Annotated in this window: 50 protein-coding genes and 1 pseudogene (2 of these 51 cut by a window edge); 35 read left to right on the top strand and 16 right to left on the bottom strand. The window is 47.4% G+C overall.

What is annotated here, in order from left to right; translation table 11 throughout:
• Positions 1-45, bottom strand: partial view of a tryptophan-rich sensory protein gene (locus KSP24_RS20680; protein ID WP_216976473.1) — the beginning only. It extends 711 nt beyond the left edge of the window; only the first 45 of its 756 coding nucleotides appear in the window; its start codon is at positions 43-45; its stop codon lies off the left edge, out of view.
• A gap of 297 nt (positions 46-342) precedes the next feature.
• Here KSP24_RS20680 and KSP24_RS20675 point away from each other — a divergent pair, with 297 nt between their 5' ends.
• From KSP24_RS20675 to KSP24_RS20665, 3 genes are all read left to right on the top strand, one after another.
• A complete protein-coding gene (locus KSP24_RS20675; RefSeq protein ID WP_013369180.1) occupies positions 343-1,293 on the top strand; it encodes a bile acid:sodium symporter family protein in 951 nt (316 codons plus the stop codon).
• Positions 1,294-1,548: 255 nt separating this feature from the next.
• Positions 1,549-2,673 carry an NADH-dependent flavin oxidoreductase gene (locus KSP24_RS20670; RefSeq protein ID WP_216976471.1) on the top strand — a complete coding sequence of 375 codons (1,125 nt, stop codon included), beginning with the start codon at positions 1,549-1,551 and terminating at the stop codon, positions 2,671-2,673.
• 109 nt (positions 2,674-2,782) lie between these two features.
• Positions 2,783-3,370, top strand: coding sequence for a GNAT family N-acetyltransferase (locus KSP24_RS20665; RefSeq protein WP_216976469.1), 588 nt, complete (start codon positions 2,783-2,785; stop codon positions 3,368-3,370).
• On the opposite strand, the gene KSP24_RS20660 is transcribed toward KSP24_RS20665, so the two are convergent.
• Together KSP24_RS20660 and KSP24_RS20655 are read right to left on the bottom strand one after the other, a co-directional pair.
• Positions 3,300-4,952: a response regulator gene (locus KSP24_RS20660; protein ID WP_216976467.1), complete on the bottom strand. Its 1,653-nt coding sequence runs from the start codon at positions 4,950-4,952 to the stop codon at positions 3,300-3,302. The genes KSP24_RS20665 and KSP24_RS20660 overlap by 71 nt on opposite strands.
• A gap of 7 nt (positions 4,953-4,959) precedes the next feature.
• Positions 4,960-6,774, bottom strand: a complete 1,815-nt coding sequence (locus tag KSP24_RS20655) for a cache domain-containing sensor histidine kinase (protein ID WP_137077743.1) — start codon at positions 6,772-6,774, stop codon at positions 4,960-4,962.
• A 206-nt stretch (positions 6,775-6,980) separates the two neighbouring features.
• Here KSP24_RS20655 and KSP24_RS20650 point away from each other — a divergent pair, with 206 nt between their 5' ends.
• The 3 genes from KSP24_RS20650 (at position 6,981) to KSP24_RS20640 (ending at position 10,082) form a co-directional block, all read left to right on the top strand.
• Positions 6,981-7,862, top strand: coding sequence for a carbohydrate ABC transporter permease (locus tag KSP24_RS20650; protein ID WP_013369185.1), 882 nt, complete (start codon positions 6,981-6,983; stop codon positions 7,860-7,862).
• Entirely contained in the window at positions 7,863-8,699 is an 837-nt protein-coding gene (locus tag KSP24_RS20645) for a carbohydrate ABC transporter permease (RefSeq protein WP_013369186.1), read from the top strand.
• An 87-nt stretch (positions 8,700-8,786) separates the two neighbouring features.
• Complete coding sequence (locus KSP24_RS20640) at positions 8,787-10,082, top strand: ABC transporter substrate-binding protein (protein WP_040102243.1); 1,296 nt, start codon at positions 8,787-8,789, stop codon at positions 10,080-10,082.
• Positions 10,083-10,165: 83 nt separating this feature from the next.
• On the opposite strand, the gene KSP24_RS20635 is transcribed toward KSP24_RS20640, so the two are convergent.
• Entirely contained in the window at positions 10,166-10,705 is a 540-nt protein-coding gene (locus KSP24_RS20635; protein ID WP_040102242.1) for a dihydrofolate reductase family protein, read from the bottom strand.
• A gap of 103 nt (positions 10,706-10,808) precedes the next feature.
• Here KSP24_RS20635 and KSP24_RS20630 point away from each other — a divergent pair, with 103 nt between their 5' ends.
• The 9 genes from KSP24_RS20630 (at position 10,809) to KSP24_RS20590 (ending at position 21,034) form a co-directional block, all read left to right on the top strand.
• Positions 10,809-11,741 carry a helix-turn-helix transcriptional regulator gene (locus KSP24_RS20630; RefSeq protein WP_216976465.1) on the top strand — a complete coding sequence of 311 codons (933 nt, stop codon included), beginning with the start codon at positions 10,809-10,811 and terminating at the stop codon, positions 11,739-11,741.
• A 145-nt stretch (positions 11,742-11,886) separates the two neighbouring features.
• Entirely contained in the window at positions 11,887-15,012 is a 3,126-nt protein-coding gene (locus KSP24_RS20625; RefSeq protein WP_192443005.1) for a DEAD/DEAH box helicase, read from the top strand.
• Positions 15,013-15,032: 20 nt separating this feature from the next.
• Positions 15,033-15,758, top strand: coding sequence for a hypothetical protein (locus tag KSP24_RS20620; RefSeq protein WP_058830588.1), 726 nt, complete (start codon positions 15,033-15,035; stop codon positions 15,756-15,758).
• A gap of 151 nt (positions 15,759-15,909) precedes the next feature.
• Positions 15,910-16,815, top strand: a complete 906-nt coding sequence (locus KSP24_RS20615; protein ID WP_216976463.1) for a M15 family metallopeptidase — start codon at positions 15,910-15,912, stop codon at positions 16,813-16,815.
• 352 nt (positions 16,816-17,167) lie between these two features.
• A complete protein-coding gene (locus KSP24_RS20610) occupies positions 17,168-17,461 on the top strand; it encodes a hypothetical protein (protein ID WP_254207911.1) in 294 nt (97 codons plus the stop codon).
• Positions 17,461-17,799 carry a hypothetical protein gene (locus tag KSP24_RS20605; protein ID WP_013369194.1) on the top strand — a complete coding sequence of 113 codons (339 nt, stop codon included), beginning with the start codon at positions 17,461-17,463 and terminating at the stop codon, positions 17,797-17,799. The genes KSP24_RS20610 and KSP24_RS20605 overlap by 1 nt, the downstream gene beginning before the upstream one ends.
• A 1-nt stretch (position 17,800) precedes the next feature.
• Positions 17,801-19,234 carry a glutathionylspermidine synthase family protein gene (locus KSP24_RS20600; RefSeq protein ID WP_216976461.1) on the top strand — a complete coding sequence of 478 codons (1,434 nt, stop codon included), beginning with the start codon at positions 17,801-17,803 and terminating at the stop codon, positions 19,232-19,234.
• Positions 19,235-19,305: 71 nt separating this feature from the next.
• Positions 19,306-19,719, top strand: coding sequence for a DUF350 domain-containing protein (locus KSP24_RS20595; protein WP_016819503.1), 414 nt, complete (start codon positions 19,306-19,308; stop codon positions 19,717-19,719).
• A 238-nt stretch (positions 19,720-19,957) separates the two neighbouring features.
• On the top strand, positions 19,958-21,034 hold the full coding sequence (locus KSP24_RS20590) for a Gfo/Idh/MocA family protein (protein ID WP_058830584.1): 1,077 nt from the start codon (positions 19,958-19,960) through the stop codon (positions 21,032-21,034).
• Between the two features lie 54 nt (positions 21,035-21,088).
• Here the strand turns inward: KSP24_RS20590 and KSP24_RS20585 are convergent.
• Positions 21,089-22,559 (bottom strand): annotated as a pseudogene (locus KSP24_RS20585) (MFS transporter).
• A 164-nt stretch (positions 22,560-22,723) separates the two neighbouring features.
• Here KSP24_RS20585 and KSP24_RS20580 point away from each other — a divergent pair.
• Positions 22,724-23,146 (top strand): MarR family winged helix-turn-helix transcriptional regulator, encoded by a 423-nt coding sequence (locus KSP24_RS20580; protein ID WP_025675684.1) that lies wholly within the window; start codon positions 22,724-22,726, stop codon positions 23,144-23,146.
• A gap of 119 nt (positions 23,147-23,265) precedes the next feature.
• Here KSP24_RS20580 and KSP24_RS20575 read toward each other — a convergent pair whose 3' ends face one another.
• Complete coding sequence (locus tag KSP24_RS20575; protein ID WP_013369201.1) at positions 23,266-23,844, bottom strand: TetR/AcrR family transcriptional regulator; 579 nt, start codon at positions 23,842-23,844, stop codon at positions 23,266-23,268.
• Positions 23,845-24,030: 186 nt separating this feature from the next.
• Between KSP24_RS20575 and KSP24_RS20570 the strand changes: the two genes are divergently transcribed.
• Positions 24,031-25,254, top strand: coding sequence for an MFS transporter (locus KSP24_RS20570; RefSeq protein ID WP_058830581.1), 1,224 nt, complete (start codon positions 24,031-24,033; stop codon positions 25,252-25,254).
• A 14-nt stretch (positions 25,255-25,268) separates the two neighbouring features.
• Here KSP24_RS20570 and KSP24_RS20565 read toward each other — a convergent pair whose 3' ends face one another.
• Both KSP24_RS20565 and KSP24_RS20560 read right to left on the bottom strand, forming a co-directional pair.
• A complete protein-coding gene (locus KSP24_RS20565; protein WP_013369203.1) occupies positions 25,269-25,697 on the bottom strand; it encodes a DUF3995 domain-containing protein in 429 nt (142 codons plus the stop codon).
• 12 nt (positions 25,698-25,709) lie between these two features.
• Positions 25,710-26,219, bottom strand: coding sequence for a TetR/AcrR family transcriptional regulator (locus tag KSP24_RS20560; RefSeq protein ID WP_254207910.1), 510 nt, complete (start codon positions 26,217-26,219; stop codon positions 25,710-25,712).
• Between the two features lie 592 nt (positions 26,220-26,811).
• Between KSP24_RS20560 and thrS the strand changes: the two genes are divergently transcribed.
• Positions 26,812-28,725, top strand: a complete 1,914-nt coding sequence (gene thrS / locus KSP24_RS20555) for a threonine--tRNA ligase (RefSeq protein ID WP_137077749.1) — start codon at positions 26,812-26,814, stop codon at positions 28,723-28,725.
• A 159-nt stretch (positions 28,726-28,884) separates the two neighbouring features.
• Here the strand turns inward: thrS and KSP24_RS20550 are convergent, their stop codons facing one another.
• Positions 28,885-29,685, bottom strand: coding sequence for a GTP pyrophosphokinase (locus tag KSP24_RS20550; protein WP_013369207.1), 801 nt, complete (start codon positions 29,683-29,685; stop codon positions 28,885-28,887).
• 276 nt (positions 29,686-29,961) lie between these two features.
• Between KSP24_RS20550 and KSP24_RS20545 the strand changes: the two genes are divergently transcribed.
• From KSP24_RS20545 to KSP24_RS20535, 3 genes are read left to right on the top strand one after another with little or no spacing between them, the layout of a single operon-like run.
• Complete coding sequence (locus KSP24_RS20545; RefSeq protein WP_013369209.1) at positions 29,962-30,423, top strand: S-ribosylhomocysteine lyase; 462 nt, start codon at positions 29,962-29,964, stop codon at positions 30,421-30,423.
• A gap of 5 nt (positions 30,424-30,428) precedes the next feature.
• A complete protein-coding gene (locus KSP24_RS20540) occupies positions 30,429-31,199 on the top strand; it encodes an SDR family NAD(P)-dependent oxidoreductase (RefSeq protein ID WP_013369210.1) in 771 nt (256 codons plus the stop codon).
• A gap of 29 nt (positions 31,200-31,228) precedes the next feature.
• On the top strand, positions 31,229-32,110 hold the full coding sequence (locus tag KSP24_RS20535) for a MetQ/NlpA family ABC transporter substrate-binding protein (RefSeq protein WP_013369211.1): 882 nt from the start codon (positions 31,229-31,231) through the stop codon (positions 32,108-32,110).
• Between the two features lie 77 nt (positions 32,111-32,187).
• Here KSP24_RS20535 and KSP24_RS20530 read toward each other — a convergent pair whose 3' ends face one another.
• Complete coding sequence (locus KSP24_RS20530; RefSeq protein WP_216976459.1) at positions 32,188-33,015, bottom strand: AraC family transcriptional regulator; 828 nt, start codon at positions 33,013-33,015, stop codon at positions 32,188-32,190.
• Between the two features lie 240 nt (positions 33,016-33,255).
• On the opposite strand from KSP24_RS20530, the gene KSP24_RS20525 reads away from it, so the two are divergent.
• The 6 genes from KSP24_RS20525 to KSP24_RS20500 all read left to right on the top strand — a co-directional run bounded on the left by KSP24_RS20525 (position 33,256) and on the right by KSP24_RS20500 (position 42,600).
• Positions 33,256-35,439, top strand: a complete 2,184-nt coding sequence (locus KSP24_RS20525; RefSeq protein ID WP_013369213.1) for an alpha-galactosidase — start codon at positions 33,256-33,258, stop codon at positions 35,437-35,439.
• A gap of 119 nt (positions 35,440-35,558) precedes the next feature.
• Positions 35,559-37,340 (top strand): sensor histidine kinase, encoded by a 1,782-nt coding sequence (locus KSP24_RS20520; RefSeq protein ID WP_216976457.1) that lies wholly within the window; start codon positions 35,559-35,561, stop codon positions 37,338-37,340.
• Complete coding sequence (locus KSP24_RS20515; RefSeq protein ID WP_040102230.1) at positions 37,337-38,887, top strand: response regulator transcription factor; 1,551 nt, start codon at positions 37,337-37,339, stop codon at positions 38,885-38,887. Before KSP24_RS20520 ends, KSP24_RS20515 begins: the two co-directional genes overlap by 4 nt.
• A gap of 85 nt (positions 38,888-38,972) precedes the next feature.
• Entirely contained in the window at positions 38,973-39,929 is a 957-nt protein-coding gene (locus KSP24_RS20510; RefSeq protein WP_014599436.1) for an ABC transporter permease, read from the top strand.
• A gap of 14 nt (positions 39,930-39,943) precedes the next feature.
• A complete protein-coding gene (locus KSP24_RS20505; protein WP_013369217.1) occupies positions 39,944-40,882 on the top strand; it encodes a carbohydrate ABC transporter permease in 939 nt (312 codons plus the stop codon).
• A gap of 38 nt (positions 40,883-40,920) precedes the next feature.
• On the top strand, positions 40,921-42,600 hold the full coding sequence (locus KSP24_RS20500; RefSeq protein WP_013369218.1) for an ABC transporter substrate-binding protein: 1,680 nt from the start codon (positions 40,921-40,923) through the stop codon (positions 42,598-42,600).
• Positions 42,601-42,822: 222 nt separating this feature from the next.
• On the opposite strand, the gene KSP24_RS20495 is transcribed toward KSP24_RS20500, so the two are convergent.
• Positions 42,823-44,793: a glycosyl hydrolase gene (locus tag KSP24_RS20495; protein ID WP_064964301.1), complete on the bottom strand. Its 1,971-nt coding sequence runs from the start codon at positions 44,791-44,793 to the stop codon at positions 42,823-42,825.
• A 439-nt stretch (positions 44,794-45,232) separates the two neighbouring features.
• Between KSP24_RS20495 and KSP24_RS20490 the strand changes: the two genes are divergently transcribed.
• Both KSP24_RS20490 and KSP24_RS20485 read left to right on the top strand, forming a co-directional pair.
• Positions 45,233-46,027, top strand: coding sequence for a GNAT family N-acetyltransferase (locus KSP24_RS20490; RefSeq protein WP_064964302.1), 795 nt, complete (start codon positions 45,233-45,235; stop codon positions 46,025-46,027).
• Positions 46,028-46,349: 322 nt separating this feature from the next.
• Positions 46,350-47,684, top strand: coding sequence for an SMI1/KNR4 family protein (locus KSP24_RS20485; protein WP_216976456.1), 1,335 nt, complete (start codon positions 46,350-46,352; stop codon positions 47,682-47,684).
• 112 nt (positions 47,685-47,796) lie between these two features.
• Here KSP24_RS20485 and KSP24_RS20480 read toward each other — a convergent pair whose 3' ends face one another.
• Both KSP24_RS20480 and KSP24_RS20475 read right to left on the bottom strand, forming a co-directional pair.
• Positions 47,797-48,558, bottom strand: a complete 762-nt coding sequence (locus tag KSP24_RS20480; RefSeq protein ID WP_064964304.1) for an SDR family oxidoreductase — start codon at positions 48,556-48,558, stop codon at positions 47,797-47,799.
• Between the two features lie 288 nt (positions 48,559-48,846).
• A complete protein-coding gene (locus KSP24_RS20475) occupies positions 48,847-51,282 on the bottom strand; it encodes a UvrD-helicase domain-containing protein (protein WP_064964305.1) in 2,436 nt (811 codons plus the stop codon).
• A gap of 312 nt (positions 51,283-51,594) precedes the next feature.
• Between KSP24_RS20475 and KSP24_RS20470 the strand changes: the two genes are divergently transcribed.
• Entirely contained in the window at positions 51,595-52,440 is an 846-nt protein-coding gene (locus KSP24_RS20470; protein WP_216976454.1) for a zinc ribbon domain-containing protein, read from the top strand.
• Between the two features lie 65 nt (positions 52,441-52,505).
• On the top strand, positions 52,506-53,294 hold the full coding sequence (locus KSP24_RS20465) for a TrmB family transcriptional regulator (protein WP_216976513.1): 789 nt from the start codon (positions 52,506-52,508) through the stop codon (positions 53,292-53,294).
• A gap of 8 nt (positions 53,295-53,302) precedes the next feature.
• Here the strand turns inward: KSP24_RS20465 and KSP24_RS20460 are convergent, their stop codons facing one another.
• Complete coding sequence (locus KSP24_RS20460; RefSeq protein WP_025677106.1) at positions 53,303-53,935, bottom strand: NUDIX hydrolase; 633 nt, start codon at positions 53,933-53,935, stop codon at positions 53,303-53,305.
• A 172-nt stretch (positions 53,936-54,107) separates the two neighbouring features.
• Here KSP24_RS20460 and KSP24_RS20455 point away from each other — a divergent pair, with 172 nt between their 5' ends.
• A complete protein-coding gene (locus KSP24_RS20455) occupies positions 54,108-54,401 on the top strand; it encodes a hypothetical protein (protein WP_013308601.1) in 294 nt (97 codons plus the stop codon).
• Between the two features lie 72 nt (positions 54,402-54,473).
• Positions 54,474-55,175 carry a histidine phosphatase family protein gene (locus KSP24_RS20450; protein WP_216976452.1) on the top strand — a complete coding sequence of 234 codons (702 nt, stop codon included), beginning with the start codon at positions 54,474-54,476 and terminating at the stop codon, positions 55,173-55,175.
• Between the two features lie 84 nt (positions 55,176-55,259).
• Here KSP24_RS20450 and mscL read toward each other — a convergent pair whose 3' ends face one another.
• Positions 55,260-55,754 (bottom strand): large conductance mechanosensitive channel protein MscL, encoded by a 495-nt coding sequence (mscL, locus tag KSP24_RS20445; RefSeq protein ID WP_013369231.1) that lies wholly within the window; start codon positions 55,752-55,754, stop codon positions 55,260-55,262.
• Positions 55,755-55,905: 151 nt separating this feature from the next.
• Between mscL and KSP24_RS20440 the strand changes: the two genes are divergently transcribed.
• On the top strand, positions 55,906-56,349 hold the full coding sequence (locus tag KSP24_RS20440; protein ID WP_016819535.1) for a carboxymuconolactone decarboxylase family protein: 444 nt from the start codon (positions 55,906-55,908) through the stop codon (positions 56,347-56,349).
• 18 nt (positions 56,350-56,367) lie between these two features.
• Entirely contained in the window at positions 56,368-57,297 is a 930-nt protein-coding gene (locus tag KSP24_RS20435) for a sigma-70 family RNA polymerase sigma factor (RefSeq protein ID WP_025675808.1), read from the top strand.
• A gap of 83 nt (positions 57,298-57,380) precedes the next feature.
• Here KSP24_RS20435 and KSP24_RS20430 read toward each other — a convergent pair whose 3' ends face one another.
• Positions 57,381-57,671 carry the 3' portion of a DUF4870 domain-containing protein gene (locus KSP24_RS20430; RefSeq protein ID WP_040102217.1) on the bottom strand. 48 nt of this gene lie beyond the right edge of the window, so the window shows 291 of its 339 coding nt (coding positions 49-339); its start codon lies off the right edge, out of view — the gene reads right to left on this strand; it ends in the stop codon at positions 57,381-57,383.

Below are 57,671 nucleotides of genomic sequence, written 5' to 3'. Positions count from 1 at the left end.
GAATGCGATAATATTCCACCATTTATACGGATGGGTTCGTGACACAGGAATAACTCCTCCTCAACGGATGATGTTCAAAATGACCGACTGGTCACTATCTTCTACTATGAATATACCCACTTTGCTTTCAAATATGTCCGAACGGGAAAAAGTTTCTTGAACCCAATATAATCATAAAAAGTTGTATGTATATACATTCATATGTAGTACAATGGTAAAAATTTTAAGCACTATATGAGCTGAATGAAGAGTTCACATTGGGGAGCTAATACGCAGACGGAAGATGCTTCCGATGTGAATTTACTTAAATTCAGCTTATATAGAAATAAGGGGATTAGTAGAATGAGAGGATTAGAGAAAGCAGGTAAATTTGTAGGTGGGACCTTTTCCATCTGGGTGCTTTTGTTTGCATGTTTGGGATTTTTCTTTCCTACGGCGTTTACAGGGTTGAAAGGATACATACAGCTATTTCTGGGCATTGTCATGTTCGGGATGGGACTGACTTTATCTGCAGCTGACTTTCGTGAAGTATTCCGGCGTCCAGTGGATGTGGCTATAGGAGTGGTCGGGCATTATCTGATCATGCCATTTCTCGCTTTTGTATTGGCATTAGTATTACAGCTTCCACCGGATATTGCGGTGGGTGTTATTTTGGTCGGCTGTTGCCCGAGTGGAACTGCATCCAACGTAATGACGCTCTTATCCAAAGGCGACGTGGCGCTTGGCGTATCGATTGCTTCAGTGTCGACGCTGATTGCTCCACTGGCGACCCCGGCGATGATTAGTCTGCTTGCCGGACGCTGGATGAATATTGATGCAAAGTCGCTGATCATGGATATTCTCATCGTGGTTATTGTTCCGATCGTGTTAGGTGTAATCGTCAAGTCGCTATTTCGCAAACAGGCGGAAGCGAGTGTTAAGGCGCTGCCGCTCATTTCAACATTGGCAATTGTACTCATTGTGGCTATTGTGGTTGCAGGCAGCAAAGGCAAGATTTTGGAGACAGGCCCGATTATTTTTGCTGTGGTTATTTTGCATAACGGTATCGGCTTTCTGCTCGGATATTGGTTTGCCAAGCTGTTTGGCATGAATCTTTCCAAACGTAAGGCCGTTACGCTGGAAACGGGAATGCAGAATTCCGGGCTGGGCGCTGCGTTGGCAGCAGCTCATTTTAATCCGATTGCTGCTGTACCGAGTGCGATTTTTAGCGTGTGGCATAATATTTCCGGCTCGTTGCTGGCGACCTGGTTCTCCCGCCGAGAGGAGAAAGATAGCATAGCCGGAGGCAAATAAGCGACTGTCAATAGCTGATGACAAGTGGCTGAAATTCGGGTTTTTCGGACAGTTTAAGGGAGATCAGAAAGGATAGATTTGACTTTATAGGGGCGGATCTTTATACTGTGGTTATTATAACCACTGTATTTAAGTAAGCACGGTAGATAGGCTTTGTCATGGAAGAAAAATGATATCGAATTCGTATTCGCAATCGTTTCATGCTCAAAAGCCTTATATGATCTGTTCTGACTTAAACTGAAGGAGAGAGAACGAATGAATCCGAAATATAATCCTTTATTTGAAGCTTTTACCCTGCCATCCGGTGTTACATTGAAGAACCGCATTACGATGGCCCCTATGACTAACTTTGCTTCCCACGAAAATGGCGAAGTCAGTGATGAGGAACTGGCATACTACCGTGAACGCTCCGGTGGTGTGGGAGCGGTTATTACCGCTTGTGTGTATGTAACTCCAGATGGTAAAGGATTTGTTAATGAGTTTGGTGCGGACAAGGATGAGATGATTCCTAGCCTACGTCGTCTGGCAGATACGATTCATCAGGAGGGCGCGAAAGCGATCCTGCAAATTTATCATGGTGGCCGTCTGTGTCCGCCGGATCAGATTCCAGACGGACAACCAATTAGTGCAAGCGCAGTAGCCGAGGAAAAAGAAGGCGCACCTGTGCCGCGTGAAATGACACCTGACGATATCCACCGCGTCATCCGTGCCTATGGCGAAGCAACTCGCCGCGCGATTGAAGCAGGCTATGATGGTGTAGAGCTTCACGGAGCGAATGGTTATCTGGTGCAGCAGTTCTTCTCTCCGCATTCCAACATTCGTACGGATGAATGGGGAGGAAGCCTTGAAAAACGGTTGACCTTTCCGCTGGCGGTTGTTCACGAAGTGAAGAAAGTGATCGCAGAACATGCGAAGCGTCCGTTCATCTTCGGATACCGCTTGTCTCCTGAGGAAGGACACACGCCAGGCATCACGCTGGATGATACGATGGTGCTTGTAGACCGCCTGGCAGATGAAGGGCTGGATTACCTGCACATTTCCGTAAATCATTTCTTCGGCGGTTCGTTCCGTGACCGTAGTGACGAACGGTCACGTACGGTTCTCATCCATGAGAAGGTTGGGAACCGTGTGCCAGTCATGGGAGTTGGTTCACTGAATACTCCGGATGAGGCGCTTGCAGCACTGGAGACAGGTGTACCGCTTGTTTCACTGGGACGTCCGTTGTTGATGGAGCCGCAATGGGTTCAGAAGGTGCAAAACGGCACTGAAGATACTATTCGCACGACATTATCCAAGCAAGCCCAACAGGAGCTGGTCATTCCTGACTATTTGTGGGGTGCACTGACGACCATCCCTGGCTGGATGCCGGTTACGGACTAAGTTTTGAATAATAATACCCTAGGCTGCGTTCATGCGCCTAGGGTATTTTCTTGTCTCATGACCGTGATTTACAATTATATAGGAATAACATAGAGAGAAGGTAATGATAATGTTCTATGAAACTAATGGTGTGATTTCGATGAGGTCCACCCATCCGGGGTTACAGATTCGATTGTTACAAGTAAGTGATGCTGAACATTTATTGGAGATCAGACGTGAAAATTTTGATTTCTTCAAGCCGTACGAGCCAGAACGACCTGAAATTTATTTTACGCTGGAAGAACAGGCGCGCCTGATTTCCAACGGTTTAGAAGCGGCACAAGCCGGACAGGGATATACGTTTGGACTTTTTTTGGTGGAAAATAATAAGCTGATTGGCAGAATGGAGCTGTCTGGTGTCGCTAGAGGGCCCTTTCAAAACGCTAATCTGGGCTATTTCGTAGATCCTGCATATCACGGACAAGGCTATGCTACATCTGCAGTGAAGGATATCGTCCGCTACGCCTTGAATGAGTTGGAATTACACCGTATTCAAGCCGGAGTCATGCCAAGAAATACGCCCTCCCATCGAGTGATGGAAAAGGCGGGATTTCGCCGCGAAGGGCTGGCTCTCAACTATCTGAAGATTAATGGTGTGTGGGAAGATCATGTGTTATATGCGCTGACGGCTGAGGATTTGCAGAATGGCGCCTTCTGAATTCGCCAGGCGTGACACCCTCAAGCTTTTTGAACACCTTGCCAAAGTATTTCTCATCCTGATATCCGACCATACCGGCAATATGATGAAGCCGCAGCTTGTCATTCAGCAGTAACAGCTTTGCCTTGCCCATCCTGATCTGGCACAAATAATCGGATAGATTGACCCCGTACTCCTGCTTGAACTTACGAGAAATATATTCTCGGCTGAGGTAAAAGCGGCTCGCTATATCCTGTAGAGAAATGTCCTCGTCATAGTTAGCATCCAGATAGCGAGCAATATCACGGATCGTCGGATTGTTTGGGTTATGGCTTGGTGTAAGTGCCTGACCGGCTGCCAGCAATCGATTTTCGATCTGTTTTTTCCATAAAGGTGGGGAAAGCAAACCGCGGCTATCGACCGGCAAGGCAGGAATGGTGCTCGACTCATCCGTCAGTTCCTCGCCTTCGGTATCTCCAGGTCTGTCATTCAGCCAGCGAGCCAGCATCCAATCCAGCTCTTGATTCCAGCCGGCTAGCTGCTCTGCTGTAACCAAAGGCAGTACGGCTACGGCTTCCATCCAGCTGCTTACCGCCATAGATACGCGACTGGCATTACAGCTGAGCGCACTAAGCCGTAGTTCTTCTTCCATTTCAGACAACTGGGGAAGACGAACGGTCTGCCGGGCCGGAGAACTTTCGTGCATCCAGTCAGTGTTCTGCAACATATCCCGTTTCCAGAGCGCTTGCCGTGCTTCTTGGTAGGCTGTGGCTGCCCCTGCGGGAAAGGTTTCGAAAGAACCAACTCCAATGTGCATGTAGCACCGCAGCGCCGTTCTGATCCCTGCGTGAATGTCCTGCAAGAGCGCTGGCCAACGAGCCGGCTCGCCCCAATACAGCAGGATAATTTCGTCCGTACGCTCCAGATGACGGAATGCAACTCCGGTCTGAGAGGTGCCCAGAAATTCGTTGCAGATGTTCATGAGGGAAAAGCCTAAGAGCGCGCGGCGCGTTTTGTATTTATCCAGGATATCGGCGTCCAGCTGAGTGGTGCTCATCACTGCCGCATTGCAGACTTGGATAGCTGGCGGGAGACGCAGCTCCTCACGTAAAGGCGTGATGGAGAGCGATGTACCGGAAATGAGCTCGGTCAGGAGTTTATCAGCATAGTGCGGTCTCATTCGATTGACCTCTATAGCCTGCATGGCCTGCCTGTTCCGGTCCTGCTCCGCTGTTCTCCAAGCTTGAGTAGCTTTACTAACTGCCTCATTAATCTCTACCGGATCTACGGGCTTAAGAATATAGTCCATGCCTCCCCGGCGAATGGCCTGTCGAACCAACTCAAAATCATCATATCCACTGACCACCACGACTCTGGTGGAAGGGGAATTCGCTTGAATCCACTCCATCAAGGCTACTCCATCCTTCCCGGGCATTCGCATATCAGTGAGTACCACGGGTGGGGAAAGTGCGGTAATGACCTCAATCGCCTGATCGCCCGATTCAGCCTCAATCACCTCGGTCACTCCGTAAGCTTCCCAATGTACAAGCATCCGAATGGCGTGACGTACATGCTTTTCATCATCCACAATCAGGACTTTCATTGACAGATCACTCTCCCTTAATATGAATTTCTGTAAGCGGTTCGGTGCAAATTTCAAGTGTAAAACGAACGCCATGAGGCAGAATATTATCTACACACAAGGTATTAGAACCATCCTCCGAGTGAAGTTGGATACGTAATAGAACATTACGAAGACCGATGGAGTTCTGTTCGCTAGTGTCTGATTCTTCATGGGCTTTCAGCGGACGTTTCAGCATTTGCTGAAGCTGCTCCAACTCGGTTGGTGGAATCGATGCGCCGTTATTCTCCACTTCTATCTTCACAATGCCTTCCCGGATTCGGCTGCCTGTAATGCGAATCTTACCGGGCCCCAGCCGGGGATCGGCACCGTGTTTAAAGTAGTTTTCCACCAACGGCTGGAGAATCATCTTAGGCACCCGCTCATTCAGAATTTCATCATCCCACTGATAGGTTACTTCTAATTGCTCACCGAAGCGTTCCTTTTGCAAATCAAGATATTGTTTTACATGCTCAGCTTCTTCCTTAAGTGTAACAACCGTATGGTCTCGCATGTTATAGCGCAGCATTTTGGCAAGGGAGGAGAGCAGAGAATAAATGCGCGGCACCTCATGCTGTAGAGCCAGTGTTCCAATAGACTGTAGCGTATTATATAAAAAATGAGGATTAATCTGTGCCTGAAGCGCTTTCAACTGGTTCGTCTTGTTAGCCAGTTCGAGCTTGTATTCTTGCAAAATGAGGTTATTGATGGTATCCATCATCTGTCTGAAGCGACGCGACAGCACTCCAATCTCATCGTTGCCCATGGCTCGGATGTCTACATCCAGCTGACCGGACTGGATCTGGGTAATGTAGCGGGTCAGCCGCTTAATAGGTTCCGTAATTTTTATCGAAATCCATAACGTGGCGACAATAACGAGCAGCAACGCTGCGCCTGTAATGACCGCATTGATCTGGGTCAGTTGGGTAGCCCGCAAATAAAGCGTCCGATGAGGGATTTTCTTGACGAGAGTCCAGCTTGACAGGTTGGCATCCAGTTTGCCATATACGTGCAGGGCTGTGTCATCCTCAATTACACCGTGCCCGCCTTCTTTAGAAATTCGATTGAGCAGGTCAGATTCCTCCCAGTGTGTTCCAATGGATGATTCTTTTCCGCTATATATGATCGTTCCGTTCCGATCAATTAAAAATAGCTCCTCTGTATCTGCATCATACAACTGACGGCAAATACTGCGCAGCGGCTCCAGATCAACATCTATAGCCAGTACCCCAAGCGTTTCTGAAGACGGAATGTTCCGAATCGCACGGTGGAGTGTAAAAACCTGCCGCTTTGTATTCTGCTCAGCATAGGAAACTGCTGAAAAGCCGTACAAATGCTTTATGTGCGAGGGTTGCATGAACAGCCCAGAAGGGCCGTAATGAATAGAACCGGTGAAGGGCTCCAGCCGGAACTCCCGTAGAGGGACCGTGCTGGTAATCAGTGTAGATTGCCCAGCCTCAAACGAATGCAAGTACACCTGGTCAATGCCTGAGGAAGCATTCATCATCGTTTGCAGCGTGGTGTAAATCTCGGCAACGGCCCGGTAATCATCCGGAATTTTAGCCAGGTTGCGCAGAAAATGAGGGTCATTATAGACTCCGATCGATGCGCGATTTAATCCCTGTAAATAGTTATCCAAATTCGTAATTCCCTGAAAAATAAGCCGTTCGTTTTCTTGGGTGGCCTGTTCCCGTAAGGATTGCTTGGTGAGGATGAAGGTCATGGTCATTGAAAGCAGCAACGGAAGAGTGACCGCAATGAGTAGAAACCAGATTAGACGAGAACGAATGCTATGAAATTTCATGCAGGTAGCTCCTTTCACAATTCAAGGCAAGCCAGAGGTCAATATTTTCCCCCCTAATGGTTCACGATCTTGCGTGTTCTCCAGAGCGCTTATTCGACATAATGAACATGTGAATCGCATACCATACGGATTCAACGTCCACATTGCTTGCAAGGATGCCGTAGAGGAGCGTTCCAGACACCAAAGAGAACAAAGGGGGGATCGGTTTGAATCGCGCCAAGTCGTCGCAATGGCTCCAGCAATGGATTTTTGTAGGGCCATCGACGTTATTTTTCGTTATCATTATTGTAATCCCTTTCATGCTAGGAATGTACTATTCTTTTACAGAGTGGAACGGGGTAGCCAATCAGGCAAAGTGGGTCGGGCTGGATAATTTCAGTCACATTTTATTTAATGATGACAAATTCGGGACAGCGTTCTGGTTTACCGTCCGTTTTACGGTGATTGGAGTGGTAGCTGCCAATATTTTTGGTTTTCTGCTGGCGTATTTTCTAACCAAGCCGCTAAAAACAAAAAATGTGCTTCGAACTATTTTTTTCATGCCTAATGTGATCGGAGGTCTGTTGCTCGGATTTATCTGGCAGTTTATTTTCGTCAAGGGATTTGCAGCGATCGGCGAGAGTACGGGGTTGTCCTTCTTCAATTTGTCCTGGCTGGGAGATGAGATCACGGCCTTCTGGGGCATTGTGATCGTGTTTATCTGGCAAACAGCCGGATATTTAATGGTGATTTATATCTCTTCCCTTACCAATGTGCCCCGGGATATGCTGGAGGCAGCCGAGATTGATGGGGCGAGCCGGATGCAAATCTTGCGGTCGATTATACTGCCTTTGATCATGCCTGCCATTACGGTATGTCTCTTCCTGGCGATATCATGGTCGTTTAAAATGTTCGATCTCAACCTGTCATTGACGAAGGGTGGTCCCTTTGGTTCTACAGAGTCAGTGGCGCTCAATATATACAATGAAGCGTTTGTCAATAATCGTTATGGGTTGGGAACGGCTAAAGCACTCATTTTCTTTATCATTGTTGCTCTCGTTACGAGCCTTCAGGTACGCCTGACGAAAAGCCGGGAGGTGGAATCGTAAATGGAAACAAACAATCGCTACCGCGTTGGGACATGGGCGACTGAGTTGGTGATGATCCTCGTCGCATTGGTATTCCTCGTCCCGTTTTACTTTTTGTTCGTGAATTCGGTCAAAAGCTTTGGTGACCTGCTCACTGACTCTGCGGCCTGGCCACAAACCTTTGTATGGAGCAACTATGCTAGAGCTTGGAGTATTACGCGTTTTCCCGAAGCGTTATGGAACTCACTCGTGGTTACGGTGGTCAGCAATCTGCTGCTCGTACTGATCAGCTCAATGGCTGCCTATCGAATGGTTCGGCGCCCAACACGTTACAATCGGGTACTGTTCAGCCTGTTCGTGGCTGCGATGGTCATTCCTTTCCAATCGGTGATGATTCCTTTGGTCAAGGTTGTAAGTACGCTGGATTTAATGAACAGTATTAGTGGTCTGGTAATCTGTTATCTGGGATTCGGGGCTCCTATGTCCATCTTTCTCTTTCACGGATTCGTCAAAGGTGTACCTGTTGAGGTGGAAGAAGCAGCTACAGTGGACGGTTGCACGCCTTACGGGGTGTTTTTCCGGATTGTATATCCGTTGATGCTGCCCATGATGGTAACGGTTATTATTTTGAATACACTCTGGATCTGGAATGACTATCTACTGCCTTCTCTGGTACTGCAAAAGGCTGAATTGCGCACCATTCCGATTGCTACCTATGCCTTTTTCGGACAATACACGAAGCAGTGGGATTTGGCTTTGCCAGCTCTGGTGCTGGGTATTTTGCCGGTCATCGCGTTCTTTCTGGCCATGCAAAAATATATTATACAAGGTATCATGGCAGGCTCGGTCAAAGGCTGAGTGTGGGATGTACTGAAAACATGTGCACGGTGTGCCACTCCGCAAACGGAGAACACTTTGAAATTTAGAATAGAAAGGAACATAAATATGAAAACGCATACTTTTAAAAAGAAAGCCCAAGCACTGATTTTGCTTTTTGCTGCCTTTGCCCTGGTTTTAGCTGGCTGTAACAGCAGTGGTGGACAAAATGCAGGCAATGAGGAAGTGAAGGAAAAAACCATTCACATTTTTCAGTTTAAAGTAGAGATTGCAGAAGCGCTAAATCGTATGAAGGCGGAGTATGAAGCGACTCACCCGGGGATCAAGCTCGACATTCAGACCGTAGGCGGGGGGAGTGACTATGGGGCGGCGTTGAAGGCCAAGTTTGCCTCTGGCGAACAGCCGGATATTTTTAATGTCGGCGGCTATCGTGAGCTGGATACGTGGCTGGAATATTTGGAGGACCTGTCCGACCAGCCTTGGGTTGGTGATGTGGTCGATGTCGCCAAAGAACCGATGACCAAGGATGGCAAGCTGTACGGTCAGCCAATGAATCTGGAAGGGTACGGCTTTATCTACAACAAGGATTTGTTCAAAAAGGCTGGAATCACCGAGCCTCCTAAAACGCTGTCCGAGCTGGAGGCTGCTGCGCAAAAGCTGCAAGCCGCAGGGATCACACCTTTTTCCAATGGATACCAGGAGTTTTGGGTGCTGGGTAATCATTTGCTGAACGTGGCATTTGCCAATCAGCCAGACCCCTCGGCCTTCGTCAAGGGACTGAATGATGGTACAGCCAAAATTCCAGGCAATGCTGTATTCGCCGAATGGATTAAGTTGCTCGATCTGACGCTCAAGTATGGCAATTCGAAGCCGCTCACGACTGATTACAATACGCAGGTAACGAACTTTGCCACTGGCAAAGCTGCCATGATGCAGCAAGGGAACTGGACTCAGGTTCAAATTGATGGAATTAATCCGAAGCTGAATCTGGGTATCCTGCCTATGCCGATTGGTGAAGACGCAACAGCCGGAGATAAGCTGTTTGTAGGGGTTGCCAATAACTGGGTGGTTAATAAAAATTCGTCTGTCAAAGCTGAGGCCAAAGAGTTCTTAAACTGGATAGTGACATCCGAGCAGGGGAAAAAGTATATCACCAAGGAGTTTAAGTTCATTCCGGCGTTCAAGAGCATCAAAGGGGAAGAGGCCGATATGGGCCAACTGGGTGCCGAAGTAGTGAAATATAGTCAGGAAAATAAACTGCTGGGCTGGTTCTTTAGCCGTTATCCTGAAGGAGCACAGCAAGAATTCGGAAGTCAGATGCAAGCCTATGTGGCAGGTAAATCGGATGCCGGGAAGCTGTTCGAGGATTTCCAGAGAACATGGGATAATTTAAAGACCAAATAATGAAATGAAATACGCAGTAGAGCCTTCGTATGTCAGGGAGATTGCATGATCCTGAGCATACGAAGGTTTTTTTGTGAACATAATTATAAATGATAATGAAGTAGAACAATATCCCCGCGGCGTTCGATTTCTTGGAGTTCAAAAGTACTTGGCAGCGTTCCTTCTGGGAATAAGGGTATTCCTTGTCCCAGTACTTTGGGAATGATCGCAATGATCGCCTTTTCCAGTAGCCCAGCCTGCATGAAGGCCTGAACTAACTGACCCCCACCTACTAACCATACCAAACCTTCCGATTGTTTTTGTAGACGCGGAACCAGTTCAGACAAAGCCTCGTCCGTAAATGTAACATGTGGTGCCTGCTGTTGCTCCGTCAATGACCGGGTGAGTACATAACACGGCTTTCCGGCATAAGGAAAATCATCCGAAAGCTTTAACACTTCCTCATACGTCAGCCTGCCCATCAGCACTGTACTTACAGTATCGTAAAAATCAGCGTATCCATTGTCCCCGCCATCTCCTTTGACATCATACAGCCAGTCCACCGACCCGTCAGGCAACGCAATATACCCGTCGAGACTCATGGCGATATACAGCACTACTTCATTTGATTTCAAATCCTTCATCGTTCATCACTCCTTTTTATCTCTATGTTACAATCTATTTATGACATACTTTGTCGTAGTTAAAGGATCGTCTAAACTTTATTTTTGATTAGAGGAGTATCTTATGAACGAACGCAGAATTGCTCTTATGAGGATACTGGATTCCCGAAAAAAATATACGGCGCGTGAGTTGGCCGAACGCTTTGGCGTCTCCGTCAGAACGATACAAAGAGATCTCGATTATCTGCAGCAAACCGGGTTGCCCCTGTATACCGAGACGGGCCCTCATGGCGGATACCGGGCACTTCCCAATCGGCTTCTTCCTCCCCTTCATCTTGCGCGCGACGAGGCACTGGGTCTTTTTCTCATGCTGCAACTGCTGGAAGACATTCCGGATATCCCTTTTGGATCGGTTCGTGGACATTTGTCCGAGCATTATTATGCCGAGCTTCCCCAGGATGTACAGGACAGCATTGACCAATTAAAGGATTACATTTCTTTTCGTATGATACCTACTCACGCAGACTCACCCTACACCTCGCTCATTTTGGAGGCTGCACTAAACAAGCGCAGGGTGAACATGCACTACCGCTCCGCTTCCGGGGCAAAGTGGACCCAGGTATATCCGATTGGGCTTTATTTTGATCACGGATATTGGTATATGCCAGCGCATAACAAAGACCGCATCATTCTGTACCGTTCAGATCGGGTGATCACCATCACGATACTAGATGAAACCTTGGACAGCCTCCCCACCCTTCAAGCATGGTTGGCTTCAGAGGATTCCCGTGTAGGAATTCCGTCCAAAATAAAATTTACCGCATTGGGTGCTAGGCTGGCCGAATCAGATGCCCTCTTCCACAATGTCTCCCATCAGGAAGGCCTGGGTCAGGAATGGCACGGACATATCCCCATTGAAGAGTTTAGGTATGTATCCAGACTTTTGTTAAAGTATGGGCCAGAGGCCGAGGTCGTATATCCGCAAGAACTGCGTATGCTGGTCAGGAAATTGCTGCAAAACAGCCTGAATCCTTATCTGAAGGATGATGAAGAATAAGAGGCAGTGCTTATAGTTAATCACATGAATATTTAAGGTTATTAACGTATGACTTTCCATTTATTTTTGTGATAAAGTTTTGAAATGAGCCCGTTTTCGTATATGATGAAGAGTAATAATTCAAAAGGCTGGACGGGAGACAGATATGAATCAACCGCTTTATGGAATATGGCTCGGAGATGTGTTTTTTTGCTTTTCTGGTGAGACGTCGGAACCACGTATTGATGCGTGGAGCAGTGTAATTCGCAGGCTGACGCTAAAGGGAGACCTTCGGCCGTTTCGGCAGGCTGCGTTGCGTCTTGCCGAGGTGCGGATACCTAACATTGCTCGCGTGGAAACCGCAGGCAGAGGTGGCAAGAGACGTTCCATGCTGGGGCGTACGCTGGAGGGTCTCGCGCTGGAACCCCGCGAGACGATGGCTCTGCTGACTCGCATGGACGAGAAGGGCTGTGCGGCATCAGGCATTACGCTTGGCGAGGAAATGCAATATTGGCAAAAGGCTGCTTATTTTGCGCTGGAGCTGATGCAGCGGGGCGAAATCGTGCCATCACTTACAGAGGCGCGTCCATCTGGACCGCGACGGCGCGGCCCGGATGCGGCGGTAGGGGTGTGGATTCCTCGGCTTCGCGAAGAGGAGGACATCCGCCGCTTTCATGAGCTGGCAGCTGCGATGCCGGCTGTTTGTATGGCAGCTCCGGCCGTTTTTGCGGGCAAGGAGCCAGAAACACGTGAGGATGCAGCTGGAATGGTGCTGTATTCCTTCTTGTGTGCGGTCGTTCATGCAGAAACGACCGCGGTGCTGGCTGCGTCAGATCGTGAATTGGGACGATATCGGGCAGATTATCGGCGCGGAGGATCACCACTGGCGGAGCTGTGGTGGAACAGTCTGTTGACAGGTTCGCGCCAGGTTGCGATTCAGGGAACGCCTGCTGAGATGGAGGAGCTGGTTCTTCAGGCGTCCTCTCTTAAGGGAAGCACGATGCCTGTAACGGAACGGGAAGCCAAGGAACCCATTGAAGGGCAATTGCGTCTGTGCCTTCGTTTGGAGCCTTCTTTGGAAGAGAGTATCCAGGAATGGCGCATTACCTTTTGGGCAGAAAGCGATGCTGAGCCCGGATTACGACTGCCTGCTTTGGCATTGTGGGCATATCCGGAACGTGATCTGGTTCGCGGTGAAATTGTGTACCGTCAAGTACAGGCGCAACTGCTGACGAGGCTCGGACAGGCGGCTGAAGCGGCACCTATATTGCAGGAAGCATTAAACCGCCCTTATCCCGAGGGACTGACCCTGGAGCCGGAGATGTTCTTCCGCTTCTTGACGGAAGCCGTACCTTCTTTACAAAAGAATGGTATCACTGTGCAAATGCCTTCACGCTGGAGCCGGGAGGGGCGAAGACGTGCAGGCTTGCGGCTTAAAATGCGCTCGACAGAGCAGGGTGCCAAGCCAGATGGTGTGATCGCCGATACATCGTCGGTTGGCATTAACCGCATGATTTCGTTTGATGCCGAGGCTGTGCTGGGGGATACGACCTTGACGATGGAGGAATTGGAAAGCATCGTCGCGGCCAATTTGCCTTATGTACGTCTCGGAGGGGAATGGATTGAGGTAGATCCCAAGGAAATTCGTCAGGTGCTGCGGTTTATCAAGCGCGGAGAAAACGGTGAAATGAGCTTGTCCGAATGGATGCATTTGGCTGCGGAAAATGAAAGTGCAGGCGAGGCCTCGTGGAAGGGCTTGTCCATCTTTGGCGCGGAATCCGCCGGATTGCTTGCCTCGTTGGCTGAGGGCGGGGTACTCCGTTCCGTAGAGCCGCGGCCTGTGCCGGAGACGCTGCATGGTGCACTACGGCCGTATCAAGAGCGCGGCTTTCAATGGCTGGCTGCGATGCGCGGATTGGGCTTTGGTGTGTGCCTTGCGGACGACATGGGGCTGGGTAAAACGATTCAGGTTATTACCTGTTTGCTCGATGGTGGCATCGGCGCAGATGATCAGCGTCCGGCGTTAATTATCTGTCCGACGTCTTTGCTTGGCAACTGGCAGCGGGAATTGAAGCGTTTTTCACCGGATTTGTCGCTTTATATTCACCATGGCAACCAGCGACTCCACGGTGAGCTGTTTCAGGAAAATGTACGAGAGTATGATATCGTCCTCACTACCTATCATTTGGCGGGCCGGGACGGCAGCGATTTATCTGCGGTCTACTGGTCTTCCATTGTGTTGGATGAGGCGCAATATATAAAAAATGCACGCACTAAGCAGGCACAAAGCGTCATGAAGTTGTCCGCCCCGCATCGAATTGCCATGACGGGCACGCCGGTAGAGAATCGGCTAAGCGAGCTGTGGTCTATTTTTCAATTTCTGAATCCAGGGTACCTCGGTACGGCATCTTCATTCCGCCAGCGGTACAGTCTGGCAGGAGAGGAGCGGGGGTCCGCGTTGCGTGAGCTTCATCGTCTCGTCTCCCCGTTCATGCTGCGTCGGCTCAAAAGCGATCCGGATATTCGTAAGGATTTGCCAGAGAAGCTGGAGTTGAAGTCCTATTGTGTACTGACACCAGAGCAGGCCGGATTATACCGCGGTGTGGTGGATCAATTATTGGGAACATTGGATGGGCAGGTCGGTATGGCCCGCAAGGGGCTTGTTCTGTCATCGCTGACCAAGTTGAAGCAAATCTGTGACCATCCGGGTTTGATCATCCCAGGACGTGCTGACAGCAGTAAAACCGAAAACTCGGGTAAAATGGAGCGACTGTTGGAATTGGTAGAAACCATTCGCGAGAACGATGAATCGGCGCTGATTTTCACCCAATATGTGTCGATGGGAGAACTGCTGGTATCCCGTTTGGCCAAGATTTTGGGAGAAGAGCCATATTTCCTGCATGGAGGACTGGCGAAAACCAGACGGGACGAAATGGTTCACAACTTCCAGCAGGGAAAAGGACCGAATATATTCGTACTTTCCTTGCGTGCAGGTGGCGTGGGTCTGAACTTGACGCGTGCCAGCCATGTCATTCACTATGATCGCTGGTGGAATCCTGCGGTGGAAAATCAGGCGACAGACCGAGTATTCCGTATTGGCCAAAGTCGCAATGTACAAGTGCACAAGCTGATTTGTCAGGGAACACTGGAGGAAAGAATCGACGAGCTGATCGAGAGCAAAAAGGCCCTTTCCGAGCAGGTTGTCGGCTCTGGAGAACATTGGCTCACCGAAATGTCTGATGATGAACTGCGTGGTCTGATTGCGTTGCAAAATGACGTATGGATCGAGTGAGCAGAGAAAGGATGAAGGCGATGACGAGACCGCGAGTGAAGCTGAAAGTAACTGACGGTCGATGGATCGTGGAATTAGACGGCAATGGTCTGGAAGGTAAATCGACGGGTGTACCTTTCGCACATCCCGTTCAATGGACTGGCCCAGTGCCTGTACTGAACCTGGAACAGCGAGGGGCATGGCTGGAGCAGTTAAAAGCGGAGCCTTTGGACATCTACCGTCTTCTGAAAGGGGAAGCTTGCCTGTCGCTGGATGAGATTGTTCAACTCGCAGCTGAGACCGCCATCTCCAGCAGAGAGAATGGAGTGGGTGCAGTCGAAGACGTGAAGAAAGCTCTTCAGGCCGGACTGGAAAACGAGCCACAACACTGTCCGGCGTTGATCGGAATGACGCAGGAAGAGCTGCTGGAATACGTGTTTAGTGCTTGGGCTGGAGAGTTATCCCATATGCAGAGAACATCCCCCGCGCTTGAGCCTACCTCACGCGCGGAGGGCGGACGCAGCGGAACGGCAGCGATTAGCGAGTGGATTGCAGAATCTGCAGCTGAAGGAGCGTTGCATCGTCCCGGAGCAGGCTTTCATGCCATTGAAATCCGCCTACCGCAGAAACTTGCTTCCAAAAAGGAGACCGATATTACGTCCTTGCTGCCAGGGTTACCCCGTGCCGAAGAAGCATTGAAACTCATACGTGAACGGGTAGCCGAGCGAGCCCAGGCTGCAATCCCGCAAAAACGTCATAATCCGTAATAATTCGGGTATATGCTTTCTTTTTCGAGTCTGTTCACCCTCATTGGATAGGATAACGGCTTCGAAGAGTGTCCAAAGTTCAGTTACAATGAGGGAACGGAAAAGTCACTGCAAGTCATGTATCAATTGCAATATTGGAGGAGATACCAGCATGAAACGACATATACAACAGACGCGCACATCTCAGCGATGGACCAAAGCGCTCATTCCGGGGCTGATCTTGCCAGGGCTATTGCTGGCAGCCTGCCAGCAAGGAGGATCAGGTGGACAGGAAAGTGAGCCATTAAAATCATCCACAACGGTACAGGAGAATGTACAGCCTTCCACCCAGACGGATGCGGGGAATGGCAGTACTAGCGCTGGACAAGCCTCTGCGGATACAGGAAGTGGACAGGCTGATCCTGTGATGGCGTTGCGAAGCCAAAGTGCACTGCAGGCCACAGTTAAGGAAGAGGATGGAACTGCGGTTGTCACCAATGCGACTTCGGATACAGTCGTTGTGAACAAAAAGCGCAGCTTGCCTGTGGGCTACGTCCCGGATGATCTGGTAGAGCCGCAGGTGCCTTTTTCCTTTAAGGGACCGCATGAGAAGCGGCATTTGCGTAAGGAAGCGGCAGAGGCACTGGAGAAGCTGTTCGACGGTGCGAAAAAGGACGGTATTGAGCTGCGTGCGGTATCGGGATACCGTTCCTATAAGCGTCAGGTGTCTATTTTCGACAACAATGTAAAGACAAAGGGGCAGGAATATGCCTCTAAAGTCAGCGCTGTACCGGGTACGAGTGAGCATCAGACGGGATTGTCCATTGACGTATCCAGCCCCAGCGTAGGCAATGTGCTGGAGCAATCGTTCGGAGCTTCCAAGGAAGGCCAATGGCTGGAACAACATGCACCGGAATACGGATTTATTATTCGTTATATGCAGGGTAAGGAAGATGTGACCGGCTATGTGTACGAGCCTTGGCATATCCGTTATGTGGGAGTAGACATTGCAGAGGATGTAGCCAAGCAAGGGTTGACGCTGGAGGAATATTTCGACGAAAACAATATCAAGCTATAGGCGCTGCAACCAAGCCGTAATCCTGGGGATTGCGGCTTTTTGTCGTATTTTTCTTCCAAATTGAACCTTTTCAAGGTAGAATCTCGTATAGTGAACGACGACAGAAGCTTGAATTTATAGTAAACCTCATGACAGAAGCGTACAGGAAGGGAAGGGAATCATCATTTATTATTCATTAACGTATCGCGAATGGTCAGAAGACACTCAAAAGGAACTGCGCAGCCTGACACGGGAATCCGTATCGGGAGATGAGCTGTTTCTGCGCAAGCTTGTAGACGCTACGCGTCTCCATGACAAACTATGGGCGCATACCTCGAATGAAAGTGAGGAGCATACGGATCATTCCGTCTATGTGACCGAATTTACAGGGGAACGTGCAAAGCCTTACGGCGCGTCGATCACGGACCTCGTGCTAGCCAGTGAGAGAGGCTATACGTCCACATTCAGCGCATTGTACTGGGTATGGCATGAGCCTGCGTTCCGTAGCATGGATCAGCGGGAAGGCTCGGTATTTACCTTAGACCTAGCCCAACGGCTATTGGATCACTATACGGTATTGGGTGGCAAAACATACGAATTTATATATTCGGTATTGGACCCTCAGTTGAAAAAGGTGCATTTGTTTGTGAAGGAGGTCGATCTGTGATGGAGCATTCTTGGGAAACCATGAAATCCAAGCCCGGCTCTCGTGCACGGATGGCGGCCTTTGCCCTGATGTTGGCTGTCCCGGCCGCTCTGACGGGTTGCGGTGATGACGAGTATTATGACTGCGACGAGCTCCCTGTATCAGAGCAAACGGCCTGTCGGGATTCAGGCAGCAGCGGGTATTATTATGGCGGATCGACCTATTATAGTGGAGGCTCCTCATATCATAGCAGCCGTTCTTCCTCCAGCTCTTATCGCAAAAGCTCGTCCTCATCTTCCAGTTCACACAGTGGTTTTGGCAGCAGTGGCTCACGCAGCGGCTTTTTTTCTGGGGGTTAAGATGAGCATGCGTACGATTCGGCAATTACCTTATGAACATGACGAGCTTTTTAAGGGTGAAATCAGCCATATGATTCCGTATCATCGCATGTACGGCAAGTCCTATTGCGTGCCGGCCTTAACGGTGTATCGGGAAAGCGAGCTGGCAGAGCTTCAGGCTGCTTCTGAGGCGGTACATCGTATTTATCGCAAGGTTCAGCAATTTATCCAGCGCTATATGCCGGATGAATATCTGGTAGAGCGGTTGGGGATTCATCCAGGCTTGCTGCGTGCTGCACGTATGGAAGCCGCGCCGGATGGGATCACCCGTCAGGACTGGATTGTGGGGGAAGCGGGGATCAAGTGCATTGAGAATAACACCGATACCCCGACCGGGATTCCCGAGGTGGCTTATCTCGAAGGAAAGCTGCTGGAGGTGCTGCATGGTGAGAGAATGTCAGGGGATGACATTGCTCTACATGGACCCTCATCTGGAATGGATGAGGCGATTCAGTCTGCCTTGACGGAGCTCATTCATTTTTATAGTCGTAAGGGTTTGGGGACAAAGGTGTATTTCACTTGCTATGATTGGCATATTGAGGATCAGACGAATACCAAATATATCATGCGATTATGTGAACAAGCCGGGTTTGAAGTGGTTTATGCGCCATTGGAAGAACTGGAAATTATCCCGAATGAAGGATTGTATCACCGTGGAGAGCAGATTCACATCCTCTATCGCCTGTATCCGCTGGAATATCTGATTGAAGATCGGGAAGAGGACACAGGGCTTGAGGTGGGGCAGGCGTTAATGGATATGGTGGCAGACGGAAAAATAGGACTAATCAATCCGCCGCAGCATATCATTACGCAGAGCAAAGGGTTCACCGCAACCGTATGGTCGCTGTACGAGCGCAATGAACAGACACCAGCGTTCTGCGGTTTTCGTTTGTTTGACGAACGGGAGCTGGAGGTGATACGAACCTACCTGCTACCTACATATTTTGAGCCATCCGTGTTTCTGCAAAATAAAGAGCCTTATGTCGCCAAAGGCATATGGGGCCGAGAGGGTAAAGGCACGCATTTGATTGAGCAGCCTGAACCCGAGAAGAGACTGGAAGGTGTCTTGGGAGTGGCCCAAAATGCGAAGGCTGACCAGCCTGATCTGCATCATCAAGCTGATGCTCCACTAACACCTGAACAGGAGGAAGCCGCACATATTGCCGCTTATTACGAGGGACAGCCTAAGATTTATCAGCGGCTGTGGCCCATGCAGAGCGCAGAGGTGCAGACCGAGGAAGGGCTATTTCACGGCTATGTACTGACAGGTATATTCGTGATCGGGGGGCGTTTTGCGGGGGTTCTGCCGCGAATCGGTGAAAAGGTAACAGGCGATATGGCCTACTATTGCGCTGCCGCCGTTGCCAACGAACCTTCTAATCCACCCGCTGTATAAGCTGAATTGTGAAATGTAAAATATTCGAACAGATCTGTTCCTATTCACAAGTATCATAAGGAGGAAAAAAATTGGACTCTCATATCAGTTTGGGCAACGCATTGGGCAATGTAGGTATCGGCCTGCTTATCTTGTTTGCCATCTTAATCGTAGGTTATTTTGTGTTCAGCTTGCTGACACGTTATAACGATAATCAGGAAATCGCACGCGGCAATGAAGCGGCAGGCATCTATATGGGGGCAAAGCTGCTAGGTCTGTGTATCATCGTGGGAATGGTGTCGTATAGCAGCCATTCATGGCTCGATATGCTGACCTGGTCGGCCGTGGGTATTGTAGTGCTGTGTCTGGTGTATGTGATTTTTGATCTGGTGACGCCGCGCACCAAGGTGTGCGAGGAAATTGCCAAAGGCAATGTAGCTCTGGCACAGCTGTTGCGCTCAATCATCATCGGGGTATCTTTTGTCGTAGGTACATTTTTGATGTAGTCGATGTAGTCGATATAGAGAAGAAGTATAAAGGATCTGCAAAACCGGACAACGGAGCTGCAGATCCTTTTTTTTATGGGGAATTGTATTCGCTGTCCGCTATCTGTCTGTGGAAGTAAAACTTACGACGATCACTTCTGATGGGGACTATTCTACAAAGGTACGGGTGATACTGCATAGCAAAAAGGAATGTGCTCCAGATATCAAACCAAATTGTAGAGAAGGGAATTCTGAACATATGAGTACCTCTACCTCCCCAACCCTACCCATTCGGATGGGTATCATCGGCTTGGGCCTGATCGCTGAATATCACATCAGATCATTACACAGCATGTCGGGGGTATCGATTGTGGCCGTTAGTGATGTAAATGCGAACCGCCTTCAAGCCATCGGAGAGCAATTGCAACTGCCTGCCTCCAAGCGGTACTCCCATTATGAAGCATTGATCCGTGACCCAGAGGTAGATGCGATTCTGTCGCTGACACCCAATGATGTGCATTTTGACATTATTCGGATTGCGCTGGAAGAACACAAAGCTGTACTGGCAGAGAAACCATTGACACTCACGTGGTCGGAGGCAGGTCAGTTGAAAAAGCTGTATACCGCGAATCCGGTGCCTTTGCTGGTTCACTACAAGCATCGCTACGGTGCGGCCTTTCAATATACCAAGCAACTGCTGGATGAGCACAAGCTGGGCAAAATATACAATATTCAATTCCGCTATCTGATGGATGCATTTTCACCGTATCGTCAGCATCCGTATACATGGCGACACAATTTAGCCAAGGCCGGCTCTGGAGTAGTGGGGGATACGGCCTCACATATTATTGATCTGGCCCGTTTTCTGATAGGTGAATTTAAAAGCGTCGCGGCGCTGCTACATATCATTACACCTGAGCGGCCCGATCCGGTCACGGGTCTGCCTGTAAAAGTGGATGTGGAAGATCTCGCCGCCTTTCATGGCATCATTGGCGATAATACTGTGGGTACCTTCATCACTCACAAAAATGCCATCGGCAAACGTCACGATATCGAAGTGGATATCTACGGTGAGCTCGGTACGCTGCACGCAAGTCTCAATAATCCGGAAAGTATTCGCATTGTGTTGCGTGACCTGGAACACCCGGATGCCGAATACGAGACTTGGGCTGTTCCACCAATCTATAATCATACAGCCGATGGCGATTTTGTTAAGCTGGCAAGGGGGGAGTTCGTGGATCGAGCCCCCTTGTTCGACGACGGATACAACAATCAGTGGGTACTTGAGAAAATACTGCAATCCTGGAGAGAGAACGGACGTTTAGTAGAAGTGTAAGAAGATAGTATAGCAATCTTTTTATGAATTAGCCTGTTTGGCATCCTGAAGGCTCTATCTCTTTTCTTGCTGCGTTCTTGCCCGTTTTGCCCCGATCAGCCTCCAGCCTGTTAACAATGCCGACACAAGACAGATGGAGGCAGACGTCATAAAGACTACATGCATTCCTTCCAGAAAAATTTCAGGGTGACCCGGAACCAATCCGGTGACTCGATAACCAGCCTCTTTACTCATAACATTAAAGAGAATGGTTGTGGCCAGCGTGATCCCTACAACCATCCCGACGTTGCGCACCAGTGAATTAACACTTCCGGCTGACCCAAGCTGTGTACGGGGTACCTTGGACATAATCAGCGAATTGTTCGGCGATTGGAATAAACCACTGCCAATACCCAGCATGGCAATCCACAGACCGACGAGCGGGATGGAGCTACCTGCATGCAGCTCCGCTAATCCAATTTGGGCAACGACCATAACCACCAGCCCGGCGAAGGTGAGTAGTTCAGACCCGATTTTATCGGACAGCGCGCCGCCTGAGCGGGGCCACAATAACCATAGAGATGGGGAACAACATCAGCAGAAATCCGGCATAAAAAGGCGACAAGTTCAGCATATTCTGTGCATAGAAAGGCGAAATGATGTTAAAGCAGAAGTTAGCGACAAACACCAGAAAAGCACACAAAATACTGAGCGAAAACAACGGATTTTTGAATAGAGCGAGCTGTAACAGCGGCTGTGGACGACGCAATTCCAACCAAATGAATATGGCAAAAGCAACTACGGCCACTACCAGCGAAGCAATGATACGTGGGTCTCCATACCCGACCTGCTGTCCCAGCAACAATCCGACGAATAAAGTGAGAATAAAAATAGCAAACACCAGGCTGCCAGGAACGTCGATCTTATCCTTCACCTTGATCAGATCCTTAGGCAGAAGCCTCCAGCCCAGAAAGACAGCGATCAGGCCTATCGGTACATTGACCCAGAAAATGTATTGCCAACCCAGCGAGGAGACAATAATACCGCCCAAGCTCGGCCCGGCGATACTACCCAAAGAAACGAAGGTTCCGATGAGGCCAAGCGCTTTGCCCCGTTCAGTAGACGGGAAGATATCTGTTACGATCCCTTGGCTGTTCGCCATGGTCATGGATGCTCCAATTGCCTGAATGATGCGCGAAATCAGCAATAGGGAGAGTGAAGAGCTAAGACCGCACAATAGGGAGCCAAGAATGAATATGATGGTGCCGATTTTGAATATTTTGATTTTACCGACCATATCCCCTAGCTTGCCAAAAAATAAAATAGCGGTACATATCGCCATTAAATAGGCGGTTGTCACCCATTCAATCTGTGCCACAGGTAAATGTAACGTGCGAGACAACACAGGAAGAGCAATATTAACAATACTTCCATCCAAGGTGGACATAAACGTAAACAGATTTAAAACAATCAAAATCATCCAACGTTTCTTCTGAACTTCGATATTCTCTTGATAGGTTGCAGCAGTTGTAGCAGTTGAACTCATCATTAACACCTCTTTATCGTTGACAGTTCCTCTTTAGTTGCATACGCAACTAAATGAACGGTTCTAGTGTACAGTAAATTAGTTGCGTGCGCAACAATAGTATTGTAAACTTTGTTTTGGTCCCAGCTGGGGATTGCCATTTTCAAGCCAATGAGGTGTATTTAATGAGGAAAAAACCGATTGGAAAGCTAATTTCCCACCTGTACCGTCGAAATCAAAAAATACTGTCCAAAAAATTGGCTCCTTACGGAATCGGCAGTGGGGGGCAACACAGTTTTTTAAAGATTATTTTGCAGCGGCCAGGTATTACACAGGAGCAGCTGACGAATGAACTTAAATTTGATAAGGCAACCACGGCACGCTCTGTAAAACAATTAGAGGAATCAGGCTACATTGAACGTAAAACGGATCCGAATGATCGACGTTCTCAACTTGTGTCTCCCACGGCCAAGGCATTAGAATTCGCTCCTGTCCTACAAGCAATACTGGACGAGCTCAATGCCGGTCTTGTCCACAATTTATCCGAAGAGGAAGAGGACCTTCTGATCGACTTACTGCAAAAGATTAGTATAGATCCTGACGAATAAATAAAGCAGGAGTTAGCATAGAGGATCGGCGGGTAAAAGAAAAAGGAAAAAAGAAATAAGCAGCCACCACGGAGAATACTCTGTGGTGGCTGCCAGCCCCGCTATATGGCATTCGCAATTCAGTCCAAGCTAATCCCTTCGAACGCATTCATGACTAATTGTCGTACATAGGCATCGTCTAATGGATAACCGGTTACCAGCAATCGATAAAAAACCGGCCCATAAATGAGATCGATACATAATTCAACATCGAGATGCTCCTTCAATTCCCCACGCTCTATTCCCCGCTCAATAAGATGCCGGGCTTCAAGTCGCCGTGGATGAAAATACCGGGTTCGGTATGCCTCTGACAACCCTGCATCAAGTTGCCCTTCGCCAATTAACTCCGTAATAATTTTACCTTCTCGACTGATTAGAAACCGTACTAAATTCGTAGCATGAATGAGAATATCGTCTAGTACACGACCCGTGTCGGGTACAGGTAATCTTGCCATGGTAGCTGACAGGAAACCATCCATCACTACGGCAGCTTTGTTAGGCCACCATTTATATATGGTGGCTTTGCTCACTTTTGCTCGCTCAGCAATTTTTTCTACCGTAACAGCCCCAAAGCCTTGCTCCAACAGTAGATCATAGGAGGCGGCAAGGATAGATTTTTGCGACTCGACATTACGCGGACGTCCTCTTTTACTCTGCACTGGAATGCTCACCTTCTTACATAGATATAAGAAAATATTAAAATAAACTATACGTTCAGTATATCAAATATCAGGTAAGAATAAAGTTGAATTTGCCTATTTACAAAACGAAACGTTCAGTATATTATTTGATTATCGAATTAAAGAACTATACGTTCAGTATTTAAATTATTGAGGAGGATTATCATGCAAAGAGAACAACAAGCCGTAGAAGGTAACCGTATTTCAAATTGGATGATGTTTCTGTTGGCAGCGGCATGCGGCCTTATTGTTGCCAACCTTTACTATGCTCAAACCCTGGTAGGACCTATTCATGTAGCGATGGGCCTTTCTTCCACAACAGCGGGCTTCATTGTCACTTTAACTCAAATCGGTTATGTTGTGGGACTGCTGTTTATCGTACCCATTAGCGACATTATTGAAAATCGACGGCTCATGGTCGTATCGCTCATCATTACAGTCTGTGCATTGCTCGTTGCTGCCTTTGCCCCCAATGCCACGTCGTTCCTGACCGCATCCTTGTTCATTGGAGTTGGATCTGTAGTAGCCCAAATACTGGTACCGTACGCTACCTATTTAGCATCCGAAGAACAGCGCGGCCGGGTTGTCGGGAATGTCATGAGTGGACTCCTGCTAGGCATTATGTTCGCACGTCCATTGGCAAGCTTCATAACCAGCATTTGGGGATGGCAAGCCGTATTTATTATGTCAGCCATCGTTCTGACATTGTTGACGATTCTTCTCTCGCGGGTTCTTCCAGAGCGCAAGCCTGTACCTACGGTATCTTACAGTAAACTGATTCTCTCGCTAGGTACTCTTTTCAAACAAACGCCTGCATTGCGCCGCCGTGCCCTATATCAAGCTTGCCTATTTGGTGCTTTCAGCCTGTTTTGGACGGTTGTTCCTCTACGCTTGGCGGATGATTTCGGCATGTCTCAGCAAGGGATTGCACTGTTTGCTCTAGTAGGTGTAGGGGGCGCAATAGCAGCTCCGATTGCCGGGAGATTGGCTGATAAAGGTTGGAGCAAAGGTTTAACCGGGCTAGCTATGGTCATTGCCGCCTTGTCCTTTTTGGTCATCTATATTTTCCAAAGTCATTCGACGGCTGCGCTCATCCTTCTCTTTGTTTCAGCGATTACACTGGATATGGCTGTATCAGGAAACCTTGTGCTTGGGCAACGCGTTATTTACTCCTTGGGAAGTGAAGCGAGAGGGCGTCTGAATGGATTATTCATGTCTATCTTTTTCATAGGTGGAGCGATTGGATCATCATTAGGTGGTTGGTCTTATGCGTTGGGTGGTTGGAATTTCAGCGCTCTGATTGGAGTCATTTTGCCTGTGCTGGCTTTACTGTACTATTTCACTGAGAAAGAAACTGGTGGAGACGTACGAAAGAAACAAATCGGGTAAAGATCAGCTTTAAGCTATGCCGTACGTAAAAGCATCATCATTAAAATGGCTGTTCCCAAGAGAAAACAAAGGGGCGAATAGAGCACAGTATCCCATTTTGCAAAAACCGTTCCTTTTTTTCTCTTGAAGAACCCTACCCATTTGAAATCTCCTATAGAACGTAAAATAAATAAACATGACAACAAGCCTGCACCGTAGAAATAGAAGAAATGGAAAAACTGAATTGGTACGACTCTCCCTAACTCCAAAACGAACCAAGCGGCTAAGGCTAGTAAAATGGCAACAATCGACGTCCCTATTTTGGAGGGTTTAAAAAGCAAATCCGTTCCCGTGCTTGGGATCGCTGCCTTAGCACCTTTTTGTCCGCCGAATACCCAATATAAGTGCATACCGCTCAGTACAAATAGAATTCCGCCAACTGCCCATGTAAGTAACTCCAACATCTGATATCCCCCTTAATTTGAAATCCACTCTGTCCAAATCATATGAATATGCTGCTGGATCGCTTCGTCACTTAACGTCTCTTGCTTGTGACGCTCATACCAACCCAAATAGTAATGGTACAACATCCATGACCTCTGAGAGGCTTTCTCTGGCTGCATTCCCTTTTGGATTAAAAGTTCTTTCATAAACTCCATTCTCATCTGTTCCACTTCATTGAGTAGGGCATGGTAACTATCATCCTTCAATGACAGCTTGCGCAGATAAAACAGAAAATCTCCCCGTTTCGTCTTGCCGAACATCTGGGTTAGCACCTCTCTAATCCGCTCATCTGCGGTCGCATGGGTGATGGACGCGGTCATCACCTGTTGTGTCGTCTGTGCCTTCCATGTCTCTACAATTTGTCTAATATAGCTGCTGCGATTGGTAAAATACCAATAAAAACTGCTCTTACTGCACCCTAAAGCAGTAGCCATTTTTTCAACAATGAGTTGATCAATTCCGCCCTGTTCAAAACGTTCCATTCCTTTTTGAATCCATTGTTCTTCTGTGACAATGATCTTAGGTATCTCTTTCGCCTTCTTTCTGTACGGTATCGTCTATATGAGAAATATTCTACAGTGTTTTTAGTGGGGTGTAAATATAGGCTTATTCGTCTTCATAGCTGGATGATAAATAAGACAGAAACTTACATAAACGTCCACTTGAAATACCTGCAAATTTGATCTATAATGCTGTAGCATATAGTAATATTCAAGGCATTGACCAAAGACATGATTTCCTTGAAGGGCCGTTCAGAGAGAAAAGACGAGGCTGAGAGCTTTTCCGGCAACCGCATGTGAAGTTACCCCTTTGTAGCCGTGACGTTGAACGTGTAGCTGTGCAAGCTGGCAGTGACATCAGTAAGCGCCCACCGATTTATCCCCGTTAACGGATACCAATGGAGGGCCACGCAGGTCGTGCATGAGCATGTTTGGATGAACATGAATGTATGTACAGTAGCGGGCCGAACTAGGGTGGAACCACGAGCTGAACGCACTCGTCCCTTGAGGGAGAGAGGCGTTTTTTTGCGTTCAATTTTGATATAGCACACAATTTGAAATGGAGGCTTTAATCGTGAGTATTCAAGTGAAATTGCCGGATGGAGCCGTACGTGAGTACGAGCAGGGCGTAACTATCGCCGACGTGGCGGGTTCGATCAGCTCCGGGCTGAAAAAAAACGCAGTAGCAGGTAAAGTGAACGGGAAGGCTGTCGATCTGAACACCGTTTTGGATCAGAACGTTGACCTTGAAATTGTTACGCTGGACAGTGCAGATGGTCTGGAAATTTACCGTCACAGCACAGCGCATTTGCTGGCACAGGCGCTCAAACGCATTTATGGTGAGAAAAATGTGAAGCTTGGTATTGGTCCAGTCATTGACAGCGGCTTCTATTATGACATTGACATCGAAAACCCGTTGTCCGTTGACGATCTGGCGAAGATCGAAAAGGAAATGGCGAAGATCACGCAGGAAAATCTGCCGATTACACGTCGTGTGGTTAGCCGTGAGGAAGCCACTCGTATTTTTGGTGAACTGGAAGATCCATTGAAGCTGGAACTGATCCGTGATTTGCCAGAAGAAGCGGAAATTACGATTTATGATCAAGGCGAATTTTTTGACCTGTGTCGTGGCCCGCATCTGCCGTCCACTGGCCGTATCAAAGCTTTCAAACTGTTAAGTGTAGCGGGTGCATACTGGAGAGGCGATTCCAACAACAAGATGCTGCAACGTATCTACGGAACAGCATTCCCTAAAAAAGCACAACTGGATGAGCATTTGCACTTGCTGGAGGAAGCAAAAAAACGCGACCATCGCAAGCTGGGTAAAGAGCTCGAGCTGTTCATGTTCTCCGAAGAAGCACCTGGTATGCCGTTCTACCTGCCTAAAGGTATGGTTGTGCGTACTGCGCTCGAAGATTATTCCCGTGACATTCAACGTTTGCATGGCTATGAGGAAGTACGTACACCGCTGATGATGAACAACCGTCTGTGGGAACAATCGGGACACTATGAGCATTACAAGGAAAACATGTACTTCTCCGAAGTAGATGAAACTACATTTGCTCTGAAACCGATGAACTGCCCAGGGCATATGCTTGTATTTAAAAATGAACTTCATTCTTACCGCGATCTGCCGATTCGTATATCCGAATTTGGACAAGTGCATCGTCATGAGCTGTCCGGCGCGCTGAACGGTATGATGCGTGTTCGTACATTCTGTCAGGATGATGCGCATATTTTCGTTACACCAGGTCAGATTGAAAAAGAGATTACGGACGTAATCAAGCTGATTAACGAAATGTATAGTGTGTTTGGCTTTGACTTCACAGTGGAATTGTCCACACGTCCAGATGACTTTATGGGCGAGCCAGCGCTGTGGGATCAAGCGGAACAAGCTCTGCAAAACGTGCTAGATCACCTGGGCATCAACTACCGTATTAATGCGGGAGATGGAGCATTTTACGGTCCGAAAATTGACTTCCACATTCTCGATGCGCTCAAACGCAGCTGGCAGTGCGGAACGATCCAATTGGACTTCCAAATGCCTGAAAAATTCGACCTCACTTATGTGGGCGAGGATAACCAGAAGCACCGTCCGGTCGTTATTCACCGTGCTATCTACGGTTCAATTGACCGCTTCATGGGCATCCTGACTGAGCATTTTACAGGTGCATTCCCATTGTGGCTGGCTCCTGTTCATGCGAAGCTGTTGCCTGTATCCGAGAACTATATTGAGACTGCCAATGAGGTGCAGGAAGCGTTGCTGAAAGCGGGTCTGCGCGTCGAAGTGGATACTCGGAATGAGAAGCTCGGTTATAAAATCCGTGAAGCGCAATTGGAGAAGGTTCCATACATGTTCGTTATCGGGGAAAATGAAAAAACAACCGGTACTGTAGCCGTGCGCAAACGGGGTGAAGGCGATCTGGGGTCATTCAGCATTGCGGACATCGTTGAGAAAATCAGCACAGAGATTCATGAGAAGCAGTAATATTTGATTTGATTGAAAAAAAGTGTAAAAGAGCCGTCAAAACCATGATCATAGTGGTGTTGACGGCTCTTTATTTATACATTTTACATAAGTTCCTAAGTTCCAGCACGAGGGGGAACAGCCTAGAATGAATGATTTAGTTATCCTGTGGCTGTATGCCTAGCACGTCTGCGACCGAGAAGTGGCGTGATCTGCGGGGAGGGAAAGTGCCTTCAAAGCTGACTCCTCGGCTCGTTTGACCGGGGCCTCTTCCACATCCTGTTCCTCGCTAAGCGATAAAATTTCCCCGCGCAGCTTGAGCATTTTCTGATCCAGTTCGTAGGTTGCACGTGCAGCTTCGGTCAATCCGTTAACGACATGTTCGGGCACTTTCTTATCAAACTTATAGTACAAAATATGCTCCATACTGGCCCAAAAATCCATAGCCAATGTGCGCAATTGAATTTCGACCTTAATCCAGCGTGTGCCCTCAAACAGAATCAGTGGAATTTCCACAATAACATGTAGGCTCTGATAGCCGTTGGGCTTAGGATGGGCAATATAGTCCTTGACCTCCAGTATGCGAATGTCTTCCCGTGTGCGGAGGTGATCCATCAGACGATAGATATCTTTGACAAAAGCACATACCACGCGCATGCCTGCGATATCATGAATTTCACGCAATATATTGTCCAGGGTGACCTCATGCCCTTTGCGCCGAACTTTTTCCACAATGCTGTGGGGTTCTTTGATCCGGGTTTTAATGTGCTCAATCGGGCTAAAACCATCTATCAGCTTCCATTCCGTTTGGATCAGCTTAATTTTGTTCTTTAATTCCTCCAGAGCTAGTTGATAAAGGACGGGGATTTTTTTCCATTCCTCTAGTTGCTTGGCGTCAACACTGTTCTGGTCCAGCTGTAGCTGAAATTCCTGCAAGGGCAAAGGGACAGCATTCAAGTGCTTCCAATCCGGTTCATTCACAGAGCATTCTCCTAAATGAGGCTTACGATGTCCTCGATCTATTTCGTAAAGATGGATTACCGTATATATTGTACACTATGTCAAAACGTACAGGCAAAGGAGAAACGGACAAAGAAATGAGAAATAAAATAATAATTATAGTGGTAAAACCGAGTAATCCGATGTATAATTGCAAAAATGCTGATTTAAAGCATTAAATTTTAAAAAAATAGCACAAATGTTGAGTAGTCGTCATTAGACTAAAAATAAAAATTACAGAAAATGAGGATGAGAAAAATGGCAAAAGTAGAAAGCTTCCAATTAGACCACACGATTGTAAAGGCTCCTTATGTAAGAGCAGCAGGAGTAGAGCATGATGAAAAAGGAAGCACGGTACAAAAGTATGACTTGAGATTTCTGCAACCGAATGAAGACGCACTGCCAACAGCAGCTGTACATACGCTGGAGCATTTATTGGCAACGTATCTGAGAGACGAAATCAAAGGCATTATTGATATTTCTCCTATGGGCTGCAGAACGGGATTCTACTTGATTTTATGGAATGAACACGAGCCTGAGGAAATTGCACTTGCTTTGGAAAAAACCTTGAAAAGAATTCTGGAAACGACAGAGGTTCCGGCTGTTACTGCTTTGGAATGCGGGAACTATAAGGATCATTCTCTTTTTTCAGCACAGGAATATGTGAAGATTGTGTTGGAGGCTGGCATTAGCCGCGATCCTTTCAAAAGAGTATTTTAAAATCTATGATTTCAATAGACCTATCTCATCAGACAGCAGTAGTGACAGGCGGCAAGTCAGGTATAGGCAAGGGGATTGTAGAGCTGTTCATTCAGAGTGGAGCTAAAGTCATTTCTGCTGATATTTCTTATGAAGAGCCGTATAGAGTGGTCAATTCACAGCTGGTTGAAACTCAATTGGACATATCCAAACCGGATGATATCGAAAGATGGTGCAATCTGCTAATCAGCGAAACGGGAGTTCCTGACATCTTGGTGAACTGCGCAGGTACTTCTACGATGGATTATGTCATTGATAGTGAGTTGGCTGATTGGGAAAAAGTATTTTCGATCAATTCAACTGGGTTGTATGTAGCGTCCAAACGATTTGCCAAGGAAATGGTGGATGCGCGTAAACCGGGGCGAATTATCCAAATTGCTTCGCAGGCTGGTAAAAATGGATATCGGGCCATGGGCGGATATTGTGCATCCAAACATGCGGTTCTCGGCTTGACCAAGGTGATGGCCATTGAGCTTGCTCCGCATCAAATTTTGGTAAATGCGGTTTGTCCAGGTATCGTAGAAACGCCGATGAAGCATCGCGAGCGGATTGAAGGGGGCGTTATTCGCGGAATGACCGCCCAGGATATATATGAAGAAGATTGTTCGCAGGTACCTTTGGGGAGAACGGCTGAGGTAGAGGATGTCGCCAATGTGGTGTTGTTTCTGGCAAGTCCGCTCTCCGCATATATGACAGGACAAGCGATTAATGTTACAGGTGGAATGACGATGCACTAGCATACTAGCATGATCTGGGGGAAAACAACATGAAAAAATCGTTCGTTTTACTATTAGGGATTAGTTTATTACTCGTAGCCGCAGGATGCGGTAATAAAAGCACAGACAGTAATGGCTCCAGCTCCGCTTCCGGTGCGGAAACGCAAAAAGTAGTCATTGGTTCCATGGGATCTGACGCGCAGATTTGGAAGCATATTGCCCAATCCCAGGCCGCCAAGGATGCCAAGCTGGATATTGAAGTAAAGGAAATTAACGGTGGGATCGAAACGAACAATGCGACTAGACAAGGCGATGTGGACGTGAATGCATTCCAATCATGGGCGTATCTGGTGAGCTATAACAAAGAGAGCAAAGCCGATTTGAAGGCGATAGCCACTACCTACCTGGAGCCGATGGGGATTTATTCGCAAAAGTTCAAAAGCATCGATGAAGTGACTGACGGAGCGTTGGTGGCTTTGGCGGACAACCCGGCGAATACAGCAAGAGGTTTGAAGCTGTTGGAAGCATCCGGTTTAATTAAGCTTAAAGCTGACTTTAATGATGCTTTAGGTACAGTCAATGATATTACTAGTAATCCTAAAAACCTGAAATTTGAACTAATCGACGACAAAACAGGTCCGCGCGTGATTCAGGATGTAGGCTTGGTGTTGATCGGGAACACGATTGCTTTAGAAGGCGGTCTGAACGTACTGAAGGATTCCTTGTTCCACGAAGAGATCAGTCAGGCAACAAAGAACAATATTAACGTCCTGGTTACTTCATCGGATAAGGCAAACGATAAGGGACTACAAAAATTAGCAGATCTCTATCATAACGAGGATACCCAAAAATACATTAAGGATGAATTTGGGGGCACCAAAGTAGAGGTTAAAGAACCTGTTTCTTATTTGGAAGGGCAAACCGCAAAATAAATAAAAGAGGTCAGCCAGTTTTCTGGTTGACCTCTTTTGTTCGTTAGAGGCTTCTACTTGTAATTTCAATAGTCGTTTTAGATTTGAGCATGGGTTTCGGCTCGGTAATGCTTGGGAGAGAATCCCTTTACCTTTTTAAAAATTTTGGAGAAGAGCAAAGGATCATTATAGCCGACTGAACGGGAAATATCGCCTATCGAAAGTTCGGCGTTCCCCATCATTTCACAGGCTTTATTGATTCTATAGCGAATCAAATAATCTTGAATGCTTGTGTTTACTCGTTGTTTGAATAATGAACATAAATAGCTTCGATTGAGACCGATAAAATGTGCAATATGCTCAATGGTAATTTTCTGAGCATAATTCATTTCAATAAAATCCTTCACTTTTTCAACGTAAATTTCTGCCCGACCTTCTTTTTGTTCGGAGGACGCTGCCGGACTGAACTCTATAAGCTCCGATAACATTAAGTAAAGCAGCCCGGTCAATCTAGTTTCCCGAGCTTTAAGGCATCCACTTGATTCGTTCATTTGCTGCAAATACTGATAAATCAAATGGTCTCCTTCAAAGTAGAGGATTGGGGACGTCATCGTCAGGCTTGCTTGCTTGAGGAGTGTTTCTGCCAGTGTCCCATTAAAGCCAAACCAGCAATAAGACCAGGGATTTACGGCATCGGCTTGATAATAAGTGATGACTTGCGGGCAGATTAGAAACCACTGTCCTTTCCGCAAGCGATAACTGAACCCGCCAACCTCGAAGGTACCCTCTCCGTCCAAAACATAATGGAGCAAATAGTGATCTCTTATAGCAGGTCCAAAAAAGTGACTGGGTATGCATTTCTCTATGCCAAACTGAGTTAGATACAATTCAGAGTGCTGTTTACTACGTGGCAAATACTCGATCACGGTAAAATCTCCTTATGTAAATTATCAAGCATTATAACATAAATAGTGAGCACCATGCCATGTACTTCATATCTAAAATTAATATATGATTTCTGTAGAACCTACTGCTATATTGTTGGATCTTATCAAGCTTTACACCATATGAACTTAGTTGACGCCTGCTACATAAAGATTCTTCTAAGTGCCTTTTTGGTGTGGATCTCTGATGATTATTATCTAAGAGAGGGGTTATTTTTCCCAATGGCTATCATTGTTCAAGAGCAACCGGGGCTGTTTCATTTGCAGTCGTCGGGCATGAGTTATATTATTCAGATTGTCGATGGATTTCCTGTGCATGTATACTGGGGAGACAGGTTGAAGCACCGTGAGCCCATGGCTGATCTTTTGCTTCACACTCCTACGACGGCTGGATTGGATCGGCTGCCGCAAGAATACCCACAGTATGGAAGTGGAGACTTCCGTACCCCGGCGTATCAAGTAGAGCTGGAGGATGGAACTCGCATCACGGAATTAAAGTACGATGGTTACCGGATTATTAAGGGAAAGCCATCTCTACCTGGCCTTCCGGCCGTATATACCGAGAATGAAGCTGAAGCGGATACGTTGGAACTGGAATTAAAAGATGCCTTTTCAGGTCTTAAAGTGGTTCTTCTTTATACTGTTTTTGCGGATCGAAACGTAATCGCTCGTTCGGCTCGTCTAAGTAATGAGGGGGAACAAAGTCTTCGACTCCTCCGTGCGCTAAGTGCCAGTGTCGATTTCTCAGGGAAAAGCGATTTAGAGTTCATGTATCTTTCGGGAGCATGGGCACGGGAAGGGAATATTACCCGCAAACCGATCCTTCAAGGTGAAACCCGAATTGATAGTAAAAGGGGCATGAGCAGTCACCAACTTAATCCTTTTACTGCATTGGTCACGCAGGAGACAACAGAACGCCATGGTGAGGCATTCGGCTTTAGCCTTGTGTACAGCGGGGGCTTTGAGGCTGGCGCGGAATTAGATTCATTTGGCTCTACCCGGTTTAGCATTGGTGTAAACTCCTTTGACTTTTCATGGTTACTGAGCCCAGGGGAGAGCTTCCAAACGCCAGAAGCCGTTATGGTATACTCTGGTCAAGGACTGGGAGAAATGTCGCGTACATATCATCGCTTGTATCGAACTCGGCTTTGCCGAGGGACATATCGGGATGAAGAACGCCCTATTCTAGTCAATAACTGGGAAGCTACCTATTTTGACTTCAATGCAGATAAGCTGGTATCGATAGCGAAAGAGGGGGCAGAGCTAGGCATCGAACTTTTTGTCTTGGATGACGGTTGGTTCGGAAAACGGGATTCTGACAATTCGTCTCTCGGTGATTGGTACGAGGATCGTCGGAAGCTGCCAGACGGACTGGCTGATGTCGCGAAACGTATCAATCAATTGGGGCTTAAATTCGGGCTCTGGTTCGAGCCGGAGATGATCTCCCCAGACAGTGAGCTGTACCGGAAGCATCCAGATTGGTGCCTACACGTTCCAGGACGGCGGCGCAGCGAAGCCAGATGGCAGCTGGTGCTGGACTATACTCGCAAGGAAGTACGCGATTACATCTACGATTCGCTAGCTGCCATTTTCTCCAGCGCCCCAGTCTCGTACGTGAAATGGGATATGAATCGCTGTCTGACGGAAATTGGTTCCGCCGAACTGCCGCCGGAGCGCCAATCTGAGACTGCCCATCGCTATGTTCTTGGATTGTATGAGCTGCTGGAGCGCGTCACTACCGATTTCCCGCATATTCTTTTCGAGAGCTGTTCAAGTGGCGGAGGACGCTTTGACCCAGGCATGCTTTACTACATGCCTCAAGTCTGGACTAGTGATAATACCGATGCGGTGGAACGCCTGAAGATTCAATATGGAACTAGCCTTGTCTATCCTGTAAGCGCCACCGGAGCGCATGTGTCAGCAGTTCCGAACCATCAAGTTGGACGCATAACCCCCCTTGATTTTCGAGGTGATGTGGCCATGTCCGGAAATTTTGGATATGAGCTTGATCTCACGAAATTCACCGATGAGGAAAAAGAGACGGTCAAACGCCAAATCGCAGTATATAAGCAGATACGTGGCTTAGTACAGAAGGGTGACTTGTATCGCCTAAAGAGCCCGTTTGAAGATAACGAATCGGCTTGGATGTTTGTTTCTGAAGACCAAGAGGATGCCATCGTCTACTATTTCCAAGTGATGGCTGTTCCGAACGCGCCTTGGCGAGCCCTGCGTCTTGATGGACTAAATCCAGAGCTCGAATATGAAGTTCAGTCAGGAAATAGCGGGCAAAAGTCTATCCATGGGGGGGATCGGCTTATGAAGTTGGGCCTCCCTCTTGTCTACAGACAGAAAGACTATGAAAGTGGATGGTTCAGGCTTCGGGCATTAAGGTCCAACAAGGCTTAAGGATCAGAACAACAGTACAATTGCCAAAAGAGAGAAAAACAATCGATGGAGTTATGCCCCTTTTTTGTATAAAAGGGGCATTTTGCGCGCATCAGCGTACTGATTGGGGAGGACAAGCCATGTTTTTTATACGAATGATGAATGACATGAAACTGAGAAAGAAGATGACGCTTACATTCATTTCGGTAGCTGTTCTTCCCTTGCTGTTATGCGGCCTGTTTCTGACAGGGAAGCTTCGAGAGTCCGTCATTAAGGACGCCTTTATGCAAGCATCCAACAATGTCGAGCGGGTCCAAAATCGTACAGAAGAACTGATTAAAGTGCCGCTGGACATCTCGTATCGGCTAACCAATGACAATCGGATGAAAATGGTGGCCAGCCAAAAGTATGACAGCTACATCGAAGTCATTCAGGCTTACCGGGAGTATACAGGTATTCGTGACTACCTCCAATTGTACAAAGAGATATCCGGCATTCGTGTCTATGTCCCTAATCCTGGAGCACTTAATAATTGGGAATTTATCCAGCCGGACGAAAGAATCACAACCGCAGGTTGGTACAAGGAGGCCATAGAGCAGAAAGGATTGGTTGGCTGGAATTTAATTAAGGATGAGAGGTACAATGCCGATTATCTCAGCCTGATTCGATCATTCTCAGTAAATTCACCAGGGCACAAAGGGGTTCTGGTCATAAATGTGAACCAGCGCCAATTAAATTCAATCCTGAATCAGGAATCATTCCCTACCTTGATCGTAGATAACCGGAATCAGATTGTCGCGTCCAATGAAGCAGAGTTGTTTGGGAAGAATCTTTCTGAAATTCATGTCGACGAAAATATACTTTTCCAACAGGAAGGAAGTTACAACACACTCATTAACGGAAAAGCATCGAAAGTGGTGATCGCAAATCTAACTCCACAGAACAGCTGGAATGGACTTCGCATTATTTCCGTTTTTACCGTTTCTGAAATTACCCGAGATGCTAATCAAGTGATATGGCTCGGCGGAGTCGTGATCACAGCTAGTCTAATATTTGCAGCCTTACTTATCTATGCTTCTGCTTCGCTATTATCCAGAAGGCTTCTCCGCTTGAGCAAGCATATGACCCAAGTAGGAGCGGGCTCGTGGGAAACCTATCTCCATATCGACGGAAAAGATGAAGTTGGTCTACTATCGAGGGAATTTAACGCGCTCGTCAGTAACGTAAACCATTTGGTCCAGGAGGTTCAAGAAACGAATCGTCAGAAAAACCTGGTGGAGCAGAGACAGAACGAGATCAAGTTCAAAATGCTGGCAAGCCAGATCAACCCGCATTTTCTCTTCAATTCTCTAGAGTCCATTAGAATGGAGGCCCACATTCGCCAACAGGACGATATCGCTAAAGCCGTATGGCAGTTGAGCGCGTTGTTGCGCAGCAGTCTGGAGGCCGGTAACGACAAGATTCCACTGCGTAAAGAGCTTGAGCAAGTGTGCTGTTATCTTGATCTTCAAAAATTCCGGTATGAAGACCGTTTGGAGTATCGCTTAATGGTTGATCCGGATTTGGAGGAAACACTGGTTCCACCTCTGATTATTCAACCATTGGTGGAGAATTCTATTGTACACGGTCTGGATAATCAAGCAGAGGGAGCTGTCATTGAAGTGAAAGTTAAGAAAATCCCGGAGGGGGTTCGAGTTATAGTATGTGACAACGGCGCCGGTTTCACGGACGATCGTCTCGTCCTTGTACAAGCGGAGCTTGCTGCATCTGTACATGAACAGGAGGTCCAGCGAATTGGACTACGAAACGTAAATGATCGTCTCGTCTTACTATATGGGACCTCTAGTGCCTTACATATTGAGAGCGAGCCTGGAAAAGGCACTTGTATTCAGTTTTTCATACCTGGAGGTGAAACCAAATGATTAAGGTAGTCATTGTTGACGATGAACCGAAGCTTCGTCAAGGGCTTCAAACACTGATTCCATGGGAAAGCCTCGGATGTATCGTTACAGCTACGGCAGCCAATGGAAAAGAAGCATTGGAAGTCATCGAGGAAAAAGCTCCTGATGTCGTAATTGTCGATATCCGCATGCCGGTTATGGATGGCTTACAGTTGATTGAGCACTTGAGATCCGGTGGTCATCATTTGCATTTTATAATCCTCAGTGGATATGCCGACTTCGAGTATGCCAAGCAAGCGATTAAATACGGGGTGTTCGGCTATCTCCTTAAACCGGTCGACATTGATGAAATGACGTCCAGTATAAAACGGATACGCGAGCGAATCGAAGAGGAGCGCCTTCAAGAGGAGTGGCGTAAGAGAGAGGTTATTAATCGCGATTTATACCTGCACAGTCTGCTCGTCCCTCAAGAGAAAACTGAAGATCCCGCCAAGTTGAGAAGTAAAGCAATAGAAGCGGATTTGTTGTGGACCAGCTACGAAGTCGTGGTCGTCTACCCGCGTGTTTCCGAAGTAGACCGTTCCGATGTCGCATACCAGCTTTCGAATGGATTAAAGGCAAAGATCGAGGGGCAGATGATGGGGCTTGTCACAGTAATCCCACCGTATACAGTCCTGTTGCTCAACGCGCCGCTGCGCGGAAGAGAACGGCGTGAAATTCTGCACAATGAGATTCGTAATGCTGCGGGTAATGTTAGGTTCGTCGCTGCAACCGGAGGGGCAGTATCTGCTCCTGAAGATATTTGTAAATCTTTTTTAAAGGCCCAGGAAGCGGTAAAACAATCCTTTTTCAGTGAGAAGAACCGACTGCTAGGTCCGTATCCTTTCTTTTCTCCTGCGCTGGATTCCCCCCGATTATCTGCTGATAAAGCTGAAGAAACGATGGAGGAATTCATCTTCCGCCTGTATTACAGTCTGGAAGTAGGGAACCAGACTGTAATACTTCCATTGTTGAACGAGGCGGCAGCATTTTTTCTCCAACAGGGGCAAGATGAGAAGTCGATCAAAGAGTCGTTCTTCTTTCTGTCCAATGCGGTCATTCACAAGCTGACCGCGGGTTTCTGTATCGAGTTGAAAGAGACGGAGGAAGTTTCCCGTTTTTTGAATGGGATATACCAGCATGATCATTTACATGATCTTTTGGAAGAGACCTACCGTTTCCTGCTAGCTTTGGCGAAAGACTCCGAACCTCGTGGAAAGGAGCAGGAATTCAAAAAAATGATCGACTTCATTCACAGTCATTATACAGACAACCTGAAGCTGGAAACGCTGGCTGGACTACTAAACTATAGTACTGCCTATTTGGGTCAGCTATTCAAGAACAAGACTGGGGAGTACTTTAACACCTATCTGGACAGAGTCCGTATCCACAAGGCAAAGGAGTTGCTGGACCAGGGAATGAAAGTTTACGAAGTCGCTGAAAGCGTCGGCTATACAAGTGTTAACTACTTTTACAGCAAGTTCAAAAGGTACGAAGGCTGTTCACCGTCGGAATATAGAAATCCATAATTTGTGGATGATTTTTCCCGAAATCCGTTGTATGGGCTCTGACTCTCCTCTGTTTTATGATGGATTTAAGAGAGGGGATGAAAAAATGAAAGCGGTAACAGCGAATTCGGAAAACGTATACAACAAACCAAAGCGGAATGCTTGGAAGGTATTTAAAAGCCAAAGGTATCTTTATTATATGTCCATTCCGTTTGTGATCTGGGTCTTCATCTTTCAGTATTTGCCGCTATGGGGCTGGACAATGGCATTTCAGAAATACAGACCCGGTTTGAGTTTTTTTGAACAGAAGTGGGTGGGCTTGGAGCATTTTCGTACTTTGTTCCAAGATGATCATTTTTACCAAGTACTGCGGAACACGTTGGCTATGAGTCTTATGGGACTGGTCGCTGGTTTTATTGTACCGGTTGTCTTTGCTCTGTTGCTCAACGAGGTCCGTATTCAGGTTGTAAAACGATTTGTTCAGACTGTATCTTATCTGCCGCACTTTGTTTCATGGGTGGTTGCTGCAGGCATTGTCACCAAAATGCTTTCAGCGGATGGCGGTGTCGTAAACGATATGCTCATGGGTCTAGGCATCATCGATCAGCCAGTCCAGTTTATGGCTCAAGGTAAATTATTTTGGTGGGTTGTAACTTTCGGAGACATCTGGAAGGAAACCGGTTGGAACGCTATTATTTATCTGGCTGCCATCGCCGGTATTGGTCCTGAATTATACGAGGCTGCACGGGTGGACGGCGCTAGCCGATTCCAGCAAATGTGGCATATTACGCTGCCGGGGATCCGGCCGACCATTATTATTCTCCTGATTATGTCTATTGGCCATCTGCTCGGTACGGGATTCGAGAAGCAATTTCTGCTCGGCAATCACCTGGTCATCGATTACTCTGAAGTACTTGATTTGTATGCGCTTAATTATGGTCTGGCGATGGGACGCTACTCTTTCGGGACGGCCATTAATATCTTCAATTCGGTGATAAGCCTGGTCCTATTGTTTGCGGCTAACGGAATCTTTAAGCGCTATACCAACGAGAGCATTATGTAAGGAGGAGAATAGACATGGAGGCTGTCAAAAGCACTACGCCGGTCAGCGGATTAAATAACAAGCTTAAGTCTAAATCACCACAAGACCGAATCCTAGAGGTAGTTGTTTATGTTTTCATGATTGTGGTAACCGTTCTGACGATCTACCCGTTCTTAAATGTGCTGGCTATCTCTTTTAACGATTCGGTGGACACCATTAGAGGTGGAATCACCATCTGGCCAAGGCAATTTACTTTGAAAAATTACGATTTGATTTTCACCTATGAGGGGTTAATCACTGGATTCAAAATCTCCTTTCTGCGGACCGTCATTGGCACCGTAGCGGGCTTGGTCAGCGGCTCGATGCTTGCCTATACGCTTGCACGAAGTGATTTTCAAGCCAGAAGGTTCATCTCAATTTTTCTTGCTGTTACCATGTATGTTTCCGGAGGGTTAATTCCAGGTTTTATCCTGATGAAGGAATTGCATTTAATTGATACATTTGCCGTCTATATTTTACCGGGCCTTGTAAGTGCGTTTAACGTCTTCATTATTCGTTCCTTCATTGATGGTCTGCCTTATGCGTTACAGGAATCAGCTAAGCTGGACGGTGCCAACGATTTCACGATCTACTGGCGCGTTATTCTTCCTCTTTGCAAACCAGCATTAGCGACCGTAGCGCTCTTCTTGGCGGTTGGACAATGGAACTCTTGGTTCGATACTTATCTGTTTAATGGGTCCAACGAATCGTTGACGACCCTGCAATATGAATTGATGAAAATTTTGCAAAGTACGACAACAAGCGCAACCAATTCCCAGGACGCTGCCAATATGGCGGAGCGTATGGCACAGGTTTCGCCGGAATCCGTCAAAATGGCAATCACCATCATTGTTACCGTACCGATTCTAATCGTCTATCCTTTTCTGCAAAAATATTTTGTTAAAGGTATGACGCTTGGAGCGGTAAAAAGCTAAAACGAGGCAACATTCATTATAAGGGGAGGTTTAGCTCCATGAAGTCAAGAAAAAATAGAATGATCGTATCTTTTGTAATGTCACTAACTTTAGTGGCGACCCTTGCAGGGTGTAGTGGTAATAATCCGTCTGAGGCTACCAAGGCCGTAACAACAGGCGACATCACGCTTACTTATTTTTCGGAAGACTCCAGTACAAATTGGAATAACATGAAGGATGAAGTCGGTAAGGTCATCGCTGAAAAAACCGGAGTAACCCTAGATGCTGAATTCGCTGTCGGAGACCCGGTCCAAAAGATTTCATTGATTGCAGCCACAGGAAACTATCCTGATTTAATCGCTGCTAAGGCGGATGTCGGCAAACTTGTCGATGCTGGTGCAATTATTGATCTGACGGATTTGATCGACAAGCATGCACCGAATATCAAAAAAATGCTGGGAGACAAGCTTGTTCGGACGAAGTACAGTTTGGATGATCAATCCATCTATGTTATTCCGACCTGGTCTGCTGTCGAAGAGGAAAAAATCAAACCCGACGTAGGATTTAAACTCCAACACCGTGTCGTCAAGGAAGCGGGATACCCGGACATTCGTACGGTACAGGATTTTGAAAAAGTCATTAAGGACTATATCACCAAGCATCCGACGGACGAAAATGGCAACAAAAATATCGGACTGTCCCTAAATGCCGACGATTGGCATATGTACCAGGTAACGAATTCAGGCTTCCAAACGACCGGGGGACCAGACGACGGCGAATACTTCATCGATCAAAAAACACACCAAGCGACTTATCATTTCCGCCGGCCGGAAGAAAAAGAATATTTCCGCTGGTTGAATCACATGAATGCCATTGGATTGCTGGACCCAGAAAGCTTCGTACAGAAGACAGACCAGTTTAAGGCGAAGGTAGCTTCAGGCCGCGTACTGGGCTTGGCTGATCCAGAGTGGGACTATGGCGACGGACAAAATGCACTAAAAGCGGAGGGCAAATTCGATCAGACTTACGGTCATTATCCAGTCACCATGAGCAAGGAATATAAGGACACCAACTTCTGGCTGCCTGGTTTTGATGGGGGATACGGAATCTCGATCTCTAGCAAGTGTAAGGACCCGGTACGTGCCATCCAGTTCCTCGACTTTCTGGCATCGGAAGAGGGTCAAGTCCTGAATAATTGGGGGATTGAAGGCAAGCATTACACGGTTAAAGACGGCAAACGGACGATTATTCCGGCTGTACTTGAACGGATGAACAATGACAATGCGGCTTTCCAAAAAGAGTCCGGAATCGGTCTATATTGGAACTTGATGGTCCATTATGGTGATGGCATCAAGGACTCGACTGGCAACTATTTTACTCGTAGTTATCCGGAACTGCTGACAGCGACTTATAACAAGTCGGAGAAGGAAGTTCTAAAGGCCTATAAGATTGAGCACTGGAAGGATCTATTCCCGAAGGAAGATGAATTCCAACCGAGAGCATATGGAGCAGCGTATACGATGCCTCTTCCCAATGACGATCCGGCTGTTATTCTCGGAGCCAAGATGAAGGATATTACATGGAAACGGATTCCGGAAGCTGTCATGACCAAGCCGGAAAACTTCGACAAGGTTTGGGATGCCTATATGGCAGAACTGGAGAAAGCCGGAGTACAAGAAATGGAACAATCCTTTACCAAGCATATCCAAGACCGAATTAAGCTGTGGTCCACTAACTAACTCGTTTCGCATAAAAGAACGGGGCCGTTTCCACTTTCCAATTGGAGAGGAGACGGTCCTTTTTCATTAAGGTTTGCGATAGACTGCATTCGTTCAGGTTATAAATCAAAAGCGGCCACCCCGGTTACTTTCTGAGGTGGCCGCTGATCTTTAGAGACAGGCTTCTACGCTGCTTCATGGTGCTGGATGGGCCGGTACAGTTACGGATACGTTAAGAGTGCCTTACTCCGCTTCATTCTTGGACGAAGTAAATAGGTCTTGGGGAAGCTCATCCCTCGTAATCACGTAATCGCTGTTGAACACTTTTATGAGATGATCCAGGGAGTTATATTGTCCGTTGCGGATGAAGTCGCCTGTCCATGTGGTGAAAAAGAGCCAATGTGCTGAATATGTTTGAAGTAATTCAGGATCGCCAATCGGGCCGTTTTCGGACAGACCAACCAGCTTCTTGCCTTGCACGAGATTCACCAAGCTGTCATACTTGCCGATACTTGGGCTATAATTAGCCGCCTGGTTGTAGATATCCACACTTACAATATCGACGACATCGTCTCCCGGATACCACTCGGGGCTCTCGGAGTTCCATACCCAGATCAGGTTGTTCAGGTGATGGTAGTTTGTTAGGCGGTCGTACATGATATGGTACAGTTGCTTGGCGGAGTCTGGCCCTTGGGCGCCCCACCAGAACCATTTGCCTTCCGCCTCGTGCAGCGGTCTCCACAGCACCGGAACGTGAGCGTCTTGGAGGCGTTTCAACTGAGCAGCAATAGCATCGATATCCCGTAGGATAAGCTGATACTCTTCCGACTCGGGATGAGTAAGCGCATATTGAACGTCGAATGTAGTAGCGTCCGTGTAAAACCCGCGCCACCATTCTTTGCCGGGAATATCATGCAGTCCCTTAGGAGCATTCCAGTGCCATGCGAATGTGACAATTCCACCTTCTTTGGCCCATTGAATCGCCTTTTCCACTTCAGTTGAGGTGGCGCCATGTTCGATGCGAGAGGGGGAATAATCCATCATGTCCGTTGATAATATGGCAGGATACTTTCCAGTTTGGTCTTTAATCCACTGGGCATCCTCAAGAGTGTGCTGACCGGAAAGAATGTTGCTGCCGTAACTATCGACGAGATAACCCATAAGTGCCTTGGTTTCCGCAGTCGCATTCGGGTTTACTGGCTTTTTCTCAATCTGATGCAGTTTCGGGGGGGACACTGCTGACAGCTTGACGTAGTCGATATGATATTGGTCCGAATCGACATTGAACTGTATGGTATTGTTTCCCGCACTCAGTCTCAGTTTACCGCCAGATACCTCTGTGTAGCTTGCTGTTGTCGGGAGTGATGTTTCGCTGGTCTGGCCATTGACCACCAATTGGGTCTTTTTGTCTCCATTGGGATTACTGTAACCGATTGCAAGATTGTAAAGCCCGCTTGAGGCTGCGTTATAGGCAAAGGTTAACGACCCTGTGCCTTTAAAGGCTGCGTAACCGGTACCGGAATAACCCGTATCAGCAGCTTCGATGCTGACCTCACCAGTAATGGCTCCGTCTTCGGCTTCCATTTTGCTTATTGCAGCTGGCAGATTGGCGAATTCAACCTTCACATACTCGATCCCGTAATATCCCCAGCCTCTTGAAAAAGTCAGCTCGTTTGTGCCAGCATTCAGCATGATCTTAGTTACCATTTTCTCGTTCACCGCCGCACCTTTCGGAGGAGTAGCCAGCGTTATGTTTTCAGCCATGGTGCCATTGACCTTGATGCTGGTATCCTTGGAGCCAGTGTCCGCCGGAATGTAGTAGCCGAGGCTCAGCCTATAAAGACCTGCTGTAGGCACGTTCACTTTAAACGTAGCCGTCCCGTCAGACTTGCCGGAATTAGGGTCATAGTCATAAAAGAAGGATACATAGCCATCGCCTTTATAAAGCGTATCGCCGGTATAGGGTGTATCCCGTTTTTCTACACCGTAACCTTGAAGAATTGCATCTTTGGAGCTGACGACTATAGGAGAGGAATTGCCGTTAGTGGATAAATCTTGACTTGCATTCATCACCGTTCGGTCTTCAACACCGGTGACCAAGGGAGCTGATTCTGCTTTTGCTAAGCTTGGAATTAAATTGAGAGATACCAACAAAAAGGATAAGAGAACAAAGCTGAGAATACCGAAAGACCTTCTTTTCCATGGATCTGGCATATTATTCACTCCTTGAATTAGTAGATGTTACCGCCTCGATTGACCTGCAACGTATATTACAGAAAACGCTTTCATTAGTGTGTGCATATTAAGTACACTTTGAAGTAATCGATGACAGGTGAAAGACCAGCTTGCATTTTTAAGCATTCTTTCTTCATTTGTATGCGTTTTCAATATTTGTCATTAATTTTTTAGGACCTCACCTCTCTTTAATTTCATCATAAATTAGAGGCGAGGCAGGAACCATACAATGAATTTCGGAGAAAATCATCCTTAAATTATGGATTTTTATACTTCGATAGCAAACAATCTTTATATGTTTTGAAACGTATAACTCAAGATTGTTAAGGCTACATGGGATAAGCGGGAAGGATCGTTTCCATTTGTGGTATCATGCCTATAAGAATATTACCCACATGGGAATGAAAGGGACTAATACATGATTTCTCATCGACTGCTTAGCGACGAAACTGTTTATCAATTAACGAACCAGATTCATAGAGACCAACACTTGTTATTCTATAGCTATTTAAGTCAACGTAAGGAGCAAGCTAAATTTGTTGGTCAATATGTAGATGACAAGCTGACAGGGGTCTTAGCATACTTTTGCGGGCTCTCCTTCCCTGCGTTTTCTTTCCACTGCATAAACCGAGAGAAACTTAACTTTTCAGCTCTTATTGCTTTTACTGAGGAACTCATTCAACTTAAGAAAAATACCGTTTGTGGTACAATCCTGTGTGATCGTGACCTACAACTTTTTCAGTCTCATGGGCTCATAACGGGTAACCCACAACGTTTCTTAACGATGAAACATATGGATCAATCGAAACTGCTTGATTCTAACTTGGCTGAGTTAGTTAAGGAAAACGAAGTTCCAGAAATAGTGGATTTATTACGAAATGGGGGCATGAAATTTTTTACGAGGAGCGAACTCGAACAATATCCTTTCCTTGGGATCAAGGAATGTGGTCATTTTATTGCCGTAGGTGGCTTTCACTTTTATGATTCTAAGCTCGTGGAGCTCGGAAACATATATACAAGCACTGCTCACAGAGGGAAAGGGCTAGCAAAGCACTTGACGAGCCAACTTACAAAACTGGGCAGAACGCTATCATCAGATGTCTATCTGGGAGTACTGGAGGAGAACCAAGCTGCTGTACAACTTTACAAGGGTTTAGGCTATGAGGTTACGGCTGAACAGACGATTGTTGATTTTAAACTATCTATTGATTGACAAACTATAGCATACGGCATCGTAACTGAATTTAGTTATAATCCTGAGGAGCCAACTTCATGGACTATTAGTATCGAGAACTCTAAAATCGTGCTCACTTCGGCCATCTTATTCCAATATATGAAACAGCATCACAATTTGGAGGATACGTTAACTCATTTTATGCGCGATCACTTTTCATACTTCAATTAAACAGTATCCAACGTATTATAAAAACTTACTTAAAGATACATATCAATGTAAAGAGGTAAGACCCATAAAGAATGAAATTGCTGGATAAGCAAATAAAGGAAGCTGGCTAAGTCAACTGGAGGGTGCAGATATGTGGTTTGGGAAGAAAGAAACGCAACTGGATCGAATAAAAGACAAACTGAATCAGGCCATGCACAAAGACAAGGATTTCTCGGTGTTTGGAGCATCCTCACATCAGTACAGGGTTAAAGAGAAGCTTACAGCAAAAGAGCTGGCGGACTGGCAAGCCCACAATCAAGTCACCCTACCCGAGCATTACGCGCAGTTTTTAACAAACATCGGCAACGGAGGCGCCGGACCCTATTATGGAGTTTATCCGATTGAAAAGGCAACTTCCTATACCGAGCACCAGGCACTCCTTGCAAAATCCGTTCTGCATCCCGGGATGGCCAAAGAGGAATGGAACCATCTGATTGAGCCCTTGACCAAGGATGAGGACATCCCTGATGAGGAATACGATGACGCCCGTAATAAGGTGCTGGGCGGCATGTTGTGCATAGGTACCCAAGGCTGCGAATACGACATGTATCTCGTACTTGAAGGGAAATACAGGGGGAGAATTGTGTACACCTCCGATTTTCATCCCGATCATCCCTTTTTCTTTGTCTATGAAGACAGCTTTCTGGACTGGTACGAGCGCTGGCTGGATGAAATTATTTTGGATTATGATATCGGGTGGTTTGGCAGTCGAATGCCGGGTGATGAGAATGCACTGATCCAGATGTATCAGAGCGCTCCAAACGAAGAAATCCAAGCAAAGGCGCTTGATGGAATGTTCAAGTTTAAGGAAGTTGCCCAGCCAACCCTTGGTTTTTTGAAAAACATTGCGGAGCAAAGCCCAAAAAATCGGACCACAGCTGTTTGGCTAATCTGCAAAACTTCTTTTGACAAGGGTAGAAAATATCTTCTGGAATTGTTGCAATCGGATGAACATAGGGATTTTCTGCAAGCTTTAACGATTCTGCACGCTTCCAGTAAAACAGCAAATTTAACGGAATTTATTCCAGTGATTTTGCAAAGTCTTGACAGGATTCATGACCCGGAAACGTTGCGTTATGCAGGATATATTTTAGAGGATTACGGTGAGATTACGCTCCGAAATTTTGCGCCTTTCTTGTGTCACGCCGACCCGAAAATGCAGACCACTGCCATCTATGCCGCGCGTAGTTGCGAAAACAAGCAGGGAAGCTGGCAGATCATTGAACAGATGTTGATAGGGGGCGACCCGCAGGTTCTGAAAAACATGATTTTATACTGGGGCATTATTCCACATGAGAAGTTGCTGCCTTACTATAAGGCGGTATGGCCGGAATATAAAAAAAATCCGAATTTCAAAGAAAAATTTATCGGTTGTTTGCGAGAACTACATTTGCCAGATGATTATTTCGATAAAGACGAATCGTGAGAAATGAGATTTGGGAATTATGATAACGTGCCAGCAAATTCTACAAGGTAAATCAATAAAAAGCGAAATAAAGGAAAGGGCCATCCCGCAAAAGGATGGCTCATTAAGCAAGTTATTCTATTGAGTTTTTCGTTGCCTTATACATATTTTCTACGTGTTCGTCGACTTCATTTCGTGACATGCGTAGGCGAGCCACAGAAGTACCATATCCTATTTCTATTTTACCTTCTTCTAATCCTTTGAAAATTCCATCTGCGAAGTCATCTAATGGTTCTCCTTGCGTGTGCAATCCTGCTCCACCTAAATCTGTATTCACTGCCGGAGGGACAACTTCAATTACCTCTACAGACGTATCAGAAAGTTGGTGTCTTAGGCTAATTGTAAATGAATGAAGTGCCGCTTTCGTTGCTGAATAAATCGGAGCAATCACAAACGGCGTAAAAGCTAACCCAGAAGTGACATTAATGATAGTCGCCTCTTCTTTTGTTGCAAAATATGGAGCCAGCAGCATGGATAGATGGAAAGGTGCTTCAATGTTAGTTGTGATTTCTTTACTGAAATAATCCCAATTGTTTTTTGCATCCGTTTTTAGAACGTTAAAGCGTTGTTGGATACCGGCGTTGTTAACTAACACATTTACTTCTGGATAGTTGGTTGTTACCCAATCCGATAATGCTATACGCTCGGATTCAATATTCAAATCACTTACATGAGTAATAAGGCTAGGCAATTTCTCTTTCGCTTTTTGAAGTACATGTTCACGTCGTCCAGAAACAATGACTTTATTTCCAGCTTTTAAAAATCGTTCTGCAAAAGCTAATCCTATTCCAGTACTTCCACCCGTAATTAGTATTGTATTTCCTGAAAGTTTCATTATATGTTCTCTCCTTTTAGGATTCAATTTTCAACGAAATTTATCTAGAATAAATGAGGGTTAACTTAGATAAAATGATATATAAAAAACGGCAGATTAGGATTTTATTCTCACATCCTAGTCTACCGTTTTTTATTTGATTTAGTCTGTCTAAAACTTATTTTTGCAGGGTGCCGGGAAAATGTACATTAGTGCTTTTTTGGATTCATTACAGGTCTGCACAAGCCGGACTGGAAATGACGAATGCAGTGGGAGTACAGCTCCATAGCGGCTATACACGCCTCGCACTTATCTGGCCGGGATGTTGCGCGTTCCCTCCGTCATCGGGGAGGAGCAAAGCGGACACACCGGTGGCGTGCCTGCACTGGCCGTAGTTGTGCGGCGTCCACCTACTGTGTCGCGCCGCATCCACGCCTTGCAGGCGGCGTCCGTGCATTTCCACACAGGCACATCGACGCGTGGCTCTGTCTGTGACCTAGCCGCCGCCGAGGCCGTCCGTGCTGTAGTGGCGGCTGGGGTTGACCCCGGTCTGCTGCTCACGCGGGTTGCCGTGCCAGACGCTGGCGAACCACCACCGGCCCGGCTGCCATAACCCGAAGTACCCTTTGGTTGGCCAAAGCTGCTGCGACGCGTGTCCGGCTTGGAAGTCTCGGGGGGAGTGACCCCATAGGCTTCCAGCAAGAAGCGAGACACGGCGGCAGGCTTGCCGTGATTGGAGGCGGGGGAGGTGATGTACAGCAGCTCCTTCGCCCGGGTGACGGCCACGTAAGCGAGGCGGCGCTCTTCCTCCAGCGCAGCATCGTTATCCACAGCCGTTGCGGGGGCGGCGCCTGCCCGACGATCCTCTGGCAGCTCGCTGTGTAGAGCCGAGCTATGCGGAAGGATGCCTTCACTTGCTCCGATCCAATATACGCAAGGGAACTCCAGTCCCTTGGCACGGTGGATCGTCATGAGCCGAACAGCATCGCTGTCTTCCTCTCTGCGCAGAGATTCCATCTGGCGGTGGCGCTCTGAAAGCTCGTCCGCAAAGTTGACGAATGCCTCTACCGTGTCAAAGCGCTTGGCTGCCGTTTCAAGCTCCTCCAGACTTTCTTGCATCGTTTCCTTATAATGTGTCCACGCGCCCGTATCTCCGCTTTCCAAATACTTGTCATAAAAGACGCGCCGCATTTCTTGAATGGCATAGGCAGGCTTCATGGTAGTGAGACTGCGAATCAACCGAATGCGTTCTTTCACCTGTTCACGCTGAAAATCACGTAGTCGATCCCAGCGGCTGAGGTGGATTAGCGGGTATTTTTTAGCCTGCTGTTTCTCTTCGCGCATAATCCATTCCATCCCAGCCTCACGGGAGACATACAGCGGTCCAAGGGTACTTGGAATGGATTCCATTCGACGGGGATTCAGCGACAAGCGCAAGTGATCCATTAAGGGACGAATCAGAGACTGATCGTAAAATACGGCTCCTGCTCCGTACTGAATAAATGGGACATCCCGCATAATTAATTGCTCAAAAATAGATCGGCTTCCGCTGGCTGTCCGATGTAAAATAGCGATATCCCGATAGCGAAGACGACCTTCTTCTACCTGCCCGAGCAGATGAGTAACAATATGTCCCGCCTCTTCCTCAGGCCCAGATGGGGTGGCAAACTGTGGCGGCAAGCCCTCACGCCCGGCAGCCGCAAGACGTTTGGAGCGTCGATGGACATTTTTGGCGACGATGTTGGAGCCCAGCCCCAAAATGCGTGCATCACTGCGATAATTAATATCAAGAGTAATGACCTTTGCATCTTTATAGACCTTATCAAACTCCAGAATGGATTCCTGGCGGGCTCCATTAAAGGTATAGATCGTCTGGTCATCATCTCCGACGACCATCAGATTGCGATGCCTCGCAGCCAATCGTTGCACCATTTCGTATTGCAGGGCATTCGTATCCTGAAATTCATCGACCATGATATAGGAAAAACGTCGTTGAAGCGGCAGAAGCACATCCGGATCACGCAGGAGAACGGAGGCACGCAGCAGAATATCGTCAAAATCCATTTTGCTCCGTTCCTGTTTCCACGCTTCATAGGCGAGCATGGCACGCTTGGCATCCGCTTCCTCGCGTATGGTTTCCGGCAGCTCATCTGCGCTACGGCCTTCCGCTTTCCAGGCGGAGAGGGCGGACAGCAGGCTTTCCGGCTGGAAAGCCTCACTCAGTCCAAGCTGGCGCAGCATCATTTTCATAACGGTATGCTGGGCCTGTGTCTCACCGAACACTTCATCTTGCACACCGCGATGTCGCAGCATCGCCAAAGCGAATGAGTGGAAGGTACGCGCCTGTACTGCGCGTGCAGCGGCAGGTCGCACACCGGGTAGTCCCGCGATGCGCAGCTTCATTTCGGCAGCTGCTTTGCTGGTGAAGGTTACCAGCAGGATGGACGATGCAGGGACATCCCGCATCGCCATGAGGTAGCCTGCACGGGCAGCCAGCACCGTGGTTTTACCGCAGCCAGCCCCTGCCAGGGTTAGAAGGGGGCCTTTACCATGGCGTACAGCCTGAATCTGCGGGCGGTTCAGATGAATGCCCGCGTTCTCTATAGCACGAAAATAAGCCGCGTCTTGGTCGGTGTCGGGTACCAGCGTTATACTGGTATCCATAGAGGCTCGACGTGCCTGAGGGCTCGTCGTTGAATAAGGAACCCCGATAGGTCGGGGGTAAAATGCAGGATTTGGGTTCATGATCCTGAAACCCCTTTCGTTCTTAAAATCTTCCATTTTCACAAATGGGGGTAGTTTTTGGTATGATAGAGTTCTAGTCAGCTTTAGTTGATGATAAGAACAAGGCGAATGGACTAAAAATGATGCTGAATTCATGCGGATCTAGAGCAGGAGCGTCAGAACGTTAATAGGTTGACGCCAATGCCTATAGCCTCAAACAGGCGATATGACCGCATTCCATTATACAGGAGTTCGAGGCTTGCCAACAGAAAAAAACTTTGGGATATACGGACGGTACAGTGAAATCCGGCTGGATATGGGGAGGAAATGACGATGAAGCTGATTCAACGTATAAAGGAAGGCGCTAATCGCGCAACAGAAAAGGCGCAGCATGCTGTCGAGATTAGTAAGATTAATTCGCAAATTACAACGATTCAGCAGGAAATGGATGTTCATTTCTTACGAATGGGTCAAATCTTTTACGAAGGCTACCGGGCATCCGATATGTCAGTGGCTGAAACCGAGATGACACAGTTGTCTACTGCTTGTGATGAGCTTCAGGATGAAATTGATGAGCTGCGCAGTAGAATTGCAGAATTGAAAAACGCCCATTTATGTACCTGTGGTGCAGTTGTGCCGCTGGATGCGAACTTTTGTCCCAAATGCGGACGCAAGTTAAATGGAGGACAGGCTGCCTCCAAGCAAGTAGCGGCCGTGCGGGAAGAGGTGCCAACAGACGCCTATTCTTTTGATCTGCGCAAGCCTGAGGCAGCGAAGGATGCTGTGCCTGCCTACATGGAGTATGCAGAAGATGAAGTAATCGATCGGCATGAACAGGATGAGCGGTATGAAACGCACGATCCAACGGAATCAGACCGCAATTACACGGTGTCTGATTTTACTCCGGAAGAAAAAGCGGCATTCGATGAAGAGTGGGAGCGCCGTCGTCAGGAAGAACTGGAGAAAGAACACCATCGTCTTGAAGAACTGGAACGTGAACGGGAGCGTCAGGAGGAGCTGGACGAGCGCATTCGATATTGGAAGGCCAACAATTCGGGGGCAGAGAAGCGGGCAACACCGTCAACGCAAATACGCGAAAATGTAAAATGCCAAATCTGCACAGCGGAATTACCCAAAGGCTCCAAATGGTGCCCGCGCTGTGGAGCTGAACAGATTTGACGCAGCCGAACAGGCTGCCGCAGGACACAGATATAACGCCGGGCAGCATAGGGGGAACAGAACATATGGAGCGTTTGCTGCAACATCTGCGGAATCTGGGTTTTACGGAGATGGAAGCCAAGGTGATGGTCGAGCTTTCGAGACAAAATGCGGCTTCCGGCTATGAAGTTGCTAAGCGTTTGGGGGCATCGCGCTCCAACGTGTACGCAGCTTTGCAGCGTTTGGCCGGGCAGGGATATCTCAGAGCGAGTGCGGGAGAGCCTGTACGCTACAGCATGCCGCCGCCGGGTGAGCTGACCCGAATGATCGAAGGGCAGATGCGGGAGTCCCTGCTGGCGGTGGAGAAGGAGATGCCACGAACAGAACCAGCCAAGCCGACCTTCTACAACGTGGAAGGTGACCGGAAGGTGCTGGAAAGTCTGACACGCGAGCTGGAACGGGCACAGCATGAGATTGTGCTGGATTTGTGGCGCGAGGAAGCCGAACTGTTGCGGGAAGCGTTGAAAAAAGCCGAGAGTCGGGGTGTGCGTCTGCTATGGTCCTGCGACAACGGAGAAAGTATGTTGGGACCGTGGCTACCGCGTGCGTCTGGTACAGACGGACAGGAAACGTCAGGGCGTAAGTTTTCCTTTGTTATTGATCGGCGTTGGTGCATGCTGGGTATGCGGGGAGAGAATTGCCCGACACAGGCGCTTATTACCGAGCATCCGGTGATGACAGGTTTGCTGCTTGATCATTTTGCCCAGGATCTTATTTTGTATGAGCTGGAGCATGATATGGGCAGCGAGCTGTCGACCCGATATGGCTGGCGGTATGAAAGCATTATCGGCAAATATATGTCAGCCGGAGAATAGTATAAGGATTACTGGGAGGGAAGTTCCATCAGGGCCCGGCATACAGATGTAATATAGCCCGCTTGATGAGGCACGAATTGATCCGGTGTAATCAGGCGGCGAGTTTTTTCCGGGTTCGGCCCTGACGTAATACCTTGGGCTTCGATAAATGGAATATGGCCTTCAAACAGGGCTAGTGCTTGGTCAAGGTCTGCTTCGTACAGTCCGGCTACTTCTTCCTGCTGGAGACAATAGGCTTCCAGGGGCTGGTTGGACAGCAGTCCAAACACCGAGCTGACCTCCCGATCCCAAAAAGAGGTGCCCTGTGCGGTACCTTTACTTTCATACCGAACGGTCATCAGTGGTGTTAAGGAGGTAAAGGGAACATAAATGCCTAGTTCTTCCTCCAGCTCGCGAGCCGCCTGGGACATATCTTCGCCTGAAGTCAAATGCCCGGCGGCTGTAATATCGTAGCATCCGGGAAAGGTGTCCTTTGTATCCTGACGCTGTTGGAATAGCAAGCGGCGGCCTGTCGAGGTGTCTCGTGCCAGCCAGCAGTGAAAGGTATGATGCCAGTAGCCCTTGGCATGTGCTTCCTGTCGGGAGGCTGTGCCGAGGGGGGTGTCTTCATCGTCGTAGATATCCAGAAGCTCGCTAGTCATCGTGATTCCTCCTATCATATGCAGAAAATCAAAGTCTACTTTACAGTATAACGTGTTTTCCGTTCTGACGATATGATGGACGATGTGGAATGCGGAGTAGCTTTTGGGGTATGCTGGGAACATGGGGATTTGCGCCATAACATAGCTTTATGATTGAAAGGAGCGATTTTACATGGAATGTATTGTACATTTCCGAGTTATGCATCCAGAGGAGCCCAAGGAACTGCGTGGGCTGATTATGCTGGAAAGCGGAGGCAAGCCGGGGATTGATCAAATAACAGATATGTTCAAGAATATGGGCTATGATGTGCGTCCAGACAATCCCGAGGAATTGATTTTTAAACCCGTCGATGCCAGAGCGAACTATACATATATCCGGGTAATTGAGCTGGATACGGGTGAGGAAGTTTATCAGGAAGACAGGGATTTGCGCGCGATTTTGGAAACCTTGCTGAATAAGCATTAAAAATTAGGAAAACTCACTGTTGGAATGAGATAAAGCGATCCTGTCGCCATTCATAGGAACGGAGAACAAATAATGAGATTGTATATTATCCGACATGCAGACCCCGATTATCCTAACAACACCATCACGCCAGAGGGTCATTTGGAAGCCAAGGCATTGGCCAAACGGCTGTCCAGTCACGGACTGGACCGTATTTACGTCTCTCCTTTGGGACGGGCCTTGGATACGATGCGGTACACCGCCGACTCTCTCGGTATGACTTATGAAGTGGAGGACTGGACGCAGGAGCTGGCTCTAAAGCTGGAGGATACTCCATACGGTCGTCTTTCCCATTGGGATTTGCCTGGTGAAGTGATTCGTTCCGGGTCGCCTCTGCCGACCCATGATTCTTGGAAGGAAATTTCCTATTATCAGGGGACGCAAAGTCCTGAAACCTTCGAGCGACTGAAAGTTCATTCTGATGAATTTTTGAAGCGGCAAGGCTTTGAGCGGGTGGAGGGCAGGTACCGAATTCTGAAGCACACGGAAGACAGGGTAGCCGTATTTTGTCATGGCGGCTTCGGGCTAACCTGGCTTGCACATCTGTTGGAACTACCGTTGGCTTTGGTTTGGTCCGGTTTCTGGATGCCGCCTAGCTCCGTAACCACCATCTTGTTTGATGAACGCTCCAAGGAATGGGCAGTTCCCCGTTGCATTGGCTTCGGTGATATCTCCCATCTGTACGCAGAAGGTTTGCCAGTCAGACCTCGGGGTATTATCACCAACTTCAATTAATGATTTTTAGAGCCATGCTAAAAACGGCTTAAGACGATGCACCGTCTTAAGCCGTTTGTTGTATTCATAGGAATGTAGTTCGAGTCAGCGTGCTTCAACGAATCCCTCTAGCTTGGAAGTGCAATGTGCACAGCGGGTAGCAGCTATAGGAATTTCGGACAGGCAATGTGGGCACTCCTTGATTGTTTTTTCCTGAGGAGGTTTTTCTTCCTCTTTGCGCTTCAGCATGTTAATCCCTTTGACCAGCATGAACACACAGAAGGCCACGATGAGGAAATCTAGCAGGACATTAATAAACTGACCATAGGCAAGGACCGCAATCCCTGCTTCCTTGGCTTGTGCCAAAGTCTTGCGTGTACCGTCAGCATTTAGAGGGTCGGCAGCTTGTAAAGCTACATATAAGTCTGGAAAATTCATACCGCCCAGAAGTTTACCAATCGGAGGCATAATAATATCGTTTACCACAGAAGTAACAATCTTGCCAAACGCTCCACCAATGATAACACCGACTGCGAGGTCAATCACGTTACCCCGTACAGCGAATTCTTTAAATTCTTTAATAAAACCTTTTCCACTCATGTGAGTGCACACCTTCTTTGCATAAAATCATTTATCTATAATACATGCTATGTCAATTGAGGGCAATTCCAAATTGATGTATTGCACTTTGTCACAAAATCACATGTTCATTTGTCTTCTGTATGTAAACCAATAATGGAGGCGATGTATCGTGAGTTTAAGATTTAACCACAGAGCAGTGAGTCCTAGTACATTCAAGGCAATGATGGAGATGGAAAAATATATTTCCGGTCGTTTTACAGACAAAGTATTGTACGAACTGCTGAAAATTAGAGTATCCCAAATCAATGGCTGTTCCTATTGTCTTGATATGCATGCAAAGGATTTGCTAAAACTAGGGGATTATGCTGACCACATTTTGCAGCTTGCTTTATGGCGGGAGGTTCCTTTGTTCACAGAAAAAGAACGTGCTATGCTTGAATTAGCTGAAGCGGTCACTCATATTTCAGAGCAAGGGGTACCCACAGACTTGTATAATCGAGTCAGAGAACATTTTACAGAGGAAGAGTATGTAGATTTGATTACCGCAATTAATGTGATCAACAGCTGGAACCGGATTGCCATAGCGACCGGGATGTATCCAGGCAGTCTTTAATGAACAGGGGGCTACACTTTGACTGGCAAAGAACAAGGGATTGAACAAGAATCGGTGGATGTAAGTCTGGAAGAGCTGTATCAGAAATATCGCAAATATTCTTTTGCCATTGCTTATCGCATGCTTGGAACGGTTACGGATGCCGAGGATGTCGTTCAAGACTGCTTTGTCGAGCTGGAGAATAAGCCCCTGAATGATATACAGAATCCCAAAGCATATGTAGCCAAAATGACGATGAATCGATGTCTGAATCTACTGAATTCTGCGCGTAAGCAAAGAGAGACATATGTAGGAGAATGGTTGCCGGAGCCGCTGGGTGAGAGTGCAGATCTCCCTGCCGATTGGCTGGAACGTAAAGATATGATTTCTTACGCATTTCTGGTTCTGCTTGAGCAGTTAAAACCGATAGAGCGAGCTGTTTTTGTGCTGAGAGAAGCTTTTCAATATGATTATAAAGAAATTGCAGAATTACTGGGCAAGACCGAGAGCAACTGTCGGCAGTTGTTCAGTCGTTCCCGTCGTATTCTATCTTCCGGAGAATCTGCTCCTGAAGCTCCAATCAGTCCTAATATAAATAACTCTTCCCGGGTAAAACTGCTAGAGCGTTTTACAACCGCTTTTCTCGCCTACGATGTGACTGCTATGCTGGAACTACTGGCTGAACAACCTATATTCGTGTCAGATGGTGGAGGTAATGTGCATACAGTGATGAGGCCGATGGTTGTACGCAAAGGCGTTCTCGCCCTGTTGACCTCTCGTCGGGTATTAACCGTTTTACGAGAAAGAGATGTGGTCCACACCGTCATTAATGGTGAGGTTCAGCTGGCATTTCTGAAAGACGGTGAAGTGAGAGAAACCTTATGCCTCATACTGACACCGGACGGGGAGCATATTCAGAATTTTTATTTAATGGTTAATCCAGATAAGCTGGGACACATCCATATATGACAGAAGAAGCTAGCGTAAAAAATGAACTGCCCAAACATAAAAAACCTTGATTCCTTGCTTAGGATCAAGGTTTTTTGCTGTTTTCATAACTGCCGAGCTTGATGAAGAGCCAGATCGCCTATCCAGGGAAGCTTGAGCCACTTTCCTTGTCCCGCACGAATTAACAAGATAATCCACAAGGCAAGGCTTGCCAGCGTTAGCAGGGAAGCGAGGAAAGGACCGAGTAGCGGAATGAATCCGACCAGCACATGTCCGATCATGAGGGCTACAAAAAGAAGTATGGATTGCAGTGCGTGAAATAATACGAATCGGCTTTTCTTTTCCAGCATGACAAAGGCCAGCGCGCCAATAAAGGCGAACAAATAGCACAGGAC

The sequence above is a fragment of the Paenibacillus sp. AK121 genome, assembly GCF_019042715.1.
Classification (GTDB): Bacteria; Bacillota; Bacilli; order Paenibacillales; family Paenibacillaceae; genus Paenibacillus; species Paenibacillus polymyxa_C.
The sequence above is the reverse complement of the archived record's forward strand: the minus strand, read 5'-3'. Positions and strand labels throughout refer to the sequence as shown.

Excerpts from the sequence above, each read along its gene's own strand:
- KSP24_RS20640 (WP_040102243.1), top strand. The coding sequence starts at position 8,787 with ATGAAAACGCATACTTTTAAAAAGAAAGCCCAAGCACTGATTTTGCTT.
- KSP24_RS20545 (WP_013369209.1), top strand. The coding sequence starts at position 29,962 with ATGGCAAAAGTAGAAAGCTTCCAATTAGACCACACGATTGTAAAGGCT.
- KSP24_RS20450 (WP_216976452.1), top strand. The coding sequence starts at position 54,474 with ATGAGATTGTATATTATCCGACATGCAGACCCCGATTATCCTAACAAC.
- KSP24_RS20655 (WP_137077743.1), bottom strand. The coding sequence starts at position 6,774 with ATGAAATTTCATAGCATTCGTTCTCGTCTAATCTGGTTTCTACTCATT.
- KSP24_RS20505 (WP_013369217.1), top strand. The coding sequence starts at position 39,944 with ATGGAGGCTGTCAAAAGCACTACGCCGGTCAGCGGATTAAATAACAAG.
- KSP24_RS20470 (WP_216976454.1), top strand. The coding sequence starts at position 51,595 with ATGAAGCTGATTCAACGTATAAAGGAAGGCGCTAATCGCGCAACAGAA.
- KSP24_RS20520 (WP_216976457.1), top strand. The coding sequence starts at position 35,559 with ATGTTTTTTATACGAATGATGAATGACATGAAACTGAGAAAGAAGATG.
- KSP24_RS20485 (WP_216976456.1), top strand. The coding sequence starts at position 46,350 with ATGTGGTTTGGGAAGAAAGAAACGCAACTGGATCGAATAAAAGACAAA.
- KSP24_RS20645 (WP_013369186.1), top strand. The coding sequence starts at position 7,863 with ATGGAAACAAACAATCGCTACCGCGTTGGGACATGGGCGACTGAGTTG.
- KSP24_RS20605 (WP_013369194.1), top strand. The coding sequence starts at position 17,461 with ATGGAGCATTCTTGGGAAACCATGAAATCCAAGCCCGGCTCTCGTGCA.
- KSP24_RS20535 (WP_013369211.1), top strand. The coding sequence starts at position 31,229 with ATGAAAAAATCGTTCGTTTTACTATTAGGGATTAGTTTATTACTCGTA.
- KSP24_RS20515 (WP_040102230.1), top strand. The coding sequence starts at position 37,337 with ATGATTAAGGTAGTCATTGTTGACGATGAACCGAAGCTTCGTCAAGGG.
- KSP24_RS20670 (WP_216976471.1), top strand. The coding sequence starts at position 1,549 with ATGAATCCGAAATATAATCCTTTATTTGAAGCTTTTACCCTGCCATCC.
- KSP24_RS20455 (WP_013308601.1), top strand. The coding sequence starts at position 54,108 with ATGGAATGTATTGTACATTTCCGAGTTATGCATCCAGAGGAGCCCAAG.
- KSP24_RS20570 (WP_058830581.1), top strand. The coding sequence starts at position 24,031 with ATGCAAAGAGAACAACAAGCCGTAGAAGGTAACCGTATTTCAAATTGG.
- KSP24_RS20630 (WP_216976465.1), top strand. The coding sequence starts at position 10,809 with ATGAACGAACGCAGAATTGCTCTTATGAGGATACTGGATTCCCGAAAA.
- KSP24_RS20565 (WP_013369203.1), bottom strand. The coding sequence starts at position 25,697 with ATGTTGGAGTTACTTACATGGGCAGTTGGCGGAATTCTATTTGTACTG.
- KSP24_RS20600 (WP_216976461.1), top strand. The coding sequence starts at position 17,801 with ATGAGCATGCGTACGATTCGGCAATTACCTTATGAACATGACGAGCTT.
- KSP24_RS20490 (WP_064964302.1), top strand. The coding sequence starts at position 45,233 with ATGATTTCTCATCGACTGCTTAGCGACGAAACTGTTTATCAATTAACG.
- KSP24_RS20495 (WP_064964301.1), bottom strand. The coding sequence starts at position 44,793 with ATGCCAGATCCATGGAAAAGAAGGTCTTTCGGTATTCTCAGCTTTGTT.
- KSP24_RS20665 (WP_216976469.1), top strand. The coding sequence starts at position 2,783 with ATGTTCTATGAAACTAATGGTGTGATTTCGATGAGGTCCACCCATCCG.
- KSP24_RS20475 (WP_064964305.1), bottom strand. The coding sequence starts at position 51,282 with ATGAACCCAAATCCTGCATTTTACCCCCGACCTATCGGGGTTCCTTAT.
- KSP24_RS20465 (WP_216976513.1), top strand. The coding sequence starts at position 52,506 with ATGGAGCGTTTGCTGCAACATCTGCGGAATCTGGGTTTTACGGAGATG.
- KSP24_RS20675 (WP_013369180.1), top strand. The coding sequence starts at position 343 with ATGAGAGGATTAGAGAAAGCAGGTAAATTTGTAGGTGGGACCTTTTCC.
- KSP24_RS20460 (WP_025677106.1), bottom strand. The coding sequence starts at position 53,935 with ATGACTAGCGAGCTTCTGGATATCTACGACGATGAAGACACCCCCCTC.
- KSP24_RS20500 (WP_013369218.1), top strand. The coding sequence starts at position 40,921 with ATGAAGTCAAGAAAAAATAGAATGATCGTATCTTTTGTAATGTCACTA.
- KSP24_RS20510 (WP_014599436.1), top strand. The coding sequence starts at position 38,973 with ATGAAAGCGGTAACAGCGAATTCGGAAAACGTATACAACAAACCAAAG.
- KSP24_RS20525 (WP_013369213.1), top strand. The coding sequence starts at position 33,256 with ATGGCTATCATTGTTCAAGAGCAACCGGGGCTGTTTCATTTGCAGTCG.
- KSP24_RS20635 (WP_040102242.1), bottom strand. The coding sequence starts at position 10,705 with ATGAAGGATTTGAAATCAAATGAAGTAGTGCTGTATATCGCCATGAGT.
- KSP24_RS20620 (WP_058830588.1), top strand. The coding sequence starts at position 15,033 with ATGACGAGACCGCGAGTGAAGCTGAAAGTAACTGACGGTCGATGGATC.
- KSP24_RS20540 (WP_013369210.1), top strand. The coding sequence starts at position 30,429 with ATGATTTCAATAGACCTATCTCATCAGACAGCAGTAGTGACAGGCGGC.
- KSP24_RS20590 (WP_058830584.1), top strand. The coding sequence starts at position 19,958 with ATGAGTACCTCTACCTCCCCAACCCTACCCATTCGGATGGGTATCATC.
- KSP24_RS20580 (WP_025675684.1), top strand. The coding sequence starts at position 22,724 with ATGAGGAAAAAACCGATTGGAAAGCTAATTTCCCACCTGTACCGTCGA.
- KSP24_RS20615 (WP_216976463.1), top strand. The coding sequence starts at position 15,910 with ATGAAACGACATATACAACAGACGCGCACATCTCAGCGATGGACCAAA.
- KSP24_RS20480 (WP_064964304.1), bottom strand. The coding sequence starts at position 48,558 with ATGAAACTTTCAGGAAATACAATACTAATTACGGGTGGAAGTACTGGA.
- KSP24_RS20560 (WP_254207910.1), bottom strand. The coding sequence starts at position 26,219 with ATGGAACGTTTTGAACAGGGCGGAATTGATCAACTCATTGTTGAAAAA.
- KSP24_RS20660 (WP_216976467.1), bottom strand. The coding sequence starts at position 4,952 with ATGAAAGTCCTGATTGTGGATGATGAAAAGCATGTACGTCACGCCATT.
- mscL (WP_013369231.1), bottom strand. The coding sequence starts at position 55,754 with ATGAGTGGAAAAGGTTTTATTAAAGAATTTAAAGAATTCGCTGTACGG.
- KSP24_RS20625 (WP_192443005.1), top strand. The coding sequence starts at position 11,887 with ATGAATCAACCGCTTTATGGAATATGGCTCGGAGATGTGTTTTTTTGC.